This window comes from Pinisolibacter aquiterrae (assembly GCF_019160155.1).
GTDB classification, from domain to species: Bacteria; Pseudomonadota; Alphaproteobacteria; order Rhizobiales; family Ancalomicrobiaceae; genus Pinisolibacter; species Pinisolibacter aquiterrae.
In genome coordinates this window covers 113,343-170,882 of the sequence record NZ_JAFNIH010000027.1, presented here as the reverse complement: position 1 = coordinate 170,882, position 57,540 = coordinate 113,343, and the positions used below count along the sequence as shown (strand labels likewise).

The following is a 57,540-nucleotide window of genomic DNA, read 5'->3' as shown; positions in this document are numbered from 1 at the left end:
ATCTCGCTTCGGCGCGCTGGCGGTGATCGTCGGCGTCGTCGCGCTGGTGCTCGTCGCCGCCGCCCGGCGCTTCGAGACGGACGCGCTGGTCGCCTGCCTCGTCTTCTGGGTCGCGGCGCAGGTCGCCTGGTTCCTGGGCAACCTGCTCACCGACGGTCTGCGGACCGACCGCGACGCCGAGGAGGCGAAGACGCCCCTCGGCTGACGCCGATCACGGCGCCGAGTTCGGGTATTTCAGGTGGATCGCGTCGATCTTCTTCGCGATCTCCGGCGTGATCACGAAATCGAAGGCCGCGAGATCCTCCTCGAGCTGCGCCATTTTGGTCGCGCCGATGATCGTCGAGGCGACGAAGGAGCGCGAGGCGACGAAGGCGAGCGCCAGTGTCGCCGGGGTGACGCCGAGATCGGCCGCCAGCGCGCAATAGGCCGCGATCGCCTCCTCGGTGTTGGGCGTCTCGTAGCGCTGCCCGCGATTGAAGAGCGTCGTGCGCGCGCCGGCCGGCCGCGCGCCGCCGAGATATTTGCCGGTGAGATAGCCCTGGCCGAGCGGCGAATAGGCGAGAAGGCCGACGTCCTCGCGGATCGACACCTCCGCCATCGCCACCTCGTAGGTGCGGTTGACGAGATTGTAGGCGTTCTGGACCGAGACCACCCGGGCGGCGCCCGCGACCTCGGCCGCCCTCAGCCAGCGCATGGTGCCCCAGGCACTCTCGTTGGAGAGGCCGATGTGACGGATCCGCCCCGCCGTCACGTGCTCCTGGAGCGCGGCGAGGCTCTCCTCGATCGCGGTCTCGTCCGGCTTGATCTCCGGATCGGTCCAGATCGTCGGATTGGAGCCGAAGGTGGAGACCATCCGCTCCGGCCAATGCACCTGATAGAGATCGATGTAGTCGGTCTTCAGCCGCTTCAGGCTCTTGAACACCGCCTCGTCGATCTGGGCGCGGGTCAGCCGGCAGCGCGCGCCGTCGTCGCGGAACCAGCTCATGTCGGAACGCCCGCAGACCTTGGTGGCGAGAATCACCTTGTCGCGATTGCCGCGCGCCGCCATCCACGAGCCGACGATCTCCTCGGTCCGTCCCTGCGTCTCCGGACGCGGCGGGATCGAATAGAGTTCGGCGGTGTCGATGAAGTCGATGCCGTGGGCGAGGGCGCGGTCGAGTTGGGCGTGGCCTTCGGCTTCTGTGTTCTGTTCGCCGAAGGTCATGGTGCCGAGACAGACGGCGGAGACGGTGAGATCGGTACGACCGAGACGATTGCGTCGCATGGAGCCTCTCGAGGGAATGTGGCAGGTCGGATCAGGAGGAGATGCGGGCGATCAGCTCGCGCACCTTCGGCAGGATGCCCGCGACGATCACCTTCACGCCGGCGGCGTTGGGGTGAAGCCCGTCGGGCAGAGTGAGATCGGGGTGCATGGCGACCCCGTCGAGAAAGAACGGGTGCAGCAGCGCGCCGTGCGCCGTCGCCACCTCGGCGAAGATCGAATCGAAGTCGGCCGCGTAGGCATCGCCGAGATTGCGCGGCGCCAACATCCCGGCGACCAGCACCTTCTGGCCGCGAGCGGTGGCGCGGGCGACGATCGCGTCGAGATTGCGCCGCGCCTCGCTCGGCGGCAAGCCCCGCAGCGCGTCGTTGGCGCCGAGTTCGACGATCACCCCTTGCGCGTCGGCGGGCACCGACCAGTCGAATCGCGCCAGCCCCATGTCGGTCGTATCGCCGGAGACGCCGGCGTCGATCACCTCGACGTCGTAGCCCTCCGCCCGCAACGCCTCTTGCAACCGCACCACGAATCCGTCGGCGCGCGGCAGCCCGTAGCCCGCGGTGAGACTGTCGCCGAGCGCGACGAGCCGCACACGCCCGGCCGCCCGCGCCGTCCCCTTCGTCAGAGGGCCCAGGACCAGAGGAGCCGAAGCCAATGCGAACGCGATGCTGCGGCGGGAAGGATGTGCGATCATGACGGTCTCGTGAAATGCCGGGCCATTGGATCATCGGTCCGTCTTGCCCATATGACAATCACCCCCCGCGAAGACGAGCGCCCGTGCCCATCGTTCGCCATCCGAACCCCGTCGTCCGATTCGCCCCGGAGCCCGTCTTGACCACTCCCGCCATCGTCCTCGAGGACGTTCGCCTCCGGCTCGGCAACGGCACCGCCGCCGTCGACGTCCTGCGCGGTCTCACCCTCACCCTCGCCGCCGGCGAGCGGGTCGGCATCGTCGGCGCCTCCGGCTCCGGCAAGTCGACCGCGCTGATGATCGCCTGCGGTCTGGAACGCGCCGACCGCGGCCGGGTCGCCGTCGCCGGGATCGACCTCGCCGGTCTCGACGCCGATCGCCTCGCCCGCTTTCGCGGCGAGACCATCGGCATCGTCTTCCAGTCGTTCCACCTCGTCTCCGACATGACGGCGCTCGAAAACGTCGCCACTCCGCTCGAACTCGCCGGCCGGCGCGACGCCTTCGCCCGCGCCCGCGCCGAACTCGCCGCCGTCGGCCTCGCCGACCGGCTCGATCACTACCCCTCGCAACTCTCCGGCGGCGAGCAGCAGCGCGTCGCCATCGCCCGCGCGCTGGTACATCGCCCCTCGATCGTCGTCGCCGACGAACCGACCGGCAATCTCGACGAGGCGACCGGCGCGGACGTCGCCGATCTCCTCTTCGCCCGCGTCGCCGAGATCGGCGCCACCCTGATGCTGGTCACCCACGACCCCGACCTCGCCGCCCGCTGCGACCGGGTGATCCACGTCCGGGCCGGCCGCGTCCTCGAAGAGACGCCCGCATGAGCGACGCGCTCGCCCGTCTCGCCGCCGCCGTCCGCATCGCCGGGCGGGAGATTCGCGGCACCTTCCGCCGCTCGCTGCGCGGCTTCGGCATTCTCGTCGCCTGCCTCGCCCTCGGCGTCGCCGCCATCGCCGGCGTCGGTTCCCTCGGCCGCGCCTTCGAGGCGACCCTCGACGCCCAGGGCGACGCCATCCTCGGCGGCGATCTCGCCTTCTCGCTCAATCACCGCCCGGTCGCCCCCGACGCCGCCGCCTATCTCGCCGAGCGCGGCGCGACCTCGCAGATCGCCACGCTGCGCGCCATGGCCCGCTCGACCGACGGCGAACGCACCGCCCTGGTCGAGGCCAAGGCCGTCGACGCCGCCTACCCCCTGGTCGGCCGTCTGACCCTCGCCGACGGCACCGATGCCCGCCCGCTCCTCGCCGCCCCCGCCGCCGGCGCCCCGGCGCCCGCCCTCGTCGAGGAGACCCTGCTCGACCGGCTGAAGGTGCGGGTCGGCGACGAGATCGCCGTCGGCACCGCGCGCCTCAGGATCGCCGGTGTGATCGGCGACGAGCCCGATCGCCTCGCCTCCGGCATCGGCTTCGGCCCGCGCCTGATCGTCTCCACCGCGACGCTCGACACCACCGGCCTGCTCGCTCCCGGCTCGCTGGTCCATTGGCACCTGCGGCTGCGCCTCGCCGGAACCGCCGATGCCACCCGCATCGCCGAGGTCCGCAAGGCGGCCAAACGCGCCTTCCCCGACGCCGGCTGGCAGGTCCGCTCGCGCGCCGACGCCGCGCCCGGAACCCGCGCCACCATCGAGCGCTTCGTCCAGTTCCTCACCCTGGTCGGCTTCACCACTCTGGTGATCGGCGGCATCGGTGTCGCCAACGCCGTCGCCGGCCATCTCGAGCGCCGCCGCCGCACCATCGCCGTGTGGCGCACCCTCGGCGCGAGCCGCGCCCAGATCTTCGTCGTCCACGGCCTCGAGATCGGCGCGCTCGCCGCGATCGGCATCGGCCTCGGCCTGATCGTCGGCGCCACCGCGCCATGGCTCCTCGCCGGCCCGATCGGCTCGGCCCTCGGTGTGGCGATCACTCCGGTCATGGCCCCGTTCGATTGGCTGTTGGCGGCGGCCGAGGGCGCGCTCACCGCCGCCCTCTTCACGATCCTGCCGCTCGCCCGCGCGGTCGAGACTCCACCGGCGGTGCTCTTCCGCGACACCGGCGAGGCCGCCTCTCGCCGCCGCCTGCCTCCCGGCTGGCCGGCGGCCGTGGTGATCGCCGCCGCCCTCGTCGCGCTGGTGATCGTGACCGCCCCCGACCGCCGCATCACCACGCCCTATCTCGCCGTGCTCGCGCTCGCCCTCGTCGGCCTGCGCCTGACCGCCGCCGGCCTGATCGCGCTGCTCCGCCGCATCCCCCGCCCCGATCGGTTCGAAGCCCGCGCCGCCGTCGCCACCATGGTGCGGCCTGGATCGGCGACCGGCTCGATCCTCGCCTCGATCGGCCTCGGCGCGACCCTGATCGTCGCCCTGCTCCAGGTCGAGACCGGACTTCTCTCGGCGATCGAGAAGACCCTGCCCGGCGCCGCGCCGAGCTTCTTCTTCCTCGACGTTCCCGCCCGCGAGGCCGACGGCTTCCGCGCCTTCCTGGCCGAGAGGGCGAGCGATGCCCGCATCGAGGACGTGCCGATGCTGCGCGGCCGCATCACCGCCCTGAAGGGCGTGCCGGTCGAGCAGGCGCGGGTCGACGAGAAGGTCCGCTTCATCCTCTCCGGCGATCGCGGCATCACCTTCTCCGCCGAGCCGCCGCCCCATTCCACCATCGTCGCGGGCGCCTGGTGGCCGGCCGATCACGCCGGACCGCCGCTCGTCTCCTTCGACGCCGACACCGCGACGGGCCTCCGCCTCGGCGTCGGCGATCTCGTCCGCGTCAACGTGCTCGGCCGCGAGATCGAGGCGAAGGTCGCCAATCTCCGCAAGATCGAATGGGACCGGCTCGCCATCAACTTCTTCATGGTGTTCTCGCCGGACACGTTCCGCGGCGCGCCCGCCACCCGGCTCGCCACCGTCACCTGGGACGGCGGCGCCGACGCGACGCGCGAGCGCGACCTCCTGCGCGCGGTGATCGACCGCTGGCCCGTCGTCACCGCCGTGCGCGTCAAGGACGCCCTCGCCCAGGTCGACGCGCTCGTCCGCCGCTCCGCCTCCGGCATCTCCGCCGTCGCCCTCTTCGCGGTCGCCGCCGCCACCCTCGTGCTCGCCGGGGCCCTCGCCGCGCGCGGCGAGGCTCGCGTCCGCAACGCCGCCATCCTGGTGGCGATCGGGGCGACGCGGCGCCGCCTGATCGGCGCTCTGGCGCTCGAATTCGCGCTGCTCGGGCTGATCGGCGGCCTCTTCGCCGCCCTCCTCGGTACGCTCGCGGCGAACCATGTCCTGACGAGGATCATGCATCTCGCCTTCGCGCCGGCCTGGGGTCCGCTCGCCGTGACTCTCGCCGGATGCCTCGTCGTCACCGTCGCGCTCGGCCTCGCCGCGACCCGCGAGGCGTTGCGCGCCCGGCCCGCGGACATCTTGCGCGCCACCGCATCATGACGAAAATTTAATCTCGCGGAAGCCATCCTGAGTCGGATTCGGGCCGGTTCGCCCCGACCCCGCCTTGCGGCGGTCACGAGCACGACCCATATTGATCCTCCGAGGACCCTTGCGAACGGGTCGCAACGGACGGAAAGGATTTCACTCGATGTCGAACTTCGACAACGGCTTTGCCCGCTTCGGTTCGACCGTGGCGCGTGCCGACGCCCGGGAGATCGATCAGGGCCTGCGCGCCTACATGCTCTCGATCTACAACTTCATGGCCATCGGCGTCGCGGTGACCGGCATCGTCGCCCTGGTCGTCTACAACATGGCGGTCACCACCGTCGGCGCGCCGGACGCGGTCGCCGCCGTGCGTGGTGGCATCGCGCTGACCGAGTTCGGCCGGCTGATGTTCATCAGCCCGCTGAAATACGTGGTGATGTTCGCCCCCCTCGCGATCGTTCTGCTGCTCGGCTTCAAGGTCCAGAGCATGCAGCCCTCGACGGCTCAGGGCGTGTTCTTCCTCTACGCCGCGCTGGTCGGCGCGTCGCTGTCGACGATCTTCCTCGTCTACACGCACGCCTCGATCGCCAACGTGTTCTTCATCTCCGCCGCGTCCTTCGGTGGCCTGTCGCTCTACGGCTACACCACCAAGCGTTCGCTGTCGGGCATGGGGTCGTTCCTGATGATGGGCCTGATCGGCATCATCATCGCGAGCCTGGTCAACCTGTTCCTGGCCTCCAGCGCCCTGCAGTTCGCCATCTCGGTGATCGGCGTGCTGGTCTTCGCGGGCCTGACCGCCTTCGACACCCAGAAGCTCAAGGAGCAGTATCTCTTCGGCCTCTCCGGCGCCGACGAGGCCACCATCGGTCGCTCGGCCGTGATGGGCGCGCTGACCCTCTATCTCGACTTCATCAACCTGTTCGTCATGCTGCTGCAGCTCTTCGGCAACCGCAGCAACGACTGATCGGCTTTCGATGATCGCAAACGCAAAGGGCGGCCCTCGGGCCGCCCTTTTTCGTCTCGACGATCGTTCGTCGCAGCCTCCGACCACTCACTTCGGGGCGGCGATTCTCTCCAGGAAATCGGCCGTCCGACGCGTGTTCTTCACGATTTCCATGAGAGCGATGATGCCTCCGGCCACGAGCACCGCGCCGAGGAAGGCGCCGACGGTCGTGAAGATCGGCCCGAAGAGGCGGACATACCACGGCGCATAGCCCTGAAACGCCATCGCCAGTCCGGTCACCAGACCACCCAGGGTCGAAACCACCACCAGGGCGATGGCGACGAAATCCAATGTCTTCAAAATGAAACTACGCATCCGTCTATACCTCCAAAAAGGACGGATCATCGTCACACGCAAAAAGAGTGTTGTCGATTCTAAAAATTGATACGTGCATCTCCGAATTCCGATCGACCCTGCCGGCGCACACTTCCACCCATGACGAACAAGGCCACGATCTCGCGATCGTGGCCTTTCCCGTCCCCCGAAGGGGTGATGTCCGCCGATGCCCGCATCGGACGACCCCCGGCACCCCGAGACCGTCCACGCGCGCGCCGCCGCCGATCACATGTGGATCGCGCGCTTGTCGACGGCCATCGCCGCCTCCTTGACCGCTTCCGACATGGTCGGGTGAGCGTGGCAGGTGCGGGCCAGATCCTCGGACGAACCGCCGAACTCCATCAGCACCGCCGCCTCGTGGATCATCTCGCCGGCGCCGGCGCCGAGGATGTGGACGCCGAGCACCCGGTCGGTCGCCTTGTCGGCGATCACCTTGACGAAGCCCTCGGTGTGACGCATCGCCTTGGCGCGGCCGTTGGCGGTGAAGGGGAACTTGCCGACCGAATAAACGACGCCCGCCGCCTTCAGATCCTCCTCCGTCTTACCGACCGAGGCGATCTCCGGCATCGTGTAGACCACGCCCGGGATCACGTCGTAGTTCACGTGGCCGTGCTGGCCGGCCAGGATCTCGGCGACGGCGACGCCCTCGTCCTCGGCCTTGTGGGCGAGCATGGCGCCACGGATCACGTCGCCGATCGCATAGATCCCCTGGACCGACGTCTGGAAGTGATCGTTGACCTCGATCCGGCCGCGCTCGTCGCGCGCCACGCCGACCGCCTCGAGCCCGAGACCCTCGGTATAGGGCACGCGGCCGATCGCGATCAGCACCACGTCGGCCTCGACGGTCTCGGTCTCGCCGCCGGCGGCGGGTTCGAGGCTGACGACCGCGCCCGCCTCGGTCTTCTCCACGCCCGTCACCTTGGTGCCGAGCTTGAACGCGAAGCCCTGCTTGGCGAGGATGCGCTGGAAGGTCTTGCAGGTGTCGAGGTCCATGCCCGGCAGGATCCGGTCGAGATATTCGACGACCGTCACCTCCGCGCCGAGACGCCGCCACACCGAGCCGAGCTCGAGCCCGATCACGCCGGCGCCGACGACGATCATCTTCTTCGGCACCGAGGCGAGCTCGAGCGCGCCGGTCGAGGAGACCACCACCTGTTCGTCGATCTCGATGCCCGGCAGCCGCGCGACGTCGGAGCCGGTGGCGATGACGATGTTGCGCGTCTCGATCACCGAATTGGTGCCGTCCTCGAGCGCCACGCCGACGTTGCCCTTGGAGAGGATCGAGCCGGTCCCGTGGACCACGTCGATCTTGTTCTTCTTCAACAGGAACTGGATGCCGCCGACGTTGCCGTCGATGACGTCCTGCTTGTGCTTCATCATGGTCGGCAGGTCGAGTTCCGGCGCCGGGATCCTGATGCCGAGCGGCGCGAACTCGTGGCCCGCCTCCTCGAACAGCTCGGAGGCGTGCAGCAGCGCCTTGGAGGGGATGCAGCCGACGTTGAGGCAGGTGCCGCCGTGCGTCTTGCGCTTCTCCACCACGCAGACCTTCATGCCCAGCTGAGCCGCGCGAATGGCGCAGACGTATCCGCCCGGTCCGGTGCCGATGACGACGAGATCGTAAACTTCAGCCATTGCCCTGATCCCTGTTTGATCGCATGGGTGAACCGTCACCGCCCCCCTGAAACGTCGAGGATGGCGCCGGTCGTGTAGGATGCCGCATCCGAGAGGAGCCAGACGACCGCCGCGGCGATCTCCTCGGCCCGGCCGGCTCGCTTCATCGGAATCTGATCCGCCAGCGCCGTCGCCCGATCGGGCTGGCCGCCGGAGGCGTGAATCTCCGTGTCGACGATACCCGGACGCACCGCGTTGACGCGAATGCCCTCGCTCGCCACCTCACGGGCGAGCCCGATGGTGAACGTGTCGACCGCCGCCTTGGCGGCCGCGTAGTCGACATATTGCCCGGCCGATCCGAGCCGCGCCGAAATCGACGAGACGTTGACGATCGCCCCGCCCCGGCCGCCGTGTCGCGTCGACATGCGGCGAACCGCCTCCCGCGCCACCATCATCGTGCCGAACACGTTGATGCGGAACATGCGCTCGATCCGCGCCGTCGACATCTCGTCGAGCCGCGCCGCCACGTCGACGACGCCGGCGTTGTTGACGACGCCCACCAGCCGGCCGAACCCGTCGACCGCGGCGAACAGCGCCGCGACCTCCGCCTCGACACCGACGTCGGCCGCGACCGCGATCGCCTCACCGCCGGCCGCTTCGACCAGCGCCACGGTTTCCGCCGCCGCCTCCGCGTTGCCGGCGTAATCGATGACCACCCGGACGCCCTTGCGTGCCGCCGCGACCGCGATCGCCCGGCCGATGCCTCGGCTGGCACCCGTCACCAACACCACGTCGGGAAGCTCGGTCATCGCCGTCCGCTCTTTCTCGGCTCCCGGCGGGGCTTCGCGCCGCCCGGCCATGGGCGGATCGCGACGCCGTCGCGGTCCGCCGTTCCGGTCGTTCGATCAGATGTCCATGACGAGGCGCTGCGGGTCCTCGATCATCTCCTTGATACGGACGAGGAAGGTCACCGCTTCCTTGCCGTCGATGATCCGGTGATCGTAGCTGAGCGCCATGTACATCATCGGACGGATCACGATCTGACCACCCCGCACGACCGGACGGTCCTCGATGCGATGCAGGCCGAGAATGGCCGACTGCGGCGCGTTGAGGATCGGGGTCGACATCAGCGAGCCGTAGACGCCGCCGTTGGAGATGGTGAAGGTGCCGCCCTGCATCTCGTCGATCTTCAGTTGACCGTCGCGGGCGCGGCGGCCGAAGTCGGCGATGGTCTTCTCGACACCGGCGATCGACAGCCGATCGGCGTCGCGCACCACCGGAACCACCAGACCCTTGTCGGAGCCCACCGCCACGGCGATGTTGTAGTAGTTCTTGTAGATGATGTCGGTGCCGTCGATCTCGGCGTTGACCGCCGGGATGTCCTTCAGCGCCGCGACCGCCGCCTTGACGAAGAGACCCATGAAGCCCAGGCGCGCGCCGTGCTTCTTCTCGAACAGGTCCTTGTACTGCGTGCGCATCGACATCGCCGCGCTCATGTCGACGTCGTTGAACGTCGTCAGCATGGCGGCGGTGTTCTGCGCCTCCTTCAGACGACGGGCGATCGTCTGACGCAGCTTGGTCATCTTGACCCGCTCCTCGCGGGCGGCATCGTCCGAAGCCGAGGCCGGTCGCGGCGCCGCGACCGGGGCCGGCGCGGCGGCCTTGGCGCCCGAGGCGACGGCGGCGAGCACGTCTCCCTTCAGAACCTGACCGCGCTTGCCCGAACCCGCGTCGACCGAAACGCCCGCGTCGGCCATCAGCTTGGCGGCGGCCGGCGACGGCGGCATGGTGGTCGAGGAGGCGACGGCGGCGGGGGCCGACGCCGGAACCGCGGCCGGCGCGGCGGCGGCGGGCGTGGCGACCGTTCCGGCGGCGCCTTCCGCGAGCGTGCCGAGCAGCGCGCCGACGCCGACGGTGTCGCCGTCCTTGGCGACGATCGACTCGAGCATGCCCGAGGCCGGAGCCGGCACTTCCACGGTCACCTTGTCGGTTTCCAGTTCGACCAGCGGCTCGTCGGCGGTCACCGCCTCACCCGGCTGCTTGAACCACTTCGCGATGGTCGCCTCGGTGACGGATTCGCCGAGCGTCGGAACCTTGATCTCGATCGCCATGATCGTCGTCTCTTCGTTTGGATCGTTTTCAGGATCGTCCCGACCGATCGGCGCCGCGGCGCCGATCGGAGGGCTCGGATGTCGTCACGCCTTGAAGCAGTCTTCCAGGAAGGCCTCGAGCTGCGCCTTGTGCCGCGAGGCGAGACCCGTCGCGGTCGCCGCCGAAGCCGGGCGACCGGCATAGCGGGCCCGCTTGGACGCGCCACCGACCTGGTTCAGCACCCACTCGAGATAGGGTTCGATGAAGAACCACGAACCCATGTTCTTCGGCTCTTCCTGGCACCACACCACTTCCGCCTGCTTGAAGCGGGCGAGCAGGCGCACCAGCGACTTCACCGGCGTCGGGAACAGCTGCTCCACGCGCAGCAGATAGACGTCGTCGATCCCGCGCCGTTCGCGATCCTCGAGCAGGTCGTAGTAGACCTTGCCCGTGCACAGGATCACACGACGGATCTTCTCGTCCGGGACCAGCTTGGTGGTGGTCGGCTCCTTGCCGCTCTCGGCGGAGTCGATCAGCACGCGATGGAAGTGCGAATCCTCGGCCAGGAGATTGAGCGACGAGACCGCCCGCTTGTGGCGGAGCAGCGACTTCGGCGTCATCAGGATCAGCGGCTTGCGGAAGTCGCGCATCAGCTGCCGGCGCAGGATGTGGAAGTAGTTCGCCGGCGTCGTGCAGTTGGCGACCTGCATGTTGTCCTCGGCGCACATCTGCAGGAAGCGCTCGAGACGGGCCGAGGAATGCTCCGGACCCTGACCCTCGTAGCCGTGCGGCAGCAGGCACACGAGGCCCGACATGCGCAGCCACTTGCGCTCACCCGACGAGATGAACTGGTCGAACACCACCTGGGCGCCGTTGGCGAAGTCACCGAACTGGCCTTCCCAGAGGGTCAGAGCGTTCGGTTCCGCCAGCGAATAGCCGTACTCGAAGCCGAGCACCGCCTCTTCCGACAGCATCGAGTTGATGACTTCGTACTTGGCCTGGTTCTCGCCGAGATTGTTCAGCGGGATGTAGCGCGCCTCGGTCTCCTGATCGTAGAGCACCGAGTGGCGCTGCGAGAAGGTGCCGCGCTCGCAGTCCTGACCCGACAGGCGGATCGGATGGCCGTGCAGGGCCAGCGTTCCGAACGCGAGCGCCTCCGCCGTCGCCCAGTCGATCCCCTCGCCGGTCTCGACCGCCTTCCGGCGATTGTCGAGGAAGCGCAGGATCGTCTTGTGGACGTTGAAGCCCGACGGCACCTCGCACAGCTTGGTGCCGATGTTCTTCAACTCGTCCATCGTCGCGCCGGTGAGGCCCGAGCGATCGCTGTCGTCATGGATGCCGACCGCCTTCAGGCCCGTCCAGCGACCGTCGAGCCAGTCGGCCTTGTTCGGCTTGAACGCCTGACCGGCCTCGAACTCGCCGTTGAGATGCTTGCGGAAATCCGCCTGCCACTCGTCGACCTCGGCCCGCGTCACCACGCCCTCGGCGACCAGCTTCTCGGTGTAGATCGCCACCGTGGTCGGATGGTTGCGGATCTTCCGATACATGATCGGCTGGGTGAAGCTCGGCTCGTCGCCTTCGTTGTGACCGAAGCGGCGATAGCAGAACATGTCGATCACGACCGGCTTGTGGAACTTCTGCCGGAACTCGATCGCCACCTTGGCCGCGAAGGTCACCGCTTCCGGATCGTCGCCGTTCACGTGCAGGATCGGCGCCTCGATCATCTTGGCGACGTCCGACGGATAGGGCGAGGAGCGCGAGAAGCGCGGATAGGTCGTGAAACCGATCTGGTTGTTGATGATGAAGTGGATCGAACCGGCGGTGCGATGCCCCTTCAGACCGGAGAGACCGAAGCACTCCGCCACCACGCCCTGACCGGCGAAGGCCGCGTCGCCGTGCAGCAGCAGCGGCAGCACCTGGGCGCGCTCGTCGAGCGGCACGATCTCGGCGAAGGGATCCGCCGCCAGCTGATCCTGCTTGGCGCGGGCCTTGCCCAGCACCACCGGATTGACGATCTCGAGATGCGACGGGTTGGCGGTCAGCGACAGATGGACCCGGTTGCCGTCGAACTCGCGGTCCGACGAAGCGCCGAGGTGATACTTGACGTCGCCCGAGCCTTCCACCTCGTCCGGGGCGAAGGAGCCGCCCTTGAACTCGTGGAACAGCGCCCGATGCGGCTTGCCCAGCACCTGGGTCAGCACGTTCAGACGGCCGCGATGGGCCATGCCGAACACGATCTCCTTCACGCCGAGATTGCCGCCGCGCTTGATGATCTGCTCGAGCGCCGGGATCAGCGCCTCGCCGCCGTCGAGACCGAAACGCTTGGTGCCGGTGTACTTGACGTCGATGAACTTCTCGAAGCCTTCCGCCTCGATCAGCTTGCGCAGGATCGCCCGCTTGCCTTCCTTGGTGAAGGCGATGGTCTTGTCCGGCCCCTCGATGCGCTCCTGGATCCAGCCCTTCTCGTGCGGATCGGAGATGTGCATGAACTCGACGCCGATGGTCGAGCAATAGGTCCGGCGCAGGATCGCCACCATCTCGTTGACGGTCGCGAATTCCAGACCCAGCACGTGATCGATGAAGATCTTGCGATCGAGGTCCTTCGGCGTGAAGCCGTAGGACGAGGGATGCAGCTCCTCGTGATCCTTGTCGGCGGAGATGTCGAGCGGATCGAGCTTGGCGTGGAGATGGCCGCGCATGCGATAGGCGCGGATCATCATGATCGCTCGCACGCTGTCGCGCGCCGCCTGCTGAATCTGCTCCTGGGTCAGCTCGACGCCCTTGGCCGCCGCCTTGCCCTTGACCTTGTCCTTGAGGGTCTTCTCGAGCCAGGTCCAGTCGCCGTCGAGCGACGACACCATCTCACCCGAGGCCGTGACCGGCCAGTTGGGGCGCTTCCAGGCGGGACCCTTGGCATTCTTCAGGACGCCGGCGCGGTCGTCCTTGAGCTCGGCGAAGAACTCGCGCCAGCTCGCGTCGACCGAGGCCGGGTTTTCCTCAAAGCGGGCGTGCATTTCCTCGATCCAGGTGGCATTGCCGCCGTAGAGGAAGGAAGTCAGCTGCTGCTCTTCACGATCCATGGTGCGTCCCGGAACCTCGCGGCCCCGCCTCGATCTCGCTTCGGAATCACCCTCTCACGGGGCGCATTCCCCTCCGTTCGGCCGGCGGTCCGCCGCAATCGAATCGATTGACGTTCGGCGCGTCCGAGCTTCCTTTCCGTCCACCCCCGGCGATCCGGGGTGCGAACGACGAGGGGAGCCGTGGCTCCCCTCGAGACTTCGTCACTTCCCGAAGGCCTTGATGGCTTCGAGCAGGGTCTCGCCGAGGCGCGCCGGCGAGGGAGAAACGTTGATGCCGGCCTGCGACATCGCCTTCATCTTCGACTTGGCGTCGCCCTTGCCGCCCGACACGATCGCGCCGGCATGGCCCATGCGACGGCCCGGAGGCGCCGAGACGCCGGCGATGAACCCGGCCATCGGCTTCTTGATCGGATGGGCCGCGAGATACTCCGCCGCCTCTTCCTCGGCCGAGCCGCCGATCTCGCCGATCATGATGATCGACTGGGTCTCGGGGTCCTGCAGGAACAGCTCGAGCATGTCGATGAACTCGGTGCCCTTGACCGGGTCGCCGCCGATGCCGACCGCCGTCGTCTGGCCGAGGCCGACGTCGGTGGTCTGCTTGACCGCCTCATAGGTCAGGGTGCCGGAGCGCGACAGGATGCCGACGGAGCCACGCTTGAAGATGTGGCCCGGCATGATGCCGATCTTGCACTCGTTGGGCGTGAGCACGCCCGGGCAGTTCGGCCCGATCAGGCGCGACTTGGAGCCCTTGAGCGCCTTGCCGACCTTGACCATGTCCATCACCGGGATGCCCTCGGTGATGCAGACGATCAGCGGGATCTCCGCGTCGATCGCCTCGAGGATCGCGTCGGCCGCGAAGGGCGGCGGCACGTAGATCGCGGAGGCGTCGGCGCCGGTGGCGGCCTTGGCCTGCCACACGGTGTCGAAGATCGGCAGACCGAGATGGGTCTGGCCACCCTTACCGGGCGTCACGCCGCCGACCATCTTGGTGCCGTAGGCGATGGCCTGTTCGGAGTGGAAGGTCCCCTGCGCGCCGGTGAAGCCCTGGCAGATGACCTTGGTGTCCTTGCTGACGAGAATAGACATTCGATCAAGCTCCCCGCACGGCCTTGACGATCTTCTGAGCGGCGTCGTCCAGGTTGTCGGCCGGGATGACGTTGAGACCGGACTCGCGGATGATCTGCTTGCCCATCTCTTCGTTGGTGCCGGTCAGGCGAACCACCAGCGGAACCTGGAGCCCGACCGCCTTCACGGCGGCGAGGACGCCACGCGCGATGATGTCGCACTTCATGATGCCGCCGAAGATGTTGACCAGGATGCCCTTCACGTTCGGATCGGAGGTGATGATCTTGAACGCCGCCGTCACCTTCTCTTCCGAAGCGCCGCCACCGACGTCGAGGAAGTTCGCCGGGCTTTCGCCGTAGAGCTGGATGATGTCGAGGGTCGCCATCGCCAGACCCGCGCCGTTGACCATGCAGCCGATGGTGCCGTCGAGCGCGATATAGGCGAGGTCGTACTTGGAGGCCTCGATCTCCTTGGCGTCTTCCTCCGTTTCGTCGCGCAGGGCGACGATGTCGGGATGACGGAAGAGCGCGTTGGAGTCGAAGTTCACCTTGGCGTCGAGGACCTTGAGGTCGCCGGCGTCGGAGACGATCAGCGGGTTGATCTCGAGCATCGCCATGTCCTTCTCGACGAAGGCGCGATAGAGATCGCCGACCAGCTTGACGCACTGCTTCACCTGCGGCCCGGTCAGACCGAGCGCATAGGCGACGTTGCGGCCGACGTAGGGCTGATAGCCCGCCGCCGGATCGACGTGGAAGGTGTGGATCTTCTCAGGAGTGTCGTGAGCGACCGTCTCGATGTCCATGCCGCCTTCGGTCGACACCACGAAGCCGACCGAGCCGGTGGCGCGATCGACCAGGGCCGAGAAGTAGAGCTCGCGGGCGATGTCGGAGCCGTCCTCGATGTAGAGGCGGTTGACCTGCTTGCCGGCCGGGCCGGTCTGGACGGTCACCAGCGTGTTGCCGAGCATCTCCTTGGCGAAGGCCTCGACCTCGGCCACCGACTTGGCGAGACGCACGCCGCCCTTGGCGTCGGCCGGCAGTTCCTTGAACTTGCCCTTGCCGCGACCACCGGCGTGGATCTGCGACTTGACGACCCAGAGCGGGCCGCCGAGCTCTTCGGCGGCCTTGGCCGCCTCGGCCGGAGTGAACGCGGGAATGCCGCGCGACACCGGCGCGCCGTACTCGCGAAGGACGGCCTTCGCCTGATATTCGTGGATGTTCATCGCCTCGTCTCGCCTCGAAAATCTCGATTCAGAGGGTGTCGGAACCGGCGTTCGACCCCCATGGGCGCCAGCCCACGAAGCCCGTTCACGACGACGATACGAGGTCTCCCCCCACTCGCGGATCCTCCATCCGCGAGAAGACGGAGCCGGCGAGAGCCGGCCCCGCGCATCGTACGACCGATTCCGTGAGACGCCTCCCAGGAGAGGCGCTCGAAGGAAGTCCGTTCGACCGAACGCTCGCTCAGGCGAGGGCCGGCTGAATCTGCTTGCAGGCGTCGACCAGGCCGGTCACCGAAGCGACGGACTTGGCGAACTGCGCCTTCTCGGTCGCATCGAATTCGACCTCGACGATCTTCTCGACGCCGCCGGCGCCGATCAGCGCGGGGACGCCGACATACATGTCGGTGAGGCCGTATTCGCCGTTGAGGGCCGCGGCCACCGGCAGAACGCGCTTCTGGTCCTTGAGATAGGACTCCGCCATCGCGATGGCGGACGCGGCCGGGGCGTAGAAGGCCGAGCCGGTCTTCAGGAGGCCGACGATCTCGGCGCCGCCCTTGCGGGTGCGGTCGACGATCGCGTCGAGCTTGTCCTGGGTGAGCCAGCCCATCTTGACGATCTCCGGCAGCGGCACGCCGCCGATGGTGGAGTAGCGCACCAGCGGGACCATGTCGTCGCCGTGGCCGCCCAGCGTCATCGCATGGACGTCCTTGATCGAGACGCCGGTCGCCTCGGCGAGGAAGTAGCGGAAGCGGGCGCTGTCGAGCACACCGGCCATGCCGACCACCTTGTTCGCCGGCAGGCCGGAGAACTTCTGCAGCGCCCAAACCATCGCGTCGAGCGGGTTGGTGATGCAGATGACGAAGGCGTCGGGGGCGAATTCCTTGATGCCGGCGCCGACCTTCTCCATGACGGAGAGGTTGATCGACAGGAGATCGTCACGGCTCATACCCGGCTTGCGCGGCACGCCGGCGGTCACGATGATCACGTCCGAACCGGCGATCGCCTCGTAGGACGACGCGCCCGAGAGGGCCGCGTCGAAACCGCCGACCGGGGACGACTCGGCGATGTCCAGGGCCTTGCCCTGCGGAACACCGTCGACGATGTCGAACAACACGATGTCGCCGAGTTCCTTGAGGCCGGCCAGATGGGCCAGCGTGCCACCGATTTGACCCGCGCCGATCAGGGCGATCTTTTTCCGCGCCATTTCAGAGGTTTCCCTTCACGTCAATTGGAGGTCGGTGCGACATCCTGTCGTGCGGTTCGATACTCTGTTCCGGGAAGGGGTGCAAGTCGGCCGAAGGTTTATTAGGCCTTCGAAAAGTGACCGGAAATGCGGCAATTTCAGCGCAAATTGCAAGACGTTTCACGTTCGCGAGAGATCGTCCGTCCCGGCCTCCTCGTCGGGTCCGACGAGGCCACCGTGCTCCCCCAGATGCGGGGTCGCGGCATATTCCTCGGAGCGCATTTCGGTGAGGCGCGAGACCGTCCGGGCGAATTCGAAGGTTTCCGCGCCGCCCTCTCCGCCCCACAGCGCCTCCGGCCCCGCCGCCGCCGAGACCATGATCTGGACCCGGCAATCGTAGAGCGCGTCGACGAGGTTGATGAGCCGCTTGGCGGCGTTGCGCCGCTCCGGTCCGAGGATCGGAACACGTTCGATCATAATGGTGTGAAAGCGACGGGCGATCTGCAGATAGTCGGCCGCCGCCAGCGGCGTCTCGCAGAGGTCGGCGAAGTCGAACCGCGCCCGCGCCCCGCAGGCCTGCGGCACCACGATCGTGCGGCCCCGGAAGGGAATGGTCTCGCGCCCGCTCGGCCGATGCTCGGTCAGCCGGAACCAGGCCTCCTCCATCACCAGATCGGTCTCCGCGCCGAGCGGCGTCGTCCAGACCGCGTCGGTATCGGTCTTCTCGAGCCGATAGTCGGTCGCCGCCGACAGGCGCTCGACGTCGACATAGGTCTGGAGCAGCGCGACGAAGTGCAGGAACAGGGCGCGGTTGAGCCCGTCCTTGTAGAGATCGTTCGGCGCCACGTTGGAGGTCGCCACCACCACAACGCCGGCCTCGAACAGCTTCTCGAACAGCCGCCCCAGGATCATCGCGTCGGCGATGTCGTAGACGGCGAATTCGTCGAAGCACAGGAGGCGCGTCTCCTCGGCGATCGCGGCGGCCACCGGCTGGATCGGATCGTCGCCCTTGAGCCGGCCGGCGACGATGTCGGCGCGCGCCCGGTGGATCCGGTCCTGGACATCGGCCATGAAGGCATGGAAATGGGCGCGCCGCTTCTTGCGTACCCGGCTGACCTCGTAGAAGAGGTCCATCATCATGGTCTTGCCGCGCCCGACCTCGCCGTGGACGTAGAGCCCCCGGATCGCCTCGCGCTTCGGCGCCTTGCGCGAGAACAGCCAGCCGAGTGCCGAGCCCTTGACCGCGAGATCGCTGGTCGCGAGTTCCGTGTCGAGCCGGTCGAGCCGCCGCGCCAGCCGCTCCTGGGCCGGATCGGACGAGATCGCTCCGGACGCGACCAGGGCTTCGTAGCGGCCGGCGACGGTCCGCAACCTCTCTTCGCTGTGCGGCATGGGACGGGGAACTCTCTTGGGACGAACCGACGGAAGGACGAACCCTTCGCCTACGCGCCCGGCGCCCGCCCGTCAAACCCCCGGCGACGGCGACGATCGTCGAACCGCGCCGAGGTGCCCGTCACTGCGCGCGCGGATGGTGGCGATGGATCACCTTGCCGCCGCCGAGCCGCTCGACGTTGTAACGCAGCCGCTGACGCGCCGGCGCCACCGCCGCGCGGGCCACGTCGAGCGCCACGTCGAGCGGGGTCGAACGGCCGACCAGCGTGCGGCCGAGGGCGAGCCCCGTCTCGAGCGTCGCCGCGACCGTTCCCTCGGCCACCGCGTCGATCTTCTCCGCCACCATCCGCAACGACTCGCTCGGGCTCGCCCCGGCCGGATCGGTGATGGCCGCCAGCGCCGCGTCGGTGCGCAACGCCACCACCACCGGCGACAGCTGCACGATCTCGCTCCAGGCTTCACCGAAGGACATGAGATTGCGCCAGGTCGAAGTCATGGCGCTCTGATAGGTTCGGTAGGGCATGCGTGTTCCTTGCTCGATCCCGATCGCCGGATCGGGCTCCGGCCGAGATCGTGAATCATGTTAGCCGCCTTCCTCCGTCGAGGGAAGAGCAATGTTGCAGTGCAGCATTTCTGACGATGCGCATGCCGCACCCGCGCTCCTCGCCCTTGGCGAAACCTCCGCGATCCGCTATGCGATTGCCTCCGTTCCCCCGGTCGTGGACCGAGGAGACGCGCCTCGCCGTCCTCCTCGTCGACCGGCGCGGGGCGCGAACCGAGGAGGCACGGAGCGTTCCATGGCCGAAGTGCTGTCACCCGCCGCCGTCGAGGCCGCCGAGGCCCGGATCCGCGCCCATGTGCGCCACACGCCCGGCATGATGGTCGAGGGCGCCGCCTTCGGCCTCGCCGACCCGGTCCACCTCAAGCTCGAGCTGTTCCAGCACACCGGCTCGTTCAAGGCGCGCGGCGCCTTCAACAATCTGCTCGCCCGTCCCGTGCCCAAGGTCGGGATCACCGCCGCCTCCGGCGGCAATCACGGCGCCGCCGTCGCCTATGCGGCGGCCTGCCTCGGCCACCGCGCCCGCATCTTCGTGCCGACGGTGTCGAGCCCGATCAAGATCGAGCGCATCCGCGCCTATGGCGCCGAGGTCGTGGTCGCCGGCGATCGCTATGCCGACGCGGCCCTCCTCTCCGACGCCTGGGCGAAGGAGAGCGGCGCCCTCGTCGTCCACCCCTTCGACAGCCCCTACACCATCGCCGGTCAGGGCACCGTCGCCCGCGAGTGGGAGGAGGACGCGCCCGACGGGCTCGACACGGTGCTGGTCGCCGCCGGCGGCGGCGGCCTCGTCGCCGGCACCGCGCTGTGGTTCCACGGCCGCACCCGGGTGATCGCGGTCGAGCCGCAGGGCTCGCGCGCGCTCCACGCCGCCCGCGCCGCCGGACGGCCGGTCGACGTCGAGGTCGAGTCCATCGCCGTCGACAGCCTCGGCGCCAAGCGCGTCGGCGAACTGGTCCACGTCATCGCCCGCGACTGGGTCGACGACGTCGTGCTGGTCCCCGACAGCGCCATCGTCGAGGCCCAGCGCCGGCTGTGGTCGAGCCTGAGGATCGCCGCCGAACCCGGGGGCGCCACCGCCCTCGCCGCCCTCCTCGCCGGACACTACCGCCCCCGGCCCGACGAGCGCGTCGGCGTCCTGGTCTGCGGCGGCAACGTCGATCTCACCACGCTCGCCGCCCTCGCGACCTGAGCCCGCGCCTCTTCCTCGTCAAAGGAGTGACCGCCCATGTTCCCCGATCGTCTACTCGCCGGATATCGCGCCTTTCGCGCCGGGCGCTGGCAGAGCGAGAACGCCCGTTATCTCCATCTCGCCGAGGCGGGCCAGAAGCCCGAGGTGATGATCATCGCCTGCTGCGACAGCCGCGCCGGACCGGAGACGATCTTCGACGCCTCCCCCGGCGAGCTCTTCGTGGCGCGCAACGTCGCCAATCTCGTGCCGCCCTACGCCCCCGACGACGATTATCACGGCACCTCGGCTGCGCTCGAGTTCGCGGTGATGGGCCTCAGGGTCAAGCACATCGTGGTGATGGGTCACGGCCGCTGCGGCGGCATCGCCGCCGCCCTGAAGGAAGCTCCCGAGCCGCTGTCGCCCGGCGACTTCATCGGCAAGTGGATCTCGCTCCTCGAGAAGCCGGTGGCCCAGTGCCTCGAGTGCGGCGAGACCGCCCCGGCCGAGCGCCACCGCCTGCTCGAGCGCCTCTCGATCGTGAATTCGATCGAGAACCTGCGCACCTTCCCCTGCATCTCCGCGCTCGAGGCGTCCGGCCGCATCGCCCTGCACGGCGCCTGGTTCGACATCGCCCTCGGCGAACTCCACGTCCTCGACCAGTCGACGGGCATGTGGGAGCGCCTGGAATCGCGCGACGTCGCCTGAGGCAGGAGACGGCGCGAGGCCGGCCTCGGGGAACCCCGGCGCCGGCCTCGTTCGCCTCAGAGTCCCTGAGCGATCGGGTCACGGCTTCAGATAGGCGTAGCCCTCGCGCTGGAGCAGCGCGACCTCGGCGACACCGGCGCCGATCAGATCCTCCCGCGCCACGCCGTAGAGATCCTTGTCGGGATCGAGCCCGCGACCGATCAGCGTGTTGCGGCAGATCAGGAAGCGCGCGCCCTTGGCCTTGAGCCCGTCGATCCGCCGCGCCAGATCCGGTTCCGTCAGCGCGTGGGTGAGGAGATCGATGCCGTCGCCGTTGACCACCACCACCAGATCGAGCGCACCCGGCGCCAGTGCCCGGTAGTGGTTCTCCATGTTGCCGAGCCAACCGACGTGCTTGGCGCCGGAATAACCGCCGCTCTCGGAGAGGTGGTAGACGACCTTCTGATGCCCGAAGTCCTGGGCGACCGGCGGCACCGTCACCTGCCGGGGCGTCGCATGCGCCCGCCACAGATCGCGGCCGACCCAGAGCCCCGCCCCGGCCGCGACCCCGGCGGCCACGATCAGCGCCGCCCGGCGCGTGTTCGAACGTCTCTCGGCCATGTCCCCTCCTCGATCGTCGATGGTCGGCCCCGCTCGTCCCGTTTCGAGACGGCGGCGCTCGTCGCTCGCCCTGTAGCCAGAGCCGTGCCGAGACGCCGCCCCATTGAACCCCGCCTGCGAGATTGGTAAACGGGAGCCCCGCGCGCCTCGCGTGCGGATCCCTCGCGGTAGTCGCGCGCGCATCGATCGGCGCTGCGCCCGCGCCCTTCAAGCCCCAGAACGCGGGATCGTCCCATGGCCTCCTTCAATCTCTTCCTTCTCCCCGGCGACGGCATCGGCACCGAAATCATGGTCGAGGTCGAGAAGGTCGTCGCGTGGTTCGAGAAGCGCGGCGTCGCGACCTTCGAGCGCGAGCGCGGCCTGGTCGGCGGGTCCGCCTACGACGCCCACGGCAAGGCGATCTCCGAATCCGACATGGCCCTGGCGATGGCCTCCGACGCGGTGATCTTCGGCGCCGTCGGTGGCCCGAAATGGGCCGACGTCCCCTATGACGTGCGTCCCGAGGCGGGCCTCCTGCGCCTGCGCAAGGATCTCGGCCTCTTCGCCAACCTGCGCCCGGCGATCTGCTATCCGGCCCTCGCCGATGCCTCCGCGCTGAAGCGCGAGCTGGTCGAGGGCCTCGACATCCTGATCGTGCGCGAGCTGACCGGCGGCGTCTATTTCGGCGAGCCCAAGGAGATCGTCACCCTCGAGAACGGCGAGAAGCGCGCCGTCGACACCCAGGTCTACACCACCCACGAGATCGACCGGATCGCCCGTGTCGCCTTCGATCTCGCCCGCACGCGCGGCGGCAAGGTCCACTCGGCCGAGAAGCACAACGTCATGAAGTCGGGCGTCCTGTGGAAGCAGGTCGTCTCCGAGGTCGGCAAGGGCTACGCCGACGTGACGCTCGAGCACATCCTCGCCGACAACTGCGCCATGCAGCTGGTGCGCCGGCCCAAGCAGTTCGACGTCATCGTCTGCGACAACCTCTTCGGCGACATCCTCTCCGACGTCGCCTCGATGCTGACCGGCTCGCTCGGCATGCTGCCCTCCGCCTCGCTGGGCAGCCCCGACCCGGCGACCGGCCGCGCCAAGTCGATGTACGAGCCCGTCCACGGCTCGGCGCCGGACATCGCGGGCAAGGGCCTCGCCAACCCGATCGCCATGATCGGCTCCTTCGCCATGGCGCTGCGCTACACGCTCGGCCTCGGTGAGGCCGCCGACCTCCTCGACGGCGCCGTCGCCGACGTGCTCGCCTCGGGCCTGCGGACCGCCGACATCGCCAACCCCGGCCAGAACGCCATCTCCACCACCGAGATGGGCGACGCCGTGGTCAAGGCCCTCGACGCTCGCGTCGCCTGAAGACCGCGCGCGCACGGCGTGAAGAACTTGCGCCCGCGTCGCCTCGGCGACGCGGTGCCGAAACGGAAATGAGACGGCCCCGGACGCCCCGCGTCCGGGGCCGTCTCATTTCACCTCGAACGGCCGGCGATCGAGGATCACCGGCTCCTCCGCCGGGCTCTTGGCGACCATCACCAGATCGTAGGCCCCGGGCTTCGACGGCGCGACGATCTCCACCGCCCGCGACGATCCCGGATCGAAACTGTTCGCGATCTTCAGCGCCTCGACGCCGCCGCCGCGCGGCACGATCGCCACCTCGTCGAAGAAGCCCGGCGTCTGCGCCAACCCCACCGCCCAATGCTCGCCCGGCGCGAGCCGCTCCGGCGCCTGGGTGAAGACCGAACCCTCCACGACGATCGACCGGCGCGCCAACACCGCGTGGCCGCCCGTCTTCGCCACGACCCGCAGCTCGTAGGTCCCGGGACCGGCCGGCAGCGCCTTCTCGCCGCGTTCGAGATCGTCGCGAAGGCGATGCTCCGCCCCGGCGCCGACGCGCCAGAGTTCCAGTCGCGTCGCCCCGCCCGCGCCGGTCCAGTCGAGCGCGACCGGCGCCGCCGTCCGCACCCGATCCGGCCCGCGGATCTCGATCGCCACCGCCTCGACCGTGATCGACGTCCGCGCCAGCTCGATCGGTGTGTCGCCCGACGTCCGCCGCACCAGCGTGTAGCGTCCCGGCACCGGCGGCGCGACGAATTCGGCCGACGGATGCTCGAGATCGAGCTCGCGCGCCTCCACCTCCTCGCCGTCCGGCGCGATCAGCGCCAGCGTGAAGTCGAGCCCGTTGCGGCCCATCGAATGAACCTGGAAGCTCTCGCCCGCCTCGACGCGCGCCGGGGCGTCGATCCGTACGTCGGCGGCGGAGACGGTGACCGGCGCCGTCGCGAGCGTCAGCCGCGGCGCGCAGAGTTCGAGCCGGAGATCATAGGCCCCCGGCCGCGCCGGCACCTCGATCTGCGACGGGCGATCCGCCCCGACCCGCACCGGCGCCGTGGCGTATGCGCCGGGCTCGCCCTTGGGCGCGAAGGAGACCCGCGCCTCGCTCTGCCACGCCCCGTCCCAGTCGAAGGTGATCACCGAGGCCGCCGGCGCGCGCCCGTCCGGCGCCGATTGCCCGATCCGCAGCCCCTGCCCCAGAACGAGACGGCGGTCGAGCGGCACCTCGAAACGGGTCGGGCCCTTCGCGCCGATCGTCACCTCGCCGCGCCCCCAGGCGACGGTCGCATCGCCGATCCGGCGCGCCGCCAGCAACACGTAGCGCCCCTCGGGCAGCTTCTTCGCCACGCCGGGCTCGAGGTCGCCGAGATGACGCTTGCCCTCGAGCAGCACCGCGATCCGGGTCGGCCCGGGCGGGAGATCCTTCGGCGCCGCGACACGCACCGAGACCTCGCGGCGCGGCCGCTCGGACACCTCGTCGCGCGACATCTGCTCGAGGAAGAGCAGCGGCGGCAGGAGCAGCGACACGACCCCGAAATCCGGCTTCTTGTCGTAGCGGACGGGATCGAGATCCCCGGCGCAGGGGTAGTCCGCCTCCTGCGCCGCAGCGGGCGCGGCGAGGAGCGCCGCCGCCACCGCGACGACCGACGAGACGCCCGAACGATGCCCTCGCATGACCGATCCCCCGAGACCGCGTGAAGAGACGAAGAGGAAATGTTTCCCGAACGATAGCCGCGCCGTCCGGCCCCGTCGATCGCGCGGCGGCGCGAAACCGCGAGATGAACGCATTCGTCATCGAGCACCACCCGGGATCGTCTCAGCCCTTTGACGGAGGACGGTTCGTCGACGCCCTCTTGCTTCGCGCTGCACAAGAGTTAGGCTGCCATCGAGACGATCAGTCGTATGTCGGGAGCCACCCCCTTGGCCATTCAAGTCGCCCTGCACCATCTCACCGCCTACGCCTACGACCGCCCGGTCCAGCTCGGGCCCCAGATCATCCGGCTGCGACCGGCTCCCCATTGCCGCAACAAGATCTCCAGCTACTCGCTGCGGGTCACGCCCGAGACCCATTTCGTCAATTGGCAGCAGGATCCGCACGGCAACTGGCTGGCGCGCTTCGTCTTCCCCGAGAAGTCGCGGGAGTTCCGCATCGAGGTCGACCTCCTGACCGAGATGGCGGTCTACAACCCCTTCGACTTCTTCCTCGAGGAATATGCCGAGAGCTTCCCCTTCGCCTACAAGCCCGAACTGGCGGAGGAGCTGAAGCCCTATCTGGTGCCCGAGAAGACCGGCGAGCGCTTCGAGGCCTATCTCGCCGATGTCCGTCGCGACGAGGCCCGCACCGTCGACTATCTGGTCTGGCTCAATCAGAAGCTCTCGCAGGACATCCGCTACGTCATCCGCATGGAGCCCGGCGTCCAGGAGCCCGACGAGACGCTGGAACGCGCCTCCGGCTCGTGCCGCGACACCGCCTGGCTCCTGGTCCAGCTCGCCCGCCGCATGGGCCTCGCCGCCCGTTTCGTCTCCGGCTATCTGATCCAGCTGAAGCCCGACGTGAAGTCGCTCGACGGCCCCTCCGGCACCGACCACGACTTCACCGATCTCCACGCCTGGTGCGAGGTCTACCTGCCCGGCGCCGGCTGGATCGGCCTCGACCCGACCTCCGGTCTCTTCGCCGGCGAGGGCCATCTGCCGCTGTGCGGCACCCCGCATTATCGCTCCGCCGCGCCGATCACCGGCCTCGTCGATCCGGCCGAATGCACCTTCGAATTCGAGATGCACGTCGATCGCATCGCCGAGAAGCCGCGCGTCACCGCCCCCTTCTCCGACGACGCCTGGGCCGCGCTCGACGCCCTCGGCCGCCGCGTCGACGCCGATCTCGTCGCCAACGACGTCCGCCTGACCATGGGCGGCGAGCCGACCTTCGTCTCGATCGACGACTATCAGTCGGCCGAATGGAACACCGCCGCAGTCGGCCCGACCAAGCGCGCCAAGGCCGACGATCTGATCCGCCGCCTGCGCCAGACCTTCGCCCCCGGCGGCTTCCTCCATTACGGCCAGGGCAAGTGGTATCCCGGCGAGAGCCTGCCGCGCTGGGCCTTCGCGCTCTATTGGCGCAAGGACGGCAAGCCGATCTGGCGCGATCCCTCCCTCGTCGCCCTCGAGGCCGGAGAGAAGACCGCCACCGTCGAGCAGTCGCGCCTCCTCGCCGAGGGCATCGCCGAACGCCTCGACATCGGCGGCGACTACGTCATCGCCGCCTTCGAGGATCCCGCCCATTGGCTCGTCCAGGAAGCCAAGCTCCCGGTCAATCTCGACCCCTCCAACTCCAAGCTCGAGAACGCCGAGGACCGCCATCGCATCGCCCGCGTCTTCGACCACGGCCTGACCCGGGCGACCGGCCACGTCCTGCCGGTCCAACGCTGGAACGCCGCCGCCGGCACCGGCTGGTATTCGGAGAAATGGCGCCTGCGCCGCGAAAAACTGTTCCTGATCCCCGGCGACAGCCCGGTCGGCTATCGCCTGCCGATCGCCTCGCTGCCGTGGATCCCGCCGTCGTCCTATCCCTACATCATGGAACTCGACACCTTCGTCGAGCGTCCGCCCCTGCCCGATCCCGACGAGCTCGCCCAGGTCTACCGGCGCAGCGGCCCGGCCCAGCGCGTCACCCAGAACTTCGTCGAGGAGATCGGCGCCGATCAGGTCCGCACCGCGCTCTCGGTCGAACCGCGCGACGGCATCCTCCACGTCTTCATGCCGCCGGTCGAAACTCTCGACGACTATCTGGAGCTCCTCGCCGCCGTCGAGGCGACCGCCGAGGCCCATCGCCTGCCGGTCCACATCGAGGGCTATCCGCCGCCGCAGGATCCCCGTATCGAGGTGATCAAGGTCACCCCCGACCCCGGCGTGATCGAGGTCAACGTCCAGCCCGCCGAGAGTTGGGACGAATGCGTCACGATCTCGACCCGCCTCTATGAAGAGGCGCGCTGGTCACGGCTCGGCACCGAGAAGTTCATGGTCGACGGTCGCCACACCGGCACCGGCGGCGGCAACCACGTCGTGGTCGGCGCCCGCAAGCCGATCGACAGCCCCTTCCTGCGCCGCCCCGACCTCTTGCGCAGCCTCGTGCTCTATTGGCAGCGCCACCCCTCGCTGAGCTACCTGTTCTCCGGCCTCTTCATCGGCCCGACCTCGCAGGCGCCGCGCATCGACGAGGCTCGCCACGACACGCTCTACGAACTCGAGATCGCCATGAGCTGCGTGCCGAACCCCGGCGAGGATTGGCCGCCGCCGCCGTGGCTGGTCGATCGCCTGTTCCGCAACCTCCTGGTGGACGTCTCCGGCAACACCCATCGCACCGAGATCTGCATCGACAAGCTCTATTCGCCCGACGGTCCCACCGGCCGTCTCGGTCTGGTCGAGTTCCGCTGCTTCGAGATGCCGCCGGACGCGCGCATGTCGCTCGCCCAGCAGCTGTTGCTGCGCGCGCTGATCTCCTGGCTGTGGCGCGAGCCGCAGAAGGGCGAGTTCTCGCGCTTCGGCACCGCGCTGCACGACCGCTACATGCTGCCGCATTTCGTCTGGGAGGACTTCCTCGGCGTGCTCGGCGACCTGAAGACCGCCGGTTACGACTTCGATCCGCTCTGGTTCAAGGCGCAGTACGAGTTCCGCTTCCCCTATTACGGGACGGTGGAACACGGTGGCGTCAAGCTCGAGGTCCGTCAGGCGCTGGAACCCTGGCACGTCACCGGCGAGGAGGGCGCCGTCGGCGGCACCGTCCGTTACGTCGACTCCTCCGTCGAACGGCTCCAGATCCGCGTCGAGGGCTTCGACCCCAAGCGCCACGTCGTCACCGCCAACGGCCGCCAGATCCCGCTCACCTCGACCGGCACCTCCGGCGAGGCGGTGGCGGGCGTGCGCTACAAGGCTTGGCAGCCGGCCTCCGGCTTCCACCCGACCATCCCGACCCACCCGCCGATCACCTTCGACATCATCGACAAGTGGACCGGCCGGTCGATCGGCGGCTGCGTCTATCACGTCGCCCATCCGGGAGGGCGCAACTACGACACCTTCCCCGTGAACTCCTACGAGGCCGAGGCGCGCCGCCTCGCGCGCTTCATCGATCACGGCCACACGCCCGGCTTCGTCGTCATGCCCATCGCCGAACGGACGAGCGAATACCCCTTGACACTCGACCTGCGTCGTCCCCCCCTGCGGGGATGACGGTTCGGTGATCGAACGGCGCGCCGGGGGGCTTCGTGGGCTCGACGCAGTTGGAATTGACGATGCGATGGTCCGACGGGGTCGATCCGGCCCTGGCGGATCTCGTCGCCGGCTATCGCACCATTCCCGGCGTCCATGACGAACTCATGGACGCCGACGGGCGGTTGCGTCCGCACTGGCTGCCGTTGCTGTCCCGCCTCTCCCGGATCGGCCGCCCCGAGATCGAGCAACGATTCGCCGGCGCAGACCGATACTTGCGCGAATCCGGCGTGGTCTTCCGCTCCTACGAGGAGGACCAGGACGTCGATCGTCCCTGGCCGCTCGCCCATCTGCCGATCGTCCTCGACGCCGCCGATTGGGCGGTGCTGGCGCGCGGCGTCGAGCAGCGCGCGCGCCTGTTCGAGGCCCTGCTCGCCGACCTGATGGGCCATTCGGCCCTGGTCGAGGGCGGCGTCCTGCCCGCGGCCCTCGTCGCCGGCAATCCCGAGTTCCTGCGTCCGCTCGCCGGCGTCGCCCCGGCCGACGGCCATTTCCTGCATCTCTATGCCGCCGACGTGACCCGCGCCCCCGACGGCCGCTGGTGGGTCCTCACCGATCGCACCCAGGCGCCGTCGGGCGCCGGTTACGCCATCGAGAACCGTATCGCGCTGTCGCGGGCGCTCCCCGAATCCTTCGAGGATCTCGCCGTCGAGCGCCTCGGCCCCTTCTTCCAGGCGCTGCGCGGCGGCCTCGCCCGCGCCGCCGGCGGACCCGACGAGCCGCGCATCGCGCTGCTCACCCCGGGATCGCGCAACGAGACCTATTTCGAACACGCCTTCCTCGCCCGCTGCCTCGGCTTCCAGCTGGTCGAGGCCGGCGACCTCGTCGCCTCCGAGACCGGCGTCGCGGTACGTACCGTCGAGGGTCTCGAGCGCATCGACGTGCTGATCCGCCGGATCGACGCCGATTTCGCCGACCCGCTCGAGCTCAATCCCGCCTCCCATCTCGGCGTTCCCGGCCTCGTCGAGGCGGTCCGCGCCGGCCGTGTCGTGGTCGCCAACGCGCTCGGCTCCGGCCTCGTCGAGGCCCCCGCCCTCACCGGCTATCTGCCGATGCTGGCGCGCCGCCTCATCGACGAGGACCTGATCCTGCCCAACGTCGCCACCTGGTGGTGCGGCGAGCCGCCGGCCCGCGAGATCGTCATCCGCGAACTCGAACGCCTGACCCTCGCCCCCGCCTTCGGCCGCACCCTTCCGGGCATCCTCGACAGCGCCGGCGTCCTCGGCGCGCGCCTGACCCCATCCGAACGCCAGCGCTATGCGCTGAAACTCTCCCGCCGCGGCATCGACTTCGTCGGCCGCGAGCCCCTGCGCCTCTCCACCGCGCCGGTCTGGGACAAGGGCCGACTGATCCCGCGCCCCTTCGCCATCCGCGTCTTCGTCGCCCGCACCCCCGACGGCTGGCGCGTCATGCCCGGCGGCCTCGCCCGCTTCGCCGAGCGCGAGGACGTGCGGCTCCTGTCGATGCAGCGCGGCGGCCGCTCCGGCGACGTCTGGGTGCTCGGCGCCCGCTCCGGCGCCCGCTCCGAGGCCCGCCTTCTGCCCGAGCCCGACAAGGCCGAAATCCGCCGCGACAACGGCATCCTGCCGTCGCGCGCCGCCGACAATCTGTTCTGGTTCGGCCGCTATCTCGAGCGCGCCGAGACCACCCTGCGCCTGCTGCGCGGTCTCGACGGTCACGGCGACGACGGCGTCGTCGAGATCTCGCGCGACCTCACTCACCGCATCGCCCTGCTGCTCGCCAAGGGCGGCGCCATCGACGACGAGGTCGCCGACGACGCGGTCTCCCTCGCCGAGGCCGCCGCCTGGGGGCCGCTGTCCGGCTCCGCCGTCCGCCTCGTCGGCGAAGCCCACCGCACCGGCTCGATCGTCCGCGACCGCCTCTCGCCCGACGCCTGGCGCGCGCTCGGCGACCTGCGCGACCGGCTCTCCCGCCGCATCGACCCCCTCGGCCGCCCCTATCAGGTCTTCGCCGAGATCGAGACGGCGCTGCGCACCATCGCCGCCATCGTCGGCCTCGCCCAGGAGACGATGAACCGGCGCGACGGCTGGCACTTCTTCGATCTCGGCCGTCGCATCGAGCGCGCCATCGGCCTCGCCCGCTCCGCCCGCGGCTTCACCGAGGGCGGCACCGACGTCGACGCGCTCGACATGCTGCTCGATCTCGCCGACGGCCGCGTCACCTATCGCACCCGCTATCTCTCCGGCTCGGCCCGCCGGCCGGTGCTCGATCTCGTGCTGCTCGACGAGGCGAACCCCCGCGCGGTCGCCTTCCAGGTGGTGCGCATCGTCGATCACCTCGCCACCCTCGCCGGCCACCGCCAGGGCGACCTGCTCGAGCCGGCCGAACGGCTCGCCCGCAAACTCGCCACCCGGCTCGAGACCGACGACCCCGCCGAATTCGACGACGCGCGGATCCGCGCCGTCGAACTCGACCTGATGGCCATCTCCGACGCCGTCTCGGCTCATTACTTCACCCACGGCTCGCCCCTGCCGATCGACGCGACGAGGCCCTGACCCCATGCGCTTCGACGTCACCCATCTCACCGTCTACGATTGGGGGGCGCCCGCCCCGGTCGCCGACTGCCGCCTGCGCCTGTCGCCGATCGAACGCCGCCGCCAGAAGGTCCACCTCTCGCGTCTCGCCTTCGATCCCGAACCCGACCACGTCGTCGACGAGGTCGACTGGTTCGGCAATCACGTGACCCGCATCGCCTTCCGCGCCCCCCATTCGCGCCTGACGCTCCGCTCGACCGCCACCGTGACGGTGGAGCCGATGCCGGCCCTCGACCCGCGACTCTCCCCTCCTTGGGAGGAGATCGCCGCCCACGCCGCGCTGTCGCGCTCGCTCGCGCCCGACGATCCCGTCCAGTTCGTGTTCCCCTCGCGCCTCGTCGGCCTCACCCCGGCGGTGACCCGGTGGACCGCCGAGGTCTTCCCGCCCGGGCGCCCGATCCTCGAGGCCGTGCTGGCGCTCAACACGCGCATCCACGCCGAATTCCGCTACGCCCCCGGCGTCACCGACGTCGCCACCCCGCTCGCCCGCGTCTTCGAGGAGAAGCGTGGCGTCTGCCAGGACTTCGCGCATGTCATGATCGCCGGCCTGCGCGGTCTCGGCCTGCCGGCGGCCTATGTCGGCGGCTATCTGCGCACCCTGCCGCCGCCCGGCCGACCCCGCCTCGAGGGCGCCGACGCCATGCATGCCTGGGTCGAGGTGTGGTGCGGCCCCTCGCTCGGCTGGATCGGTTTCGACCCGACCAACGCCATCCTCGCCTCCGACGACCACATCGTCGTCGCCTTCGGCCGCGACTATGCCGACACCGCCCCGGTGATCGGCATCCTCTCCTCGAGCGGCGAACAGGGCCTCGCCGTGTCGGTCGACGTCGTCGAGGTCCCTGCCCCGATCACCGGCCTCGCCGGGGCCGAATTCGCCGCGCCGCCGGCCTGAGCCCCACCGCCCGCCGCTCTCCGATTCCCCTGGAAATTCGTCCGGTTCGGATTAATCTAATCGATATGATCCGTATGGACGAGGTCGCGTCCCGCCGTTGCGACGCGATCTCGCCGAGCCCGGCCGCGCCGCTCGGGCAACCGATCGCGCCCGCCGGGATCGATCGAGGCGAGGAGAGACCAGATGACGGACGTTCCCGGCACGCCCCCGAGCTCCCCCCAGGCCGTCGCCGCCCCGGCGGCGCCGAAAGTCCGCGACGTCGGCCGCGACGACGTCCTGGAGGCGCTGCGGCTCGGCATCGCCGACTTCCGCGCCGCCCCTCTCTACGGGCTCTTCTTCGGCGGCATCTATGCCGTCGGCGGCCTCTTCCTGCTGTGGATGACCATGAGCGCCGGGGTCGCCTATCTGACCTATCCGCTGGCGACGGGCTTCGCCCTGCTCGGCCCCTTCGTCGCGGTCGGCTGCTACGAGGTCAGCCGCCGCCGCGAGAGCGGCGAGATGCTCGACCTCCGCGCCATTCTCGGCGTGATGGCGCGCCAGAGCTCGCGCGAACTCGGCTGGATGGCCTTCGTCACCCTCTTCGTCTTCCTGATGTGGATGTATCAGGTCCGCATCCTGCTGATCCTGACCCTCGGCTTCAAGAGCTTCACCACCTTCGGCGAATTCCTGCACGTCGTCACCGGCACGCCGGAGGGCTGGCTCTTCATCGTCCTCGTCCATGTCGACGGACTGATCTTCGCGATGGTCACCTTCTCGCTGACCGTGGTGGCGTTCCCGCTGCTGCTCGAGCGCGAGATCGACTTCGTCACCGCGATGATCACCTCGGTGAAGTCGGTGACGGCCAATCCCCGGACCATGCTCTCCTGGGGACTGGTGATCGCGCTGCTGCTGCTCGCGGGCAGTCTGCCGGCCTTCGTCGGCCTGTTCGTGATCCTGCCCGTGCTCGGCCATGCCACGTGGCATCTCTACCGCCGCCTCGTCGAACCGGCCGACGCCCGAGGATAGGGCGTCGGCATCGCGCGAACACGAGGAGCCGGCGGAAAGCGGGCGGACGGGACGGCGTCCGCCCGCGCCCCCTCACCTGCGGCTCAGGCCGGCAGAACCACCACCGGCGTGCCGATCGGCACGCGCCGGTAGAGATCGATCACGTCGTGATTGAGGAGGCGGATGCAGCCCGACGACACCGCATGGCCGATGCTCGACGGGTCGTTGTTGCCGTGGATGCGATAGAGCGTGTCGCGACTGCCCTGATAGAGATAGAGGGCGCGCGCGCCGAGCGGATTGTCCGGGCCGCCCGGCATGCCGCCGGCCCATTTGGCCGCCTCCTCGTCGCGCAGCGTCATCTCACGCGGCGGCGTCCAGGTCGGCCATTCCGCCTTGCGCCGGATCGTCGCCCGGCCCGACCAGGCGAAGCCCTCGCGGCCGACGCCGACGCCGTAGCGGATCGCCTCGCCGCCCTCGCGGACCAGATAGAGATACTTCTCCGCAGGATCGATCACCAGCGTCCCCGGCCGTTCCGGGCCGCGATAGGCGACGATCGAGCGGAGATAATCGGGGTCGACCTCGGAAAAATCGAGCGGATCGACCACGAAGCGACCGTCGTCGATCTCCGAATACATCGAGACGTATTCCGGCGAGGTGCCGATGCCGATCCCGTGCGCCCGACGCGTCAGCCGGCCGCCGCTCGCGTCGCCCTCGTAGTCCCAGCGCTCGACGCGACCGCCCACCGCGCAGCCCGCGAGCGCCAACGGCAACGCACCGAGCAGCGCGCGCCGCGACCACCGGGCCGTCACCTTGCCGACGGTATCGTGATCACGCTCGACCGAATCGTTCATCGAAATCCCCTTCGTCACCTTGCGAGCCCCCATCGGCGGACCCGACCATGGAGAAATTGGGGCAACGCGCGACCCGGGGAAAGAGTTCCCCGCTCACGAGATCGTGGTCGCGCGCCCGATTTCGGACGGGCCGGTCGTGATCGGACCTCGTCGGCCGGCCTCGCGTTCCGACGCCGCCTCAGCGCCGGCCGTAGTCGGCGAACTTCGCCGCCGCCTCGGCGATCGCCTCGTCGCTCAGAATCACCGGCTCCCCGGCGAGCAGCGCCTGATGATATTGGAAGGCGAGCGTCTCGAGCTCGACCGCCAGCCACAGCGCCCGCGCCGGTGTCGGCGCCACCGTGATCGAGCCGTGGTTGGCGAGAAGGCACCCGTTGCGTCCCTCGAGCGCGCTCAACGCCGCGCGCGACAACGCCTCGGTTCCGAAGGTGGCGTAATCCGAGCACCGGATCGTCGAGCCGCCGAACCCGGCGATCATGTAGTGCACCGCCGGGATCTCGCGCCGCAGGATCGCCAACACCGTCACATAGGGCGAATGGGTGTGCACCACCGCGTTCACCTCGCCGCGCGCCCGGAGGATGTCGCGGTGGAAGCGCCATTCGGTCGACGGCGGCCTCGGGCCGGTCCACGCCCCGGTCTCGTCGTCGAGATCCATCTTCGCCACGAGATCGGGCGTCAGCTCCGCCGGCGGCACCGCCGAGGGCGAGACCAGCATGGCCGAGCCGAAGCGCAGCGACACGTTGCCGGACGTGCCGCGATTGAGGCCCGAGGCGCCCATCTCGCGCATCGTCTCGACCAGCGCCTCGCGGGCCGCCCGCTCGCTCGTCGTGTTCACAACCGCCCCGCCTCGATGATCCGCTGGAGGAAGGCGCGGGTGCGCTCGTCTCGTGGGTCGGAGAAGATCTGCGACGGCGGCCCTTCCTCGTGGACGACGCCGCCGTAGAGGAAACAGACCTTGGAGGAGACCTCGCGCGCGAAGCCCATCTCATGGGTGGCGAGCACCATGGTCATGCCCTCCGACCGCAGATCGCGGACGATGTCGAGCACCTCCGACACCAGTTCCGGGTCGAGCGCCGAGGTGATCTCGTCGAGGAGCAGCACGATCGGATCCATCGCCAGCGCGCGGACGATCGCCACGCGCTGCTGTTGGCCACCGGACAGGCGATCGGGAAATTCCCCCGCCTTCTGGTCGAGCCGGATCCGGGCGAGGAGTTCCATCGCCCGTTCCTTGGCCTCGGCCTTGGACTGGCCGAGCACCTTCACCGGCGCCGCCGTGATGTTGTCGAGCACGCTCATGTGCGGGAACAGATTGAACGACTGGAACACGATGCCGACGTCGCGCCGGAGCGCGTCCTGATCGACGCCGGGTCCGGAGACGCGATCGCCGTGCAGGCGAATCTCGCCGCCGTCGATGGTCTCGAGCCCGTTGATGCAGCGCAGAAGCGTGGACTTGCCACAGCCCGACGGGCCGATCAGGCACACGACCTGATGTTCCTCGACGTCGAGGGTGATGCCGTTCAGAACCGGAACCACGCCGCCGTAGGACTTGCGGACGTCGCGGATCTCGACGAGTGCCATGATGTCTCCTCCGAGGTCCGGATCAGCCGCCCGCCCGCATGCGCTTCTGATCCCGTTCGATCAAGCGATCGACCAGCCGCGCCTGGGGAATGGTGATGAGCACGAAGAGAACCGCCACCGTCGTCACCGACGACAGATTGAAGTGGTTGGAGGCGATGATCTTGGCCTGATTGAAGGCGTCGACGGTGCCGATCACGCTGACCAGCGCCGTGTCCTTCTGCAGCGAGATGAAGTCGTTGAGGAGCGGCGGGATGATCCGCCGGACCGCCTGCGGCACCACCACGAAGCGCAGCGTCTGCGTGTGCGAGAAGCCGAGCGAGCGCGCCGCCGCCGTCTGCGACCAGTGCACGCTCTCGATGCCCGAGCGATAGACCTCGGACACGTAGGCACCGTAGGTCAACGTCAGCGCCAGGATCGCGAACATCGTCGGCGTCATGTCGCGCAGGATCGGCAGATCGGTGAGCGGCAGGCCGAAACCGACCAGATAGATCGCGATGATCGCCGGCAGGCCACGGAAGAGATCGACATAGGCCGTCGCGATCAGGCGCACCGGCGCCCCCGCCCGGCCCGGCGCAAGCCGCGCCACGGCGATGACGAGCCCCCAGATCAGCACCAGAATCTCGGCGATCACGAAGATCTCGATGTTGACCCAGAAGGCCTTGCCGACCAGATGGAACGTCTCGAAGATCAGCGACAGATCGAAGAAGGTGCGTCCGACCGCGACCTCGTTGGCGACCAGGAACAGGCCGAAGATCAGCACGATCGCCGCCGCCGCCGTGTAGCCGATCGCCAACCAGGACTGCTCGCGCGCCGCCGCCGTCTCCGCCCGCGCCTCCGCCACGTCGATCTTGGCCGTCCGATCCGCCCGCGACGCGCAGGAGAAGCCCTTCAGCGCCGGCACGAACAGCAGCAGGAACACGGCGACGATGCCGAAGAGGCCGGCCGTCGCCCACCCCTCCTCGAAGCCGACCGAGGCGAGCCCGTCACGCACCGTCGAGGCGGTGAGGAGACCGACGGCGATCAGGATCGCGACCACGCCGAGCGCGGCGGTGGCGAGACCCTTGGCCGATTTGGGGGGCGCCGGCTTCCACTCCCGGGTAGGGCGCGGCGCCCGAATTCGCGGCGGTTGGGATGCGTCGGATGTGTCGTCCATGTGGGGGCGTCTCGCTCGTCTCGGGACCGAGGGACCGTCCCGTCCGGCGGCCGGGGCCGTCGCGGACGAGAGAGCCATCGCCCGCCGGGGTCGGCGGGCCGGAACGATCCTCGATCGGCGGGCCCGCCGATCGAGGATCCGCCTTCGGGATCAGGGCTTGAAGTAGGGGATCTTGGCCGGATCGGCGCCCCAGGAGGCGGCGAGATACTTGGCCGAGAGCTTCTTGGTGGTGCCGTCGGCGATCAGCGACGCCAGGACCTTGTCGAGGGTGGCGGCATTGGCGGAGCCCTTGGGGAACAGCGCGCCGTACTGCTCGCCGGTCGAATACTGGCCGACGACCACCATCTTGCCCTTCGATTCGGCCGCCTGACCGAGCACGATCGCGGTGTCGGTCATCGCCACGTCGATCTGGTTCGCCATCAGCGCGGTGAACATCGCCGGGGTGTCCGGGAACACCTTGGCCTCGGTCTTCGGCTTCAGCGTGTCCTTGACGAAGTCGAGGCCGGTGGTGCCGGCCTGCACGCCGATCCTGAGGCCCTTCATGTCGCCGCTGGCGATCTTCTTGCCCTTCTTGGCGAGAACGCCGACGTCACTGTCGAAATAGGGCGTCGAGAAGGTCACGACCTCCTTGCGCTTCTCGGTGATCGAGATCTGCGACAGGGCGATGTCGAAGTCCTTGGTGTTGCCGGCGACGAGCGCGTCGAAGTCGACGTTCTTGACCACCACCTTGTCGAGGCCGAGGCGGTACGCGATGTTGGCGGCCAGACAATACTCGTAGCCGTCCTTGATCGTCTCCGGCGTGTCGCCGTTGTTCCAGCCCGGCGCGGGCAGGTTGGTCTCGTAGGTGAGCTGACCCGGGATCGCCGGGGTGATCGAGAACTCGCCCTTCTTGCCGGTCATCTCGCACTTGCCGATCATGTCGGAAGCGGCGGCGGCCCCGGCCAGGGTTCCCAGCGCCGTGAATGCGGCGAGAGCGATGCCGAAACGAATCTTGGACGTGAGGATCATGGGGATCTGCCTCATGGGACGCACAGAGGGAAGCAAACGGATCGGACCCCGGCCGAAGCCGGTCCCGTGGCGGGCATGTTAGCGCCGAAATCGCCGGATGGAACCGGAAAAAATCACGACGCCGAAGCATATCCGCGGATGAATTTTCCGCATGTCGCCCCTGATTTCGGCATTACGCCGTTCGTCGACCCTTCGCATCGGCCAAAATTTCACGCGCCGCGTTGTGCCCCGGCGCCCCCGTCACGCCGCCGCCGGGATGCGTGCCCGATCCACACATGTAGAGCCCGGCGATCGGCGCGCGATAATCGGCGTGTCCCATGACCGGCCGCGCCGAGAACATCTGATCGAGCCCGAGGCTGCCGTGGAAGATGTCGCCGCCGATCAGGCCGAACTTGCGCTCGAGATCGAACGGCGAATGGATCTGCCGGCCGACGACCGACGCCGCGAAGCCCGGCGCCTGCGCGTCGACCGTGGCGATCATCAGATCGGCCACCTCCTCGCGGACCGCGTCCCACGACCGCCCGTCCGGCAACTCCGGCGCCACCTGTTGGCAGAAGAGGCTCGCCACATGCGCGCCCTTCGGCGCCAGCGACGGATCGAGGGTGGAGGGGATCAACATCTCGACGATCGGCGCCTTCGCCCAACCGTCGCGCCGGGCGTCCATCCAGGCCTCCTCCATGTAGCGCAGCGACGGCGCGATCACCACGCCGGCGGTGTGATGGTCGGCGACCTCGCGCCCGGGCCGGCAGGTGAAGCTCGGCAGCTCGCTCAGCGCCACGTTCATCCGGAACGTGCCCGAACCCGACCTCCACGAGGCGATTCGCGCGGCGAAGTCGGCCGGCAGCAGCGCCGGATCGAGCAGGCGCTCGAAGGTGAGTTTGGGGTGCAGGTTGGACACGACGCATTTCGCCCGGATCGTCTCGCCGGCCTGCGTGACGACGCCGACGGCGCGGCCCTTCTCCACCAGGATCTCGGCGACGCCACAGTCGGTGCGGATCTCGACGCCGCGCGCGCGCGCCGAGGCGGCCATCGCCTGGGTGATCGCGCCCATGCCCCCGATCGCGTGGCCCCAGACGCCGCGCTTGCCGTTGACCTCGCCGAAACAGTGATGGAGCAGCACATAGGCCGACCCGGCGGCGTAGGGCGACGCGAAATTGCCGACGATGCCGTCGAAACCATAGATCGCCTTGATCGGATCGCTCTCGAACCACTGATCGAGGAAATCCCCGGCCGAGCGGGTGAAGATCTCGAGAAGGTCGCGCTGCCCCTCGAGATCGAGCTTGCGGATCCGGTTGGCGAGCCGTCCCGCAGAAAAAAGCTGACCGATCGTCTCGATCAGGCCGCGCCCGGTGGTGACGTTGGGCGGGGTCTCCAGCACCACCGCCCGCAACACGTCGGCCATTCGCTCCAGCCGCTCGCCATAGGCCGAAAGCCGCCCGGCGTCGCGGGTCGAGAACTGCGCCACCGAGGCCTCGGTTCGGCCCGGCCCGATCTCCAGCGCCCGCCCGTCCGGCAGCGGCAGGAAGTTCGACATCCGCCGCTCCACCACCTCGAGCCCGTGCCGGGCGAGGTCGAGATCGTGGATCACCTTCGGATTGAGCAGCGACACCGTGTAGGCGGCGACGGAATTGCGGAAGCCCGGATGAAACTCCTCGGTGACGGCGCAACCGCCGACCACCTCGCGCTTCTCGAGCACGAGCACCTTCTGCCCGCCCGCCGCCAGATAGCCCGCCGCCGTCAGGCCGTTGTGGCCCGCACCGATCACGATCGCATCGAACATCTCGCCCCCCGCATCCGCTCGAACGCCTGCGGCCCCCGCCGCGTCGTGTCATACGGTCGTCAAAGAGAGGCTTTCGTCAAGCCGGGGGATTGCGGATCGAGGTGGGCACGGTCCGGCCGGAAGGAAACGACGAGGCCACGGCCGATCCCCTCGAACCACGCCGTGACGCGCCGCGAGACCTCGGGATTCACCCCTTGCGGGGTCCGAGATGGCGCGGCAGGCGCAGTTGGAACACCGCCCCGCGCGGCACGCCGTTGTGGGCGGAGAGCGATCCCCCGTGCTCGCGGGCGATCGCGTAGGAGATCCAGAGCCCGAGCCCGGTCCCCTCGCCCACCACCTTGGTGGTGAAGAACGGCTCGAAGATCTTGTCGGCCGCGGCTTCCGAGATCCCGGCGCCGTTGTCGGCGACCTCGACGATCACGTCCTCGCCCTGGGCGCGCATGGTGACGGCGACCCGGGCGTCGGCGACGTCCTTGACCGCGTCGAGGGCGTTGTCGATCAGGTTGACCAGAACCTGATGGATCTTGCCCTCCTCCCCCTCCACCGTCAGGCCGGGTTCGAGATCGGTGTCGAGCCGGGCGCGGCCGTTCTTGGCCCGCATCGCCCATTGCGCGGCGGTGCCGATCAGCTTGGCGAGATCGACGGTGGCGTGGTCGTCGGCGCGGTTGAAGGAGAGCCGGCGCAGGTTCTTGACGATCTCGGAGATCCGCATCGCCCCTTCCAGCGTCCCCTCGATCAACGGTGCCAGATCCGCCAGGATCGCGTCGATCCGCGTCTCCCGCTTCAGTCGTGCCACCGCCGCCTCCGGCGCCTCGTCCTCGAGCGCGTGCAGGTAACGGTCGAGGCTCTTGCGATAGCGATCGAGCGTGTGGATGTTGCCGTAGACGAAGCTGATGGGATTGTTGAGTTCGTGCGCGACGCCGGCCACCAGTCGGCCGAGGCTCGCCATCTTCTCCTGTTCGATCAGCTTGCGCTGGGCCTGTTGCAGCTCGAGATGGGCCTTGTGCAGCGCCTCGTAGGCGCGCCGGAGTTCGCCGATCGGTCGCCCGGTCAGAACCGCTCCGACCCGATGGCCGTTGTGGTCGAACCGCGCCGAGACGTTGATCGCCATCAGATCCGACGGCCCCGCCGCGCCGAGGAAGCTCAGCTCGAGCTCGCGCACCTCGCCCTCGACGCCGGAGATCAGCGCGTTGCGCGCCCGCGCCCGATCGCCCTCGACGACGAGTTCGCACAGCCGCCGCCCCAGCATCGCCTCGGGCGGGCGGGCGATCACCCGCGCGAAGGCCGGATTGGCCTGGACCACCAGCCCCTGCTCGTCGACCACCACCAGAATGTCGGAGACCGAGGCGATCACCGAGGAGATGAACCCCTCGGCCGCCTCCAGCTCGGCGTTCTTGGCCTCGAGATCGGCCTCGTAGCGCAGGAGATCGGAATAGACCGCGTCCATCTTCGCGATCACGTCGATCCACATCTCTTCACCGGCGCCGTCGAAGGTCGGCTCCTCCTCGGAGAGGACATGCGCCATCAGATTGGCGGGACGCGGCCGCGGATCGAGGTCACTCGTCGTCATCGAGATCGCGCCTCAGATCGTAGCGTTGGATCTTGGCGCGCAGGCCGACCCGCGACAGGCCGAGTTCGGCGGCGACGCGGCTGATGTTGCCGGAGAGCCGATCGAGCGCCTCGGCGATCACCTCGCGCTCCAACGCCTCGACCCGTTCCTTCAGTTGCGGCCGTTCGGCCGAAGCGTCGCAACCGTTGCCGGCCTTCGCCGTCTGGAGGATCCGCGTCGACAAGAGCTCCGGCGGCAGGGCGTGATCGTGATCGGACAGCGCCACCATCCGCTGGATCTCGTTGGCGAGCTCGCGCACGTTGCCCGGCCATTCGTAACGGATCATCGCCGAGAGCGTCTCGGCGGCGAACCCCGGCACGTCGCGATGGAAGGCACGATTGACGTCGCCGAGGATGCGCGCGGCGATCGCCGGCACGTCCATCGCCCGCTCCGCGAGCGACGGCAGATGGATCGGGAAGGCGGCGAGGCGGTAGTAGAGATCGCGCCGGAACCGCCCGGTCTCGACCTCGCCGACCAGATTGCGATTGGTCGCGGCGATGACGCGGACGTTCACCTTGCGCGGACGCTGCGCCCCGAGCGGCCGGATCTCGCCCTCCTGGAGCACGCGCAGGAGCTTCACCTGGAAGGCCGGCGAGGTCTCGCCGATCTCGTCGAGGAAGATGGTGCCGCCGTCGGCGACCTCGAAGAGGCCGATCCGGTCCTGATAGGCCCCGGTGAAGGCGCCCTTCTTGCAACCGAAGAGCTCGCTCTCGAGGAGATCGTCCGGCAGGGCGCCGCAGTTCTCGACGACGAAGGGTTGCTCGGCCCGGCCCGAACCATTGTGGATCGCTCGCGCCAGAAGCTCCTTGCCGGTGCCCGAGGCGCCGGTGATGAGGACGGAGATGTCGTAGTCGGTCGCCCGTTTGGCGAGCCCGATCGCCGCCGCCACCGGGCTCGCCGGCTCGTGGACGATGCGCTCGAAGTCGCCGAGCTGGCGCTGGGCGCGACGCCGGTCGCCGACCACCGAGGAGAGCCGCTTCGGCGAGGGCTTCGCTTCGACCACTGTCGCGCTGCCCGCCTCGCGCTGCGCCCAATAGAGACGCGAGGCCTCCCGGACCGAATCGATCAGCCGGTCCGGATGCCAGGGCTTGGTGATGTAGTGATAGATCCCCGCCTCGTTGACGCCGGCGATGATGTCCTCCGAATCCGTATAGCCGGAGATGATCATCCGGATCGGGTCCGGCCACAGATCGCGGACGCGCTTGAGGAAATCGACGCCGTTCTCGCCGGGCATGCGCTGATCGCAGAGGATCACCTGCACCATCTCGCCCGCCAGAACCTCCTCGGCCTCGACCGCGCCGCGCACCGAAATGACCTCGAACTCCTCCGCCAACACCCGTCGGATCGCCTCGAGACTGCGGATCTCGTCGTCGATGACCAGCACGGTGGCACTGCCCGGCATCACCGTTCTCCCCGGCTCGTCACGATGGTCGTCTCCCTCATGTCCGCCTCAGCAGATCCGCGGCAATTGTTCGCCGCTCAGCCAGTCGACGATCCGGCCGCCGCCGAATGAGGTGGTCATCTGCACGAAGAACTGGTCGTCGGCGACGACCTCGCCGACGATCGCCGCGTCGACCCCGAGCGGATGCGCCTTCATCGCGGCGAGCACCGCCGCCGCTCCTTCCCGAGCCACCACCGCGATCAACTTGCCCTCGTTGGCGACGTTCAGGGGATCGAGCCCGAGGAACTCGCAGGCCGCGTGCACCTCCGGCTTGATCGGGATCGCGTCCTCCTCGAGCCGGATCCCGACCTTCGACTGATGTGCGATCTCGTTGAGCGTCGCCGCGAGCCCGCCGCGCGTCGGATCGCGCATCAGCCTCAGATGCGGCGCCGCCGCCTCGATCATCGCCGCCGTCAACCCGTGCAGCGCGGCGCTGTCGGAGAGGATCGCGGTGGCGAAGGTGAGGTTCTCGCGGCTCGACATGATCGCGACGCCATGGTCGCCCATCGACCCGGACACGATCACCACGTCGCCGGGACGTGCCCGATCGCCGGAGAGCTCGACCCCGTCGGCCACCACGCCGATCCCGGCGGTGGAGATGAAGACGCCGTCGGCCTTGCCGCGCTCGACCACCTTGGTGTCGCCGGTGACGATCGGAACCCCAGCCTCGCGCGCCGCCGCCCCCATCGTGTCGGCGATCCGTTTCAGATCGGCGAGCGGGAACCCCTCCTCGATGATGAAGGAGGCCGAGAGCGCCACCGGCCGCGCCCCGCCCATGGCGACGTCGTTGATGGTGCCGTGGACGGCGAGCGAGCCGATGTTGCCGCCGGGAAAGAACAAGGGCGAGACGACGTAGCCGTCGGTGGTCATCACCATGCGCCCGCCGGCGTGCGCCGGAGCGGCGAAGGTCGCCTGATCGTTGCCCTGGGCGAGCCACTCGTTGGCGAAGGCCTCCTGGAAGATCTCGCCGATCAACTGCGCCATGGCGCGACCGCCGGAGCCGTGGGAGAGATCGACACGTCCGGTCTTGAGGTCCAGTTTGCGGTGGCGCAGGCGCGGGGTCTGAACGTCGCTCACGATGCCTTCCTTTCCGCCGCTTCGCGCTTGGCCTTCGCCCGGAAGCGCCCATAGGTCCAATGCGCCGCGCAGGCCCCCTCCGAGGAGACCATGCAGGACCCCATCGGCGTCTCCGGCGTGCACACCGTGCCGAACAGCCGGCAGTCGGCCGGCTCCTTGGCGCCGATCAGGATCGTCCCGCATTCGCAGGCCGGATTGTCGGAAGCCTCGATTCGTTCGACGGCGAATCGTTTCTCGGCGTCGAACTCGGCCCAGCCGTCGCGCAGCTTCAGCGCCGAATTCGGGATCGAGCCGAGCCCGCGCCATTCGAAGGCGTCGCGCAGGTCGAACACCTCGTCGACCATCGCCTTGGCCGCGACGTTGCCCTCGCGGGTGACGGCGCGAGTATATTGATTCTCGACCGCCGAGCGCCCCTCGTTGATCTGACGCACCAGCATCAGGATCGACTGCATCACGTCGAGCGGCTCGAAGCCGGAGACGACGATGCGCTGGCCGTATTTCTCCACGAAGACGTCGTAGGGCTCGAGCCCGATCACCGCCGAGACGTGGCTGGGCCCGAGGAAGCCCTGGATCTTCACCGGCGGCAGCCCCCCGGTCTCCGGCGCCTCGAGGATCGCCCGGATCGCCGAGGGCGTCAGCACGTGATTGACGAAACAGGTGAAATTGGTGAGGCCCTTCTTGCGGGCCATCTTCACCGCCATGGCGGTCGGCGGCGTCGTCGTCTCGAAGCCGATGGCGAAGAACACCACCTCGCGGTCCGGGTTCTCCTCGGCGATGCGGACCGCGTCGAGGGTCGAATAGACCATGCGGATGTCGGCCCCGGCCGCCTTGGCCTTGATCAGCGACGTGCCCTTCGACCCCGGCACCCGCATCAGGTCGGCATAGGTCAGAAGCGTCACCCGCGGGTTCTTCGCCAGCTCGATCGCCTCGTCGATCCGGCCGATCGGCAGGACGCAGACCGGGCAGCCGGGCCCATGGATCATCTTGACGTTCGCCGGCAACAGATCCTCGAGCCCATAGCGCGAGATCGCATGGGTGTGACCGCCGCAGAACTCCATGAAGGCGTAGTGGCGGCTCGGATCGGCCTCGGCGGCGATGGTGGCGGCGACGGCGCGCGCGAGCTTACCGTCGCGATATTCGTCGACGTACTTCATTCGGCCGCCCCCGCGCTCAGAGCCCCGGCCTCGGCGAGCAGCGCCAGCGTCTTCTCCGCCTCCTCGGCGTCGATCTTGGCGAGCGCGTAGCCGACGTGGATGATGACGTAGTCGCCGGGCGCCACGTCGTCGACCATGGCGACCGAGATGTCCTTGGTGACGCCGTCGAGACTGACGCGCGCCATGTCGTCGGGGAGCAGTTCGCTCACCAGGGCGGGGATCGCGAGGCACATGGGGGCCGTCTCCTCTTCAGGGGATCTCGTTGGTCTTGTTCAAGTCGAGTGTCGCGGCGTGGGCACGCGCCATCGCCGCCTGTCCGAGCGACAGGCCGCCGTCGTTGGCCGGCACGCGGCGGGCGAGAAGCGGGCGGAACCCGTGATCGCGCAGGCGATCGGCGAGCCCTTCGGCGAGCACCCTGTTCATCAGGCAGCCGCCACCGAGCGCCACCGCCTCGCCGGGCGAGGCGAAACCGTCGATCCAGGCGGCGAGCCCGTCGATCAACGCGCCGTGGAAGAGCTCCGCCCCTTCCCTGAGGCCGGTGTCCGGCCGCGCCAGTTCGCGCAGCAACGGGCGGAAGTCGAGCACCCCGTCGACGATCGAGAAGAGCCCGCTGCCGCCGACCGGCCGGCGCACCAGCGCCTCGAGCTCCATCGCCGCCTGGCCCTCGTGATCCTGGATCATGCGCAGGCCGAGGAGCCCGGCCGCCGCATCGAAGAGCCGCCCCATCGACGTCGTCCGCGCCTCGCGCCCCGAGGCGATCCGCGCCGCCACCGGATCGACCAGCGCGCGCGCCGGAAATGGAATTTTCGCCGTCTCGAGATTTCGCGAGACCTGACCCTTCACCGCCTCGAGATCGCCGATCGCGTGATGCGCCGCGAGCGCCATCCGCCACGGCTCGCGCGCCGCCTTGTCGCCCCCGGGCAGCGCCAGGGGCGAGAGATGGCCGAGCCGTCGCCAGCCCGAACCGGAGACCCGAAGCGCCTCGCCACCCCAGGCGGCGCCGTCGTCGCCGTGGCCGATGCCGTCGAGCGCGAGGCCGAGGATCGGCCCGTCGATCCCGTGTTCCGCCGCGATCGCCGCGACATGGGCGGCGTGATGCTGCACCGGCAGGGTGGGCGCCTCGAACTCGGCCGCGAACTGCGACGAGCGGAAGTCGGGATGGAGATCGCAGGCGACGATCTCGGGGTGCACGTCGAGCAGCGTCAGGAGATGGGCGGCGGTCTCGCGGTAGAATTTGACCGTCTCGGCCGTGTCGAGATCGCCGACGTGTTGCGAGACGAAGGCCTCGCGACCGCGCGTCACCGTCACCGTCGCCTTGAGATGGGCGCCCGTCGCCAGGACCGCCGGCCCGTCGGACCCGAGATCGATCGGCTCCGGCACGAAACCCTTGGCGCGGCGAATGAAGGCGGGCGCCCGGTCGATCACCTGGACGACGCTGTCGTCGGCGCGAATGACGATCGGCCGGTCGTGACCGACGATGAGATCGGCGATCCCGCCGAGCCGGCGCGCGGCGTCGGCGTCGTCGATCACCAGGGGCTCGCCGCCGGGATTGGCCGAGGTCGCGACGACGACGAAGTCGTTGGCGGCATGGCGCGCGGCCGGCCCCTCCGGCCGGCCCGTCGCCTCCCAGAAGATCAGGTGATGAAGCGGCGTCGCCGCCGCCATCACCCCGAGCCGCCCGAGGCGCGGCGCGACGGAGGGCGCCACCGCGCCGGCGACCGCCTCCATCACCACGATCGGCGCCGACGGGGCGACGAAGAGATCGCGCTCGACCGACCCCGCATGGACGATCCGATCGAGCGAGGCGACGTTGGCGACCATCACCGCGAACGGTTTGGCGTCGCGCGCCTTGCGGCGACGCAGTTCCTCGACCACCGCCTCGTTGCGTGCATCACACATGAGATGAAAGCCGCCGAGCCCCTTCACGGCGACGATCTTCCCCGCCCGGATCGCCGCGACGATCTCCGCCACCGAATGCGTCAGCTTCGGCCCGCAGGCGGGACAGGCGACCGGCTCGGCATGGAACCGGCGATCGGTCGGATCCCGATAGGCCTCGCCGCAGGGCGCGCACATCGGAAAGCCGGCCATCGCCGTCTGCGGCCGGTCATAGGGCAGACGCGCGGTGATCGTGTAGCGCGGGCCGCAATGGGTGCAGTTGACGAAGGGATAGAGATGAAACCGGCTCGCCGGATCGAAGAGATCGTCGAGACAGGCCTCGCAGGTCGCCGCATCCGCCGGCACCCGCGTCGTCACCTTGCCGGCGACGCTCTCCTCGATGCGGAAACCCGCCCCGCCGCGCACCGGCATCGGCGAGGTCTCGATCGCGTCGAACCGGGCGAGCGGCGGCCGCTCCGCCGAGAGCGCGGCGACGAAACGCTCGGGATCGCGCCCCTCGACCTCGATCAGCACCCCCTCGGCGTCGTTCAACACCCGCCCGGCGAACCCGAGCCGGGTCGCGAGCCCATGGACGAAGGGGCGCATGCCGACCCCCTGGACCGCGCCGCGAACCCGGATCCCGAGGCGCCGCGCGGCGCCGTCGCCGAGGCGGTCGGCCTCGGGCGACGGCGCCGGTCGCGCGTCTTCGGTGGGTTCGAACAGGCGATCGAGGGTCATCGGCGCCGCCTTCAGGCCGGACGGCGGGCGAGCGCCGCCCGCTTCTCGACCCAGGCATAGAAGGCGTCGAGCCCCTCGCCCGAGCGTGCCGAGACCGTCAGGACCTCGAGCCGCGGATTGACCGTCTTGGCGGCGCGGATGCAGGCCTCCACGTCGAAGTCGAGATGCGGCAGGAGATCGGCCTTGTTGAGCAGCATCAGATCGGCGGCGGCGAACATGTCGGGGTATTTGAGCGGCTTGTCCTCGCCCTCGGTCACCGACAGCACCACAACCTTGTGCGCCTCGCCGAGATCGAAGGCCGACGGACACACGAGATTGCCGACGTTCTCGATGAAGAGCAGCGCGTTCTCCGGCAGATCGAGATCGTCGAGCGCATGGCCGACCATCGACGCGTCGAGATGGCAGCCCTTGCCGGTGTTGACCTGGATCGCCTTGACGCCGGTCGCGCGGATACGGTCGGCGTCGTTGGAGGTCTGTTGATCGCCCTCGATCACCGCGATCGGATGCGACGCCTTGAGATCGGTGATCGCCTTGCACAGGAGCGTCGTCTTGCCCGAGCCGGGCGAGGAGACGAGGTTCAGCGCGAAGACGCCCTTCTCCGCCAGAGCCCGGCGATTGTCGCGGGCGAGCCGGTCGTTCTTGCCGAGAATGTCGCGCTCGATCTTGACGATCCGATCCTGGCTGAGCCCCGGCACATGGACGCCGGCGAGCCCGCCGCCGTAGTCGATCGCGTCGACCCCGCGCACGACGTGGTCGTGGTCGGGCCCATGATCGTGCCCATGGTCATGGTCGTGGGTGTGGGCATGGCCATGCGCGTGATCGTGGGCATGACCGTGATCGTGACCATGCTCGTGGTCGTGGGCGTGGACGACGTCCCCATGGGTGTGATCGTGCGCGTGCGCATGAACCGCGCCGTGATCGTGGTCGTGCGCGTGGTCGGCGTCGTGGACGTGATCATGGACGTGATCGTGGGAATGCCCGTGGTCATGATCATGGTCGTGATCATGATCATGGGAATGCCCATGGTCGTGACCGTGATGATGGTGGTGGCCGTGTTCGTCGACCGCCTTGCCTTCCACCGAGGCCGTTCCGCAACCGCAGACCGTGCACATCACTCCACCTCCAACTCCGCGACGCGCAGATCGTCGCCGCCCGTCATCTGTACCTTGTGCTGCCCGCACTTCGGACAAGCCCCGAAACGTTCCGACAGCGCCACCGTCTCGGCGCAGTCGAGGCACCAGCCCTGGCCCGGCACCATTTCGATCTCGAGCGTCGCCCCGGCGGCGACCGTCCCGCCCGTCACCGCGTCGAAACAGAAGCGCATCGCCTCCGGTTCGACATGGGAAAGCTCGCCGATCGCCAGCTTGACCACCTTGACCGATGTCGCTCCCGCCTTGCGCGCCTCGTCCTCGACGATCTCCAACACGCTCTCCATGAGCGACATTTCATGCATCGCGCATCTCCTCGATGCGAACCTCGAAGCCGACGCAAGGATCGAACAGCCCCGCGATCCGCTCCGCCCGCCGCGCGCCCTCGCCGTCGAGATCGAAGCGATTGCCCGCGAGCGTCGCGACCAGCGGCCCCTGCGGATGGAAATTCCACTCGGTCGGCGCCAGGATCGCGTAGGAGGCCACCCGTCCCGTCTCGTCGAGACGCACCAGATGATGGAGGCGCCCACGCGGACTTTCCACGGCGGCATAACCCGTAAGGGAATCGACACGGGCCCCGCTCACCCACGTCCCCTCGATGCGCCGGCGGTCCGCCTCGGGCGCGCCGAGGAGTTCCGCCGCCTCGGCGATCTCCCCGAGCCGCGCCGAAAGCCGCGTCCGCCCGTCGGCCGAGGCCATGCCCGTCGCCGCCCGCGCCGCCGGTCCGGTCTCCGGGCATCGCCCGTCGAGTCGAGGCGCCGCCGCGAACCGCGCTGGATCGCGCGCCAGCGCCGCGATCACCGCCGCATCGTCCTCCGCCGTCAGCCGGTCGCAGGTCTCGTAACGATCGCCGCAGCCCGCGCCGACCGCCGTCAGAACCCGCTCGCCCCAGCTGCCCGAGCCGGTCTTCAGACGTCCCTTGCGGTCGATCGCCAGACCGAGCCGCAGCAACGCCACCTTGATGCGCTCGACCGAACCCACCGCCTCGTAGCCGCGCTGCGGCTCGAGCCCGCCGGTCAGGACCCTGACCCCCGCGAGCACCGCCCGCACGTCGGCGAGCACCTCGCGATCGGCGATCTCGGCGCGCGCCGGTCCCGCCCCCATCACGGTGGAGCGCAGATGCTCGCCGAGCCGCTCCGCCACCAGCCCCTCGAACCGTTCCGCCACCACCGCCTCGACGTCGCGTCCCATCGCCGCGACGATCGCCACTTCCGAGGCGACCATGTGCGAGCGTCCGCACAGCGCATGCATCCGCGCGACGAGACCCGGTACGTCGCCGGGGCTGCGCCCGGTGAAGAGGCGGGTCGAAAAGCCGGTCGGCCGGGTCGAGCCGATCGTCACTCGGCGCGTGTCGCCGGTCTGTGGATCGACGGCGATGTCGAGCCGGATCGCTCCGGCCGAGAGGGGCAGCGCGCTCACCGACACGACGGATCCTCCCCCGCGCGACGGCGCCCGAAGAGGAGCGCCCGCCGATCGAGCGCCGGCGGCGCCGGGTCGCGCGCCTCCCGCTCGGCCACGACCTCGGCCTCGACGGGGGCGCGGAACACCTCCTCGATCGCCGCCTCGCCGACCGCGCGCACCACCTCCGGATCGTCGAACCGGAACATCGGCGAGAACAGCGAGGCACTGTCGAGCCGGCCGAAACCGTCGATCTCGCCGACGACGCAGTCGAAGTCGCCGCCGGGAAAGTCGTGCGTCACCGAGGCGCCGGCGGTCGCCGGCGGCAGATCCGCGCCGCCGGGCCGCGAGGTCACCACCAGATTCATGAACCACGGCGTCGCCAGCACCCCGACCACCCGGTCGCCATGGGCGCGAAACCCGATCGCCTCGACCCTCAGCGCGGCGTTGAAGACCGGCAGTTCGCGCATCGAGCGCTCCGCGATCGCCTCGTAGATCGCCGCGAGCCGCGCCCCGATCGCCACGGCCTCGGCCGCCGGCGCGTCCGGGACGAGCGTCACGCCGGCCTCGAGGGAGCACGGGCGCGCCTCGGTCATCCCCGCGCCTCCCCCTCGCCGAGCGCCATGAACTTGGCGCGCGGCGCGTCGCAGTTGGGGCAGGTCCAATCCTCGGGCAGCGCCGCGAAGGGCGTGCCCGCCGGGATCTGCCAGACGGGATCGCCCTCGGCCGGATCATAGACGTGCCAGCAGATCCCGCATTCCATCCGCGTCTCCGCCGCCACGTCGCCGGTGACGCCGAAATTCTCGAAGGCGCTCATCGGAAATAGGCCTCCTCGATCTCGTGCAGACGTTCCGCCGAATCGCGGAAGTCCTCGACCGCCGCCCGCGCCGTCACCGGCACGTCGCCGATCTCCAACGTGTCCAGGACGATCGTGTCCATCGCGTTGAAGAACTGCACGGACCAGACGTTGCGCACGCCCGTCGCGACGACCCGACACGTACCATAGCCGCGTGACGTCATTTGGACCGGCCCCGGCCCGAGCGTGTCTTGGAGATGGGCCATGTCCGCCTCCGACATCGGGAAGAGCGAGAAGGTGATCGTGTGCGAGGGCGCCCCCGGCCGATGCTCGAGCGCCCGATCGCGGATCTCGGTCAGGAGCGACATCACGTTCATCGCCCCGGCCGGCGCCGGCGGCAGATCCTCGAGCACCCGCGTCATCTGCGCCGCCCGTTCGACGGCGGCCGGAACCGAGGCGACCTCGAGATAATCCGCCGCCGGCCGCCCCTCGGCGTCGACGAAGCGCACCCGCCAGAGGCCCGCCATCACCGATTCCTGCACCTGCGCGATCACGCCGTCGGGCAGCGCCACCGTCGCCGCGACCTCGCCTTCGCCCAGAACCTGACCGATCAGCTCCATCTCGTCCGGTCCGTAGTCGGCGAGGTCGAACAGCCGGCTCGGCGCCTCGACCGTCTGGGTCTCCAGCGCCACCACGATCTCCGGCAGCAGCGCCGCCACCTTGGGGCAGCGCGCGATCAGATCCTCCGCGCTCGACGTCGCCAGGAACGAGATCGTCCCCGCCCCGGTCAGCCCGGACCGTCCGGCGAAGCCCGAGGCGGTCTCGTCGATGCCGATCGGCACCATGGCGATCTCGCCTTCCGCGCCCTCCGGCGCCACCCAGAATCCCGCCTTCATGCCACGTCCCCCCGGTTCGCCGCGCCGCTCGAGGTGGTGAAGGCCACCCGCGGCGTCTCGTCCTTGACCAAGACCGGCGCGCCCGGCGCCAGGGCCGCCTCGATCGCCGCCATGTATTCCGACCAGTCGCGGATCTTCGGCAGAACCGCCACCGGCTCGCCGCCGCGCGTCACCACGAGGCTCGGCTGCACCGCCACCAGGAAACGCGAGGCGAGCGCGCTCTCCGCCTCGCGCGCCACCACGGCACCGCGCAGACGCCGCTGGAAGGTCGCCAGGATCTCCGGCATCACCACCGCGACGTCGAGCGTCTCCGCCCGCGTCGCCGGATCGCCGGAGAAGAACAGCAGCGTGTGCTCGGCCTCGCCTGCGGCGGGCGCGAGAAAGGCGTCGATCGTCTCGCGATCGACGGTGGGCAAGCCGTGACGGTCGGCCAGAGCCGCCATGAGGGGGTGTGTCATCAGTCCTCCCGGATCGACGTTCGATTGCTTTTGCCGGGAAAGAGCAAACGATGTGCCAACACCGATTCCACTCCCTGGCAAGCAGTCGACCGCCGTTTTCGGCCGTCGCGACGACGAGGCGACGTCGAACGTCGATCGGACGCGATCGTCTCGCTTCCACGCCTGGAAATCAATTGACCAGAAGGGGAAAATCGCGACACGGCACAGAGACCGCGCGTCGCGCGAACGCGAACCCGCCCGGCCGAGGCCGAACGGGCCGCACATGTCCGACAGAACGGGAGATCGAGGATCAGGCCTCGTCGCGCAGGAACTCGGGGAGCTGCGGCTCGCGGTCGACCAGATCGGCGAAGAGATGATCGAAGCTCTCGCCCGCCATCGCCGCCGCGACGCCCTGGAGCGCGTTCTCGATCAGCTCGGCCTCGGCGTCGTCGAGGACGCGCACCGCCGAATCGATGTGGACCAGCACCTTGGTGCCGGCCGGCTGCGCCCCGACCAGCATCATCGAGACCCGGCGGGTCTCGTCGCCGCGCGTGCACTGCGCGGTGAAGTCGTCACCCTCGACGACGATCATCGGAATACCGAGGCACATGATCGGGCTCCCTGCCGCCGTCGAGGAACCGAGGGCGGGACCGCTCAGGCGATCCGCCGCTCGTAGGAGACGAAGTCGATGTCGTCGGCGAGGAGGCGGTCCTCGTCGGCGATCGGGTGCTCGCGCGCCATGACCGTGATACCCCACCCGGCGAGAATGTCCACCGCGTGGTCGAGCGCCGCGTCGAGCGCCGCCCGGACGGGGTCGGTCAGCGGCCCACCCCAATCCTCGAGATCGAGCGGCTGACAGCCGACCAGCGCCAGCGCCTCGGGATAGGCGGCGAGGAGATCGGCGGCCGAGAGCACCTCCTGGAAGCCGGTCTGATGCAGGCTCATCTTCTTGGCGCCGGTGAACTTCGGCACCTCCTCGTCGCGCACGATCTTCAGCGTGCCCGGCGCGAGCCCGTAGTCGATCGCGTCGAACACCAGGAGACGATCGTGCTCCTGGAGGAAGTTGACGAGATAGAGCCCCTGGGTGCCGCCGTCGAGGACGGTGACGGTCTCCGGCACCCGGAAGCGGCGGTGGAATTCCTCCACCGCCCGCACGCCGAAGCCCTCGTCCGCCCACAGGATGTTGCCGATGCCGAGCACCAGCACGCGCGGGGTGTCGCTCACCATCGGCTCAATCCTTCAGATCGTCGCGGAAGAGACGCTCGCCCGAGACCATCGACGAGATCATCGACTGCCGCGAGAGAATGTCTTCGCGCACCGCCGCGTAGACGTGGACGATGACGAAGGTGACGATCGCCCACATGCCCAGGTGATGCCAGGTGTGGATGTCCTGGCTGTTCGGGAAGATCGAGAACATCCAGCCGAACAGCGCATATTGCCAGCTGTCGCGGCCGGCGCCTTCCGAATAGAGCGCCATGCCGCTCGCCATCATGAACAGCAGGAACAGCATGAAGGTGAACATCGCCACATGCGCCAACGGGTTGTGGCCTATGTATTTCTTCGGGTCCTTGACCATGAAGAGATACCAGCGCAACTCGTAGAACACGCCCCAGAGCCAGGTCTTGTTCCAGACCGGCAGATAGAAGAGCTGCCGGGCATAGGCGTTGCCGACGAAGGCCCAGTAGACCCGGAGCAGGAAGAACACGATCAACACCTGCCCCGCCGCGAAATGCGCGAAGCGGATGTAGCCCATCAGGAAGTTGGCCGAAGCCTCGCCCGGCACCGAGGGCAGCGGCGAGCCGATGAAATAGCCGGTCACGCACAGCACCGTGATGGCGAGCGCGTTGACCCAGTGCCACAGGCGCACCGGCGCCTCGTAGACGTAGATGGTCTGGAGCGTGCGCGCCTTTTCGGCGCCGCTGGCGTCGTAGGCGCCTTGGACGTCGGCGATCTGCGTCGTCATGAGATCCTCCCCGCGATCCCCCTCGACCGGCGCCTCGGCGCGATCGATCGGATCGTCTTCGATGGTCGACCCGGGACGGCGCCGAGCGCCGTCCCCCTTCATCGAAAAGTGCACGGCGCCGAGCGCCGTCCCCCTTCGTCGAGAAGTGCACGGCGCCGAGCGCCGTCCCGCTTCGTCGGTCAGCGCACGGTGACCTTGGCCATCTCCTGCCCGTCCTCCGCCATCACGTGCGTCGAGCAGGCGAGGCAGGGGTCGAACGAGTGGAGCGTGCGCAAGATCTCCAACGGCTGGTTGGGATCGGCCATGGGCGTGTCCATCAGCGAGGCCTCGAAGGCGCCGATGTTGCCTTGTCGGTCGCGCGGGGAGCCGTTCCAGGTGGTCGGCACGACCGCCTGATAATTGTCGATCTTGCCGTCCTTGATCTTGATCCAGTGGGCGAGCGCGCCGCGCGGCGCCTCGGTGAAGCCGACGCCCTTGACCTCCTTCGGCCAGGTCTCCGGCTTCCACTTCTCGGTGTTGGCGGTCGCGCTGTCGCCGTTCTTGATCGACGTCATCAGCTTGTCCTGGAAGTAGCGCATCTCCCGCGCCGCCCAGACCGCTTCCAGCGCGCGCGCCGCCGTGCGGCCGAGCGTGGAGAACAGCGCCGTCACCGGCACGCCGAGATCCTTGAGGAACTTCTCGGTCGGATCCTTGAACTCGGCCTTGTTCTGCGCGTAGCCGACGATGTAGCGGGCGAGCGGCCCCACCTCGACGGCGTTGCCCTTCCAACGCGGCGACTTGATCCAGGAGTATTTCGCCTCCTCGTCGAGCGCCTCGATGTTGGTGCGCGTGCCCTTCGACTTCGGACCGAGCACGTAGTTGGGCTCGGTGATGCCGTCCCATGGGTGCAGACCTTTGGTCTCGTCCGGATACTTGTACCAGGAATGGGTCACGAACTCCTGGATCTGGTTCGGGTCCTTGTGGTCGACCGGATAGATCTCCTTGAGGTTCCCGTTCAGGATGACGCCGTGCGGCATCTTGAGCGAGGCCGGCGAATAGTCGTTGGCGTGTTCGGGAACGTCGCCATAGGCCATCACCGACTTGCCGGAGAGGCCGCCGCCGTAGAGCCAATCCTTGTAGAACGAGCCGATCGCCGCGACGTCCGGCAGATAGACCATCTCGCAGAACTCGATCGTCCGATCGATGATCGACGAGATCAGGTTGAGGCGCTCCATGTTGATCGCCCCGACCGCGCCGACGCCGTCGACGTTGATCGCGCAGGGAACGCCGCCGACCAGCCAGTTCGGATGGGGGTTCTTGCCGCCGTAGATGGTGTGGATCTTCACCATCTCCTTCTGGAAGTCGAGCGCCTCCAGATAATGCGCCACCGCCATCAGGTTGGCTTCCGGCGGCAGCTTGTAGGCGGCATGACCCCAATAGCCGTTCTTGAACGGCCCGAGCTGTCCGCTCTCGACGAACTTCTTCAGCCGCGTCTGCAGGTCCTTGAAGTAACCGGGCGACGACAGCGGCCACGACGAGATCGACTGGGCGAGCTGCGAGGTCGCCTTGGGATCGGCGGAGAGCGCGGAGACGACGTCGACCCAGTCGAGGGCGTGGAGATGATAGAAATGCACCACGTGATCGTGCACCTGCAGGCAGAGCTGCATGATGTTGCGGATCGAATTGGCGTTTTCCGGGATCTTGATGTCGAGCGCGTTCTCCACCGCGCGGACCGAGGTGAGCGCGTGGGTGCCGGTGCACACACCGCAGATACGCTCGGTGAAGGCCCAGGCGTCGCGCGGATCGCGGCCGCGCAGGATCACTTCGATGCCGCGCCACATGGTTCCGGTGGAGACGGCGTTGCGGATGACGTTGTTCTCGTCGACGTTCACCTCGACGCGCATGTGACCCTCGATGCGGGTCACCGGATCGACGACGATGCGCTTGCCGGAATTGTCGAGATTGAAACCGTTCGGTGTCTGGAGGCCCATGACGGCGCGTCCTCTCTATCGAATGACGTTTGTTGGGGACGGCCGGATCAACCGACCTGCTCGGGCTTCTTGGAGGCGACGCGCTTGATCGCGGTCACCGCCGCGTGCGCCGCCACGCCGGCCGCCACCACGCCGGCGACCGTGCCACCGACCTTGTCGGCGTTGGCCTCGATGCCGAACTGGTTGATGCCGGTGAGCCGGTCGTAGAACGAGCCCTTGTCCCAGAAATTGTCTTCCGAACAGCCGATGCAGCCGTGGCCCGACTGGATCGGGAAGGAGACGCCGCCGTTCCAGCGAACGGTCGAACAGGCGTTGTAGGTGGTCGGGCCCTTGCAGCCCATCTTGTAGAGGCAGTAGCCCTTGCGGGCGCCCTCGTCGTCCCACTCCTCGACGAACTGACCGGCGTCGAAATGCGGCCGGCGATAGCACTTGTCGTGGATGCGCTGCGAATAGAACATCTTCGGCCGCCCCTGGCGGTCGAGGTCGGGCAGCCGCCCGAAGGTCGTCACGAAGGTGACGACGCCGGTCATCACTTCGGCGATCGGCGGGCAGCCCGGCACCTTGATGATCGGCTTGTTCTTGATGACCTTGTCGATCGGCGTCGCCTGGGTCGGATTGGGCTTGGCCGCCTGGACGCAGCCCCACGAGGCGCAGGCGCCCCAGGCGATGATCGCCATGGCGTCCTCGGCCATCTCCTTCAGCTTCTCGACGAAAGGCCGGCCGCCGTCGATGCAGAACATGCCGTCCTCGTTCAAGGGCGGATTGCCCTCGACCGCGAGGATGTACTGGCCCTTGTACTTCTGCCGTGTCTCCTGAAGGATCGCGTCGGCCTGATGGCCGGCCGCCGCCATGATCGTGTCGTCGTAGTCGAGCGAGATCATGGAGAGGACGACGTCCTTCACCAGCGGGTGCGCCGAGCGGATGAAGCTCTCCGAGCAACAGGTGCACTCGAGCCCGTGCATCCAGATCACCGGAATACGCGGCTTGGTCTCCAGGGCCTGGGCCATCTCCGTCGCCGCGCCGGCACCGAGCCCCAGGCTCGCGGCGGTGAGCGAACAGAACTTGGTGAAACTGCGCCGCGTGATCCCTTGACGCCGGATCACCTCGTAGAACGTTTCCATACCCGCACTCATCGCGCGTCTCCCCTCCACGTCCGTCGCTTTGCACCGCCGTCCACCGGACGAACGGCGATCGCGACGGTTCTTCGTCGTGATGGGAGGGGGTCAGCAAGGAGCGGGCCAGAGCGTCGGAGAGATCGGAGAAATTCCGAAAAGCCATCTGATTTCAAAAGATTGAAAAGTACCGAGCGAGATCCGACCACCACCCCGGCCGGCACCGCCGTCGCCGGGCCGTCAAGAGACCATCCGCCGACGAAAAGTGTCTTTGCAGTCGACCGCGCCACGTCGCGACCACCGTGCGCCTCTCAATGCGCCGTGCACACCATGCAGGGATCGAACGACCGCACCACGTGCTGCACCGCGACCGAGCGCGCGCCCTCCGCACCGACCGCGATCCCCTCCAAGGCGCCCTCGAGCGGCCCCGGCCGGCCGGCGGCGTCGCGGGGTGAGAAGTTCCAGGTGGTCGGCGCGATGATCTGATAGCGGGTGATCCGCCCGCCGCGCACGGTCATCCAATGGCCGAGGCTGCCGCGCGCCGCCTCCACGAGGCCGACGCCGGAGCCGTCGGTCGGCATCGCCCCCTCGGCGCAGAAGGGGGCGCCGCGCTCGAGCGCGTCGACCCATCCCTCCATCGCCAGGAGCACCCGCGCCGTCTCGACCAGCCGCATCACCACGCGCCCGGCGACATGGGTCGCCCCCGACGGCGCCACCAGCGCCGACGCCAGTGCCGACCCGTCGACCAGTTGACGCGCCAGCGCTCCGACCTCGACCGTGCGACCGCCGTAGCGCGGCGCCTTGGCCCAGGAATAGGCGCCCTCGCGCTCGATGTCCGGCTCGCTCGTCGCCCGCGCCGGCGGCCCCGCCTCGCCCGCGAGCCAGGAACGCGCGGGATCCTCGACGATCCGATCGATCGCCAGCGGCGCCCGCGCGCCCGTGCCGGTGTCGAGCGTCCCGCGCGCGAAGACGTCGCCGCCCCCCGGCCCGACGCCGGGATAGGCGCCGAAACTCATCACCAGCCCCGGCCCGCGCCCGAGTTCGTGGAGGCCGAGCGCCGCCGAAAGCCGCAGGAAGGCGGCGAAATCGCCGGGACCGGCTGCGACCGCGTCGAGATCGCCGAGCGTCTCCAAGGCCACGATCGCCTCGAGCCGCCGGCCGAACAGAACCTCCTCGGCGAAGGCCCGCACGTCGGCGAGA

General features: G+C 69.0%; 50 protein-coding genes (2 of these 50 running past the window's edge). 11 read left to right on the top strand and 39 right to left on the bottom strand.

Features of this window, described 5'->3' with window-relative positions; all coding sequences use genetic code 11:
• Nucleotides 1-205, top strand: partial view of a hypothetical protein gene (locus J3S89_RS11695; RefSeq protein ID WP_217927724.1) — the 3' portion only. It extends 62 nt beyond the left edge of the window; 205 of the gene's 267 nt are visible here — the last part of the coding sequence; its start codon lies beyond the left edge, outside the window; the stop codon is at nt 203-205.
• Nucleotides 206-211: 6 nt separating this feature from the next.
• Here the strand turns inward: J3S89_RS11695 and J3S89_RS11690 are convergent, their stop codons facing one another.
• Nucleotides 212-1,264, bottom strand: a complete 1,053-nt coding sequence (locus J3S89_RS11690; RefSeq protein WP_217927723.1) for an aldo/keto reductase — start codon at nt 1,262-1,264, stop codon at nt 212-214.
• Between the two features lie 31 nt (nt 1,265-1,295).
• Nucleotides 1,296-1,952 (bottom strand): arylesterase, encoded by a 657-nt coding sequence (locus J3S89_RS11685; protein WP_217927722.1) that lies wholly within the window; start codon nt 1,950-1,952, stop codon nt 1,296-1,298.
• Between the two features lie 137 nt (nt 1,953-2,089).
• Between J3S89_RS11685 and J3S89_RS11680 the strand changes: the two genes are divergently transcribed.
• From J3S89_RS11680 to J3S89_RS11670, 3 genes are all read left to right on the top strand, one after another.
• Complete coding sequence (locus tag J3S89_RS11680; protein ID WP_230488888.1) at nt 2,090-2,773, top strand: ABC transporter ATP-binding protein; 684 nt, start codon at nt 2,090-2,092, stop codon at nt 2,771-2,773.
• Complete coding sequence (locus J3S89_RS11675) at nt 2,770-5,349, top strand: ABC transporter permease (RefSeq protein ID WP_217927720.1); 2,580 nt, start codon at nt 2,770-2,772, stop codon at nt 5,347-5,349. The genes J3S89_RS11680 and J3S89_RS11675 overlap by 4 nt, the downstream gene beginning before the upstream one ends.
• A 148-nt stretch (nt 5,350-5,497) precedes the next feature.
• On the top strand, nt 5,498-6,298 hold the full coding sequence (locus J3S89_RS11670) for a Bax inhibitor-1/YccA family protein (protein WP_217927719.1): 801 nt from the start codon (nt 5,498-5,500) through the stop codon (nt 6,296-6,298).
• A gap of 87 nt (nt 6,299-6,385) precedes the next feature.
• On the opposite strand, the gene J3S89_RS11665 is transcribed toward J3S89_RS11670, so the two are convergent.
• The 10 genes from J3S89_RS11665 to J3S89_RS11620 all read right to left on the bottom strand — a co-directional run bounded on the left by J3S89_RS11665 (nt 6,386) and on the right by J3S89_RS11620 (nt 18,840).
• The gene (locus J3S89_RS11665) at nt 6,386-6,652 is read right to left on the bottom strand and encodes a hypothetical protein (protein WP_217927718.1); all 267 of its coding nucleotides are present in this window, start codon (nt 6,650-6,652) and stop codon (nt 6,386-6,388) included.
• Between the two features lie 246 nt (nt 6,653-6,898).
• On the bottom strand, nt 6,899-8,305 hold the full coding sequence (gene lpdA, locus J3S89_RS11660; protein ID WP_217927717.1) for a dihydrolipoyl dehydrogenase: 1,407 nt from the start codon (nt 8,303-8,305) through the stop codon (nt 6,899-6,901).
• Nucleotides 8,306-8,340: 35 nt separating this feature from the next.
• Nucleotides 8,341-9,093 (bottom strand): SDR family oxidoreductase, encoded by a 753-nt coding sequence (locus J3S89_RS11655; protein ID WP_217927716.1) that lies wholly within the window; start codon nt 9,091-9,093, stop codon nt 8,341-8,343.
• 96 nt (nt 9,094-9,189) lie between these two features.
• Nucleotides 9,190-10,395, bottom strand: coding sequence for a 2-oxoglutarate dehydrogenase complex dihydrolipoyllysine-residue succinyltransferase (odhB, locus tag J3S89_RS11650; RefSeq protein WP_217927715.1), 1,206 nt, complete (start codon nt 10,393-10,395; stop codon nt 9,190-9,192).
• A gap of 84 nt (nt 10,396-10,479) precedes the next feature.
• The gene (locus tag J3S89_RS11645) at nt 10,480-13,455 is read right to left on the bottom strand and encodes a 2-oxoglutarate dehydrogenase E1 component (RefSeq protein ID WP_217927714.1); all 2,976 of its coding nucleotides are present in this window, start codon (nt 13,453-13,455) and stop codon (nt 10,480-10,482) included.
• Between the two features lie 201 nt (nt 13,456-13,656).
• Complete coding sequence (sucD, locus tag J3S89_RS11640; protein ID WP_217927713.1) at nt 13,657-14,541, bottom strand: succinate--CoA ligase subunit alpha; 885 nt, start codon at nt 14,539-14,541, stop codon at nt 13,657-13,659.
• Between the two features lie 4 nt (nt 14,542-14,545).
• Nucleotides 14,546-15,742 (bottom strand): ADP-forming succinate--CoA ligase subunit beta, encoded by a 1,197-nt coding sequence (gene sucC / locus J3S89_RS11635; protein ID WP_217927712.1) that lies wholly within the window; start codon nt 15,740-15,742, stop codon nt 14,546-14,548.
• Between the two features lie 241 nt (nt 15,743-15,983).
• On the bottom strand, nt 15,984-16,946 hold the full coding sequence (mdh, locus tag J3S89_RS11630) for a malate dehydrogenase (RefSeq protein WP_217927711.1): 963 nt from the start codon (nt 16,944-16,946) through the stop codon (nt 15,984-15,986).
• A 159-nt stretch (nt 16,947-17,105) separates the two neighbouring features.
• Nucleotides 17,106-18,317, bottom strand: coding sequence for a cell division protein ZapE (gene zapE, locus J3S89_RS11625; protein WP_217927710.1), 1,212 nt, complete (start codon nt 18,315-18,317; stop codon nt 17,106-17,108).
• A gap of 121 nt (nt 18,318-18,438) precedes the next feature.
• Nucleotides 18,439-18,840 carry a hypothetical protein gene (locus J3S89_RS11620; protein ID WP_217927709.1) on the bottom strand — a complete coding sequence of 134 codons (402 nt, stop codon included), beginning with the start codon at nt 18,838-18,840 and terminating at the stop codon, nt 18,439-18,441.
• A 274-nt stretch (nt 18,841-19,114) separates the two neighbouring features.
• On the opposite strand from J3S89_RS11620, the gene J3S89_RS11615 reads away from it, so the two are divergent.
• Both J3S89_RS11615 and J3S89_RS11610 read left to right on the top strand, forming a co-directional pair.
• Entirely contained in the window at nt 19,115-20,065 is a 951-nt protein-coding gene (locus J3S89_RS11615; RefSeq protein WP_217927708.1) for a threonine/serine dehydratase, read from the top strand.
• 36 nt (nt 20,066-20,101) lie between these two features.
• Nucleotides 20,102-20,749 carry a carbonic anhydrase gene (locus J3S89_RS11610; RefSeq protein WP_217927707.1) on the top strand — a complete coding sequence of 216 codons (648 nt, stop codon included), beginning with the start codon at nt 20,102-20,104 and terminating at the stop codon, nt 20,747-20,749.
• Between the two features lie 78 nt (nt 20,750-20,827).
• Here the strand turns inward: J3S89_RS11610 and J3S89_RS11605 are convergent, their stop codons facing one another.
• Nucleotides 20,828-21,349: a DsrE family protein gene (locus J3S89_RS11605; protein ID WP_217927706.1), complete on the bottom strand. Its 522-nt coding sequence runs from the start codon at nt 21,347-21,349 to the stop codon at nt 20,828-20,830.
• Nucleotides 21,350-21,583: 234 nt separating this feature from the next.
• Between J3S89_RS11605 and leuB the strand changes: the two genes are divergently transcribed.
• Complete coding sequence (gene leuB, locus J3S89_RS11600; RefSeq protein ID WP_217927705.1) at nt 21,584-22,693, top strand: 3-isopropylmalate dehydrogenase; 1,110 nt, start codon at nt 21,584-21,586, stop codon at nt 22,691-22,693.
• Between the two features lie 105 nt (nt 22,694-22,798).
• On the opposite strand, the gene J3S89_RS11595 is transcribed toward leuB, so the two are convergent.
• Entirely contained in the window at nt 22,799-24,340 is a 1,542-nt protein-coding gene (locus J3S89_RS11595; RefSeq protein ID WP_217927704.1) for a hypothetical protein, read from the bottom strand.
• 246 nt (nt 24,341-24,586) lie between these two features.
• Here J3S89_RS11595 and J3S89_RS11590 point away from each other — a divergent pair, with 246 nt between their 5' ends.
• The 4 genes from J3S89_RS11590 to J3S89_RS11575 all read left to right on the top strand — a co-directional run bounded on the left by J3S89_RS11590 (nt 24,587) and on the right by J3S89_RS11575 (nt 32,380).
• The gene (locus J3S89_RS11590) at nt 24,587-27,889 is read left to right on the top strand and encodes a transglutaminase family protein (RefSeq protein ID WP_217927703.1); all 3,303 of its coding nucleotides are present in this window, start codon (nt 24,587-24,589) and stop codon (nt 27,887-27,889) included.
• Nucleotides 27,890-27,951: 62 nt separating this feature from the next.
• Nucleotides 27,952-30,444 carry a circularly permuted type 2 ATP-grasp protein gene (locus tag J3S89_RS11585; protein WP_217927702.1) on the top strand — a complete coding sequence of 831 codons (2,493 nt, stop codon included), beginning with the start codon at nt 27,952-27,954 and terminating at the stop codon, nt 30,442-30,444.
• Nucleotides 30,445-30,448: 4 nt separating this feature from the next.
• Nucleotides 30,449-31,375: a transglutaminase family protein gene (locus tag J3S89_RS11580; RefSeq protein ID WP_217927701.1), complete on the top strand. Its 927-nt coding sequence runs from the start codon at nt 30,449-30,451 to the stop codon at nt 31,373-31,375.
• A 183-nt stretch (nt 31,376-31,558) separates the two neighbouring features.
• On the top strand, nt 31,559-32,380 hold the full coding sequence (locus J3S89_RS11575) for a DUF2189 domain-containing protein (protein WP_217927700.1): 822 nt from the start codon (nt 31,559-31,561) through the stop codon (nt 32,378-32,380).
• Between the two features lie 83 nt (nt 32,381-32,463).
• Here J3S89_RS11575 and J3S89_RS11570 read toward each other — a convergent pair whose 3' ends face one another.
• The 25 genes from J3S89_RS11570 to J3S89_RS11450 form a co-directional block, all read right to left on the bottom strand.
• Nucleotides 32,464-33,210, bottom strand: a complete 747-nt coding sequence (locus tag J3S89_RS11570) for a L,D-transpeptidase (RefSeq protein WP_217927699.1) — start codon at nt 33,208-33,210, stop codon at nt 32,464-32,466.
• Nucleotides 33,211-33,388: 178 nt separating this feature from the next.
• On the bottom strand, nt 33,389-34,042 hold the full coding sequence (locus J3S89_RS11565; protein ID WP_230488886.1) for a class II aldolase/adducin family protein: 654 nt from the start codon (nt 34,040-34,042) through the stop codon (nt 33,389-33,391).
• Nucleotides 34,039-34,785, bottom strand: coding sequence for an amino acid ABC transporter ATP-binding protein (locus tag J3S89_RS11560; RefSeq protein WP_217927698.1), 747 nt, complete (start codon nt 34,783-34,785; stop codon nt 34,039-34,041). Before J3S89_RS11560 ends, J3S89_RS11565 begins: the two co-directional genes overlap by 4 nt.
• 22 nt (nt 34,786-34,807) lie before the next feature.
• Complete coding sequence (locus J3S89_RS11555; protein WP_217927697.1) at nt 34,808-35,938, bottom strand: amino acid ABC transporter permease; 1,131 nt, start codon at nt 35,936-35,938, stop codon at nt 34,808-34,810.
• A 150-nt stretch (nt 35,939-36,088) separates the two neighbouring features.
• A complete protein-coding gene (locus tag J3S89_RS11550; RefSeq protein WP_217927696.1) occupies nt 36,089-36,946 on the bottom strand; it encodes an ABC transporter substrate-binding protein in 858 nt (285 codons plus the stop codon).
• 172 nt (nt 36,947-37,118) lie between these two features.
• Entirely contained in the window at nt 37,119-38,726 is a 1,608-nt protein-coding gene (locus J3S89_RS11545; RefSeq protein WP_217927695.1) for a phytoene desaturase family protein, read from the bottom strand.
• Between the two features lie 187 nt (nt 38,727-38,913).
• Nucleotides 38,914-40,296, bottom strand: a complete 1,383-nt coding sequence (locus J3S89_RS11540; protein ID WP_230488885.1) for a sensor histidine kinase — start codon at nt 40,294-40,296, stop codon at nt 38,914-38,916.
• A complete protein-coding gene (locus J3S89_RS11535) occupies nt 40,283-41,737 on the bottom strand; it encodes a sigma-54-dependent transcriptional regulator (RefSeq protein ID WP_217927694.1) in 1,455 nt (484 codons plus the stop codon). The genes J3S89_RS11540 and J3S89_RS11535 overlap by 14 nt, the downstream gene beginning before the upstream one ends.
• 48 nt (nt 41,738-41,785) lie before the next feature.
• The gene (gene hypE, locus J3S89_RS11530) at nt 41,786-42,853 is read right to left on the bottom strand and encodes a hydrogenase expression/formation protein HypE (RefSeq protein WP_230488884.1); all 1,068 of its coding nucleotides are present in this window, start codon (nt 42,851-42,853) and stop codon (nt 41,786-41,788) included.
• Complete coding sequence (gene hypD / locus J3S89_RS11525) at nt 42,850-44,007, bottom strand: hydrogenase formation protein HypD (RefSeq protein WP_217927693.1); 1,158 nt, start codon at nt 44,005-44,007, stop codon at nt 42,850-42,852. Before hypD ends, hypE begins: the two co-directional genes overlap by 4 nt.
• Entirely contained in the window at nt 44,004-44,240 is a 237-nt protein-coding gene (locus tag J3S89_RS11520) for a HypC/HybG/HupF family hydrogenase formation chaperone (RefSeq protein WP_217927692.1), read from the bottom strand. The genes hypD and J3S89_RS11520 overlap by 4 nt, the downstream gene beginning before the upstream one ends.
• A 16-nt stretch (nt 44,241-44,256) precedes the next feature.
• A complete protein-coding gene (gene hypF, locus J3S89_RS11515) occupies nt 44,257-46,620 on the bottom strand; it encodes a carbamoyltransferase HypF (RefSeq protein WP_217927691.1) in 2,364 nt (787 codons plus the stop codon).
• 11 nt (nt 46,621-46,631) lie between these two features.
• On the bottom strand, nt 46,632-47,732 hold the full coding sequence (gene hypB, locus J3S89_RS11510; RefSeq protein WP_217927690.1) for a hydrogenase nickel incorporation protein HypB: 1,101 nt from the start codon (nt 47,730-47,732) through the stop codon (nt 46,632-46,634).
• Nucleotides 47,732-48,073 (bottom strand): hydrogenase maturation nickel metallochaperone HypA, encoded by a 342-nt coding sequence (gene hypA / locus J3S89_RS11505; RefSeq protein WP_217927689.1) that lies wholly within the window; start codon nt 48,071-48,073, stop codon nt 47,732-47,734. The genes hypB and hypA overlap by 1 nt, the downstream gene beginning before the upstream one ends.
• A complete protein-coding gene (locus J3S89_RS11500; protein ID WP_217927688.1) occupies nt 48,066-49,187 on the bottom strand; it encodes a nickel-dependent hydrogenase large subunit in 1,122 nt (373 codons plus the stop codon). The genes hypA and J3S89_RS11500 overlap by 8 nt, the downstream gene beginning before the upstream one ends.
• Nucleotides 49,184-49,762: a [NiFe]-hydrogenase assembly chaperone HybE gene (gene hybE / locus J3S89_RS11495; protein ID WP_217927687.1), complete on the bottom strand. Its 579-nt coding sequence runs from the start codon at nt 49,760-49,762 to the stop codon at nt 49,184-49,186. The genes J3S89_RS11500 and hybE overlap by 4 nt, the downstream gene beginning before the upstream one ends.
• Nucleotides 49,759-49,983: a rubredoxin gene (locus J3S89_RS11490; RefSeq protein WP_217927686.1), complete on the bottom strand. Its 225-nt coding sequence runs from the start codon at nt 49,981-49,983 to the stop codon at nt 49,759-49,761. The genes hybE and J3S89_RS11490 overlap by 4 nt, the downstream gene beginning before the upstream one ends.
• Nucleotides 49,980-50,858 (bottom strand): hydrogenase expression/formation protein, encoded by an 879-nt coding sequence (locus J3S89_RS11485; RefSeq protein WP_217927685.1) that lies wholly within the window; start codon nt 50,856-50,858, stop codon nt 49,980-49,982. The genes J3S89_RS11490 and J3S89_RS11485 overlap by 4 nt, the downstream gene beginning before the upstream one ends.
• Entirely contained in the window at nt 50,855-51,316 is a 462-nt protein-coding gene (locus tag J3S89_RS11480; RefSeq protein WP_217927684.1) for a thioredoxin domain-containing protein, read from the bottom strand. The genes J3S89_RS11485 and J3S89_RS11480 overlap by 4 nt, the downstream gene beginning before the upstream one ends.
• 289 nt (nt 51,317-51,605) lie before the next feature.
• Complete coding sequence (locus tag J3S89_RS11475) at nt 51,606-51,905, bottom strand: HypC/HybG/HupF family hydrogenase formation chaperone (RefSeq protein WP_217927683.1); 300 nt, start codon at nt 51,903-51,905, stop codon at nt 51,606-51,608.
• A 44-nt stretch (nt 51,906-51,949) separates the two neighbouring features.
• Complete coding sequence (locus J3S89_RS11470; RefSeq protein WP_217927682.1) at nt 51,950-52,522, bottom strand: HyaD/HybD family hydrogenase maturation endopeptidase; 573 nt, start codon at nt 52,520-52,522, stop codon at nt 51,950-51,952.
• A 4-nt stretch (nt 52,523-52,526) separates the two neighbouring features.
• Nucleotides 52,527-53,258, bottom strand: coding sequence for a Ni/Fe-hydrogenase, b-type cytochrome subunit (gene cybH, locus J3S89_RS11465; protein ID WP_217927681.1), 732 nt, complete (start codon nt 53,256-53,258; stop codon nt 52,527-52,529).
• 179 nt (nt 53,259-53,437) lie between these two features.
• Nucleotides 53,438-55,228, bottom strand: a complete 1,791-nt coding sequence (locus J3S89_RS11460) for a nickel-dependent hydrogenase large subunit (protein WP_217927680.1) — start codon at nt 55,226-55,228, stop codon at nt 53,438-53,440.
• 47 nt (nt 55,229-55,275) lie between these two features.
• Nucleotides 55,276-56,361: a hydrogenase small subunit gene (locus J3S89_RS11455; protein WP_217927679.1), complete on the bottom strand. Its 1,086-nt coding sequence runs from the start codon at nt 56,359-56,361 to the stop codon at nt 55,276-55,278.
• Nucleotides 56,362-56,651: 290 nt separating this feature from the next.
• Nucleotides 56,652-57,540, bottom strand: partial view of a nickel-dependent hydrogenase large subunit gene (locus tag J3S89_RS11450; protein WP_217927678.1) — the 3' portion only. 563 nt of this gene lie beyond the right edge of the window; only the last 889 of its 1,452 coding nucleotides appear in the window; the start codon falls outside the window, past its right edge; its stop codon occupies nt 56,652-56,654.

Bases quoted from the DNA above. Each gene is read 5' to 3' on its own strand.
- odhB (WP_217927715.1), bottom strand. From the start codon at position 10,395: ATGGCGATCGAGATCAAGGTTCCGACGCTCGGCGAATCCGTCACCGAG.
- J3S89_RS11570 (WP_217927699.1), bottom strand. From the start codon at position 33,210: ATGAACGATTCGGTCGAGCGTGATCACGATACCGTCGGCAAGGTGACG.
- J3S89_RS11550 (WP_217927696.1), bottom strand. From the start codon at position 36,946: ATGATCCTCACGTCCAAGATTCGTTTCGGCATCGCTCTCGCCGCATTC.
- cybH (WP_217927681.1), bottom strand. From the start codon at position 53,258: ATGACGACGCAGATCGCCGACGTCCAAGGCGCCTACGACGCCAGCGGC.
- hypA (WP_217927689.1), bottom strand. From the start codon at position 48,073: ATGCATGAAATGTCGCTCATGGAGAGCGTGTTGGAGATCGTCGAGGAC.
- J3S89_RS11620 (WP_217927709.1), bottom strand. From the start codon at position 18,840: ATGCCCTACCGAACCTATCAGAGCGCCATGACTTCGACCTGGCGCAAT.
- hybE (WP_217927687.1), bottom strand. From the start codon at position 49,762: ATGACCGAGGCGCGCCCGTGCTCCCTCGAGGCCGGCGTGACGCTCGTC.
- J3S89_RS11545 (WP_217927695.1), bottom strand. From the start codon at position 38,726: ATGTTCGATGCGATCGTGATCGGTGCGGGCCACAACGGCCTGACGGCG.
- J3S89_RS11670 (WP_217927719.1), top strand. From the start codon at position 5,498: ATGTCGAACTTCGACAACGGCTTTGCCCGCTTCGGTTCGACCGTGGCG.
- leuB (WP_217927705.1), top strand. From the start codon at position 21,584: ATGGCCTCCTTCAATCTCTTCCTTCTCCCCGGCGACGGCATCGGCACC.
- J3S89_RS11645 (WP_217927714.1), bottom strand. From the start codon at position 13,455: ATGGATCGTGAAGAGCAGCAGCTGACTTCCTTCCTCTACGGCGGCAAT.
- J3S89_RS11665 (WP_217927718.1), bottom strand. From the start codon at position 6,652: ATGCGTAGTTTCATTTTGAAGACATTGGATTTCGTCGCCATCGCCCTG.
- J3S89_RS11535 (WP_217927694.1), bottom strand. From the start codon at position 41,737: ATGCCGGGCAGTGCCACCGTGCTGGTCATCGACGACGAGATCCGCAGT.
- J3S89_RS11480 (WP_217927684.1), bottom strand. From the start codon at position 51,316: ATGACACACCCCCTCATGGCGGCTCTGGCCGACCGTCACGGCTTGCCC.
- J3S89_RS11470 (WP_217927682.1), bottom strand. From the start codon at position 52,522: ATGGTGAGCGACACCCCGCGCGTGCTGGTGCTCGGCATCGGCAACATC.
- lpdA (WP_217927717.1), bottom strand. From the start codon at position 8,305: ATGGCTGAAGTTTACGATCTCGTCGTCATCGGCACCGGACCGGGCGGA.
- zapE (WP_217927710.1), bottom strand. From the start codon at position 18,317: ATGCCGCACAGCGAAGAGAGGTTGCGGACCGTCGCCGGCCGCTACGAA.
- J3S89_RS11475 (WP_217927683.1), bottom strand. From the start codon at position 51,905: ATGTGCCTCGGTATTCCGATGATCGTCGTCGAGGGTGACGACTTCACC.
- sucC (WP_217927712.1), bottom strand. From the start codon at position 15,742: ATGAACATCCACGAATATCAGGCGAAGGCCGTCCTTCGCGAGTACGGC.
- J3S89_RS11575 (WP_217927700.1), top strand. From the start codon at position 31,559: ATGACGGACGTTCCCGGCACGCCCCCGAGCTCCCCCCAGGCCGTCGCC.
- mdh (WP_217927711.1), bottom strand. From the start codon at position 16,946: ATGGCGCGGAAAAAGATCGCCCTGATCGGCGCGGGTCAAATCGGTGGC.
- J3S89_RS11485 (WP_217927685.1), bottom strand. From the start codon at position 50,858: ATGAAGGCGGGATTCTGGGTGGCGCCGGAGGGCGCGGAAGGCGAGATC.
- J3S89_RS11540 (WP_230488885.1), bottom strand. From the start codon at position 40,296: ATGACGACGAGTGACCTCGATCCGCGGCCGCGTCCCGCCAATCTGATG.
- J3S89_RS11490 (WP_217927686.1), bottom strand. From the start codon at position 49,983: ATGAGCGCCTTCGAGAATTTCGGCGTCACCGGCGACGTGGCGGCGGAG.
- J3S89_RS11690 (WP_217927723.1), bottom strand. From the start codon at position 1,264: ATGCGACGCAATCGTCTCGGTCGTACCGATCTCACCGTCTCCGCCGTC.
- J3S89_RS11460 (WP_217927680.1), bottom strand. From the start codon at position 55,228: ATGGGCCTCCAGACACCGAACGGTTTCAATCTCGACAATTCCGGCAAG.
- J3S89_RS11675 (WP_217927720.1), top strand. From the start codon at position 2,770: ATGAGCGACGCGCTCGCCCGTCTCGCCGCCGCCGTCCGCATCGCCGGG.
- sucD (WP_217927713.1), bottom strand. From the start codon at position 14,541: ATGTCTATTCTCGTCAGCAAGGACACCAAGGTCATCTGCCAGGGCTTC.
- J3S89_RS11685 (WP_217927722.1), bottom strand. From the start codon at position 1,952: ATGATCGCACATCCTTCCCGCCGCAGCATCGCGTTCGCATTGGCTTCG.
- J3S89_RS11655 (WP_217927716.1), bottom strand. From the start codon at position 9,093: ATGACCGAGCTTCCCGACGTGGTGTTGGTGACGGGTGCCAGCCGAGGC.
- J3S89_RS11555 (WP_217927697.1), bottom strand. From the start codon at position 35,938: ATGGACGACACATCCGACGCATCCCAACCGCCGCGAATTCGGGCGCCG.
- J3S89_RS11520 (WP_217927692.1), bottom strand. From the start codon at position 44,240: ATGTGCCTCGCGATCCCCGCCCTGGTGAGCGAACTGCTCCCCGACGAC.
- hypB (WP_217927690.1), bottom strand. From the start codon at position 47,732: ATGTGCACGGTCTGCGGTTGCGGAACGGCCTCGGTGGAAGGCAAGGCG.
- J3S89_RS11585 (WP_217927702.1), top strand. From the start codon at position 27,952: ATGCGATGGTCCGACGGGGTCGATCCGGCCCTGGCGGATCTCGTCGCC.
- J3S89_RS11615 (WP_217927708.1), top strand. From the start codon at position 19,115: ATGGCCGAAGTGCTGTCACCCGCCGCCGTCGAGGCCGCCGAGGCCCGG.
- J3S89_RS11455 (WP_217927679.1), bottom strand. From the start codon at position 56,361: ATGAGTGCGGGTATGGAAACGTTCTACGAGGTGATCCGGCGTCAAGGG.
- hypF (WP_217927691.1), bottom strand. From the start codon at position 46,620: ATGACCCTCGATCGCCTGTTCGAACCCACCGAAGACGCGCGACCGGCG.
- J3S89_RS11580 (WP_217927701.1), top strand. From the start codon at position 30,449: ATGCGCTTCGACGTCACCCATCTCACCGTCTACGATTGGGGGGCGCCC.
- J3S89_RS11560 (WP_217927698.1), bottom strand. From the start codon at position 34,785: ATGGCACTCGTCGAGATCCGCGACGTCCGCAAGTCCTACGGCGGCGTG.
- hypD (WP_217927693.1), bottom strand. From the start codon at position 44,007: ATGAAGTACGTCGACGAATATCGCGACGGTAAGCTCGCGCGCGCCGTC.
- J3S89_RS11610 (WP_217927707.1), top strand. From the start codon at position 20,102: ATGTTCCCCGATCGTCTACTCGCCGGATATCGCGCCTTTCGCGCCGGG.
- J3S89_RS11605 (WP_217927706.1), bottom strand. From the start codon at position 21,349: ATGGCCGAGAGACGTTCGAACACGCGCCGGGCGGCGCTGATCGTGGCC.
- J3S89_RS11595 (WP_217927704.1), bottom strand. From the start codon at position 24,340: ATGCGAGGGCATCGTTCGGGCGTCTCGTCGGTCGTCGCGGTGGCGGCG.